The 57,671-nt window shown below is 71.6% G+C and carries 44 protein-coding genes, 1 tRNA gene, 1 pseudogene and 1 riboswitch; of the genes and pseudogenes, 20 read left to right on the forward strand and 26 right to left on the reverse strand.

Translation table 11 applies throughout. From position 1 onward, the window contains the following. Positions 1–303 precede the first annotated feature (303 nt). The 8 genes from ABD346_RS19160 to ABD346_RS19195 form a co-directional block, all read right to left on the reverse strand. Positions 304–1,701 (reverse strand): NAD(P)/FAD-dependent oxidoreductase, encoded by a 1,398-nt coding sequence (locus tag ABD346_RS19160; RefSeq protein ID WP_344376291.1) that lies wholly within the window; start codon positions 1,699–1,701, stop codon positions 304–306. A gap of 369 nt (positions 1,702–2,070) precedes the next feature. Further along, on the reverse strand, positions 2,071–3,036 hold the full coding sequence (locus tag ABD346_RS19165; protein ID WP_344376292.1) for a Ppx/GppA phosphatase family protein: 966 nt from the start codon (positions 3,034–3,036) through the stop codon (positions 2,071–2,073). Then, positions 3,033–3,566, reverse strand: a complete 534-nt coding sequence (locus tag ABD346_RS19170; RefSeq protein WP_344376293.1) for a DUF501 domain-containing protein — start codon at positions 3,564–3,566, stop codon at positions 3,033–3,035. The genes ABD346_RS19165 and ABD346_RS19170 overlap by 4 nt, the downstream gene beginning before the upstream one ends. A 31-nt stretch (positions 3,567–3,597) precedes the next feature. Further along, on the reverse strand, positions 3,598–4,086 hold the full coding sequence (locus tag ABD346_RS19175; RefSeq protein ID WP_344376295.1) for an FtsB family cell division protein: 489 nt from the start codon (positions 4,084–4,086) through the stop codon (positions 3,598–3,600). 99 nt (positions 4,087–4,185) lie between these two features. Then, positions 4,186–5,472 (reverse strand): phosphopyruvate hydratase, encoded by a 1,287-nt coding sequence (eno, locus tag ABD346_RS19180; protein ID WP_189961500.1) that lies wholly within the window; start codon positions 5,470–5,472, stop codon positions 4,186–4,188. Between the two features lie 269 nt (positions 5,473–5,741). Next, positions 5,742–6,449 (reverse strand): transglycosylase family protein, encoded by a 708-nt coding sequence (locus tag ABD346_RS19185; RefSeq protein ID WP_344376298.1) that lies wholly within the window; start codon positions 6,447–6,449, stop codon positions 5,742–5,744. Between the two features lie 3 nt (positions 6,450–6,452). Beyond that, a riboswitch (cyclic di-AMP (ydaO/yuaA leader) is annotated at positions 6,453–6,621 on the reverse strand. Between the two features lie 257 nt (positions 6,622–6,878). After that, positions 6,879–7,826: a transglycosylase family protein gene (locus ABD346_RS19190; RefSeq protein WP_344376300.1), complete on the reverse strand. Its 948-nt coding sequence runs from the start codon at positions 7,824–7,826 to the stop codon at positions 6,879–6,881. A gap of 198 nt (positions 7,827–8,024) precedes the next feature. Beyond that, positions 8,025–9,284 carry a cytochrome P450 family protein gene (locus tag ABD346_RS19195; protein ID WP_344376302.1) on the reverse strand — a complete coding sequence of 420 codons (1,260 nt, stop codon included), beginning with the start codon at positions 9,282–9,284 and terminating at the stop codon, positions 8,025–8,027. 39 nt (positions 9,285–9,323) lie between these two features. Between ABD346_RS19195 and ABD346_RS19200 the strand changes: the two genes are divergently transcribed. Further along, positions 9,324–10,538: a globin domain-containing protein gene (locus tag ABD346_RS19200; RefSeq protein ID WP_344376304.1), complete on the forward strand. Its 1,215-nt coding sequence runs from the start codon at positions 9,324–9,326 to the stop codon at positions 10,536–10,538. Between the two features lie 42 nt (positions 10,539–10,580). Here the strand turns inward: ABD346_RS19200 and ABD346_RS19205 are convergent, their stop codons facing one another. Further along, the gene (locus ABD346_RS19205; RefSeq protein WP_344376306.1) at positions 10,581–11,540 is read right to left on the reverse strand and encodes a nucleoside triphosphate pyrophosphohydrolase; all 960 of its coding nucleotides are present in this window, start codon (positions 11,538–11,540) and stop codon (positions 10,581–10,583) included. A 21-nt stretch (positions 11,541–11,561) separates the two neighbouring features. After that, on the reverse strand, positions 11,562–12,239 hold the full coding sequence (locus tag ABD346_RS19210; protein ID WP_344376308.1) for a SurA N-terminal domain-containing protein: 678 nt from the start codon (positions 12,237–12,239) through the stop codon (positions 11,562–11,564). Between the two features lie 248 nt (positions 12,240–12,487). Here ABD346_RS19210 and ABD346_RS19215 point away from each other — a divergent pair, with 248 nt between their 5' ends. After that, a complete protein-coding gene (locus ABD346_RS19215; protein WP_344376310.1) occupies positions 12,488–14,947 on the forward strand; it encodes a YfhO family protein in 2,460 nt (819 codons plus the stop codon). A gap of 361 nt (positions 14,948–15,308) precedes the next feature. On the opposite strand, the gene ABD346_RS19220 is transcribed toward ABD346_RS19215, so the two are convergent. The 3 genes from ABD346_RS19220 to ABD346_RS19230 all read right to left on the reverse strand — a co-directional run bounded on the left by ABD346_RS19220 (position 15,309) and on the right by ABD346_RS19230 (position 19,737). Beyond that, the gene (locus ABD346_RS19220) at positions 15,309–16,853 is read right to left on the reverse strand and encodes a serine/threonine-protein kinase (protein ID WP_344376312.1); all 1,545 of its coding nucleotides are present in this window, start codon (positions 16,851–16,853) and stop codon (positions 15,309–15,311) included. Next, complete coding sequence (locus ABD346_RS19225) at positions 16,850–17,452, reverse strand: hypothetical protein (RefSeq protein ID WP_344376313.1); 603 nt, start codon at positions 17,450–17,452, stop codon at positions 16,850–16,852. The genes ABD346_RS19220 and ABD346_RS19225 overlap by 4 nt, the downstream gene beginning before the upstream one ends. Positions 17,453–17,667: 215 nt before the next feature. Beyond that, a complete protein-coding gene (locus ABD346_RS19230) occupies positions 17,668–19,737 on the reverse strand; it encodes an N-6 DNA methylase (RefSeq protein ID WP_344376315.1) in 2,070 nt (689 codons plus the stop codon). 198 nt (positions 19,738–19,935) lie between these two features. Between ABD346_RS19230 and ABD346_RS19235 the strand changes: the two genes are divergently transcribed. After that, on the forward strand, positions 19,936–20,655 hold the full coding sequence (locus tag ABD346_RS19235; protein WP_344376316.1) for a hypothetical protein: 720 nt from the start codon (positions 19,936–19,938) through the stop codon (positions 20,653–20,655). A gap of 58 nt (positions 20,656–20,713) precedes the next feature. Here ABD346_RS19235 and mfd read toward each other — a convergent pair whose 3' ends face one another. Further along, positions 20,714–24,271, reverse strand: a complete 3,558-nt coding sequence (mfd, locus tag ABD346_RS19240; protein ID WP_344376318.1) for a transcription-repair coupling factor — start codon at positions 24,269–24,271, stop codon at positions 20,714–20,716. A 541-nt stretch (positions 24,272–24,812) separates the two neighbouring features. Here mfd and ABD346_RS19245 point away from each other — a divergent pair. The 3 genes from ABD346_RS19245 to ABD346_RS19255 all read left to right on the forward strand — a co-directional run bounded on the left by ABD346_RS19245 (position 24,813) and on the right by ABD346_RS19255 (position 27,187). Beyond that, positions 24,813–25,304, forward strand: coding sequence for a SigE family RNA polymerase sigma factor (locus tag ABD346_RS19245; protein WP_189961511.1), 492 nt, complete (start codon positions 24,813–24,815; stop codon positions 25,302–25,304). Further along, on the forward strand, positions 25,297–25,731 hold the full coding sequence (locus ABD346_RS19250; protein ID WP_344376320.1) for a hypothetical protein: 435 nt from the start codon (positions 25,297–25,299) through the stop codon (positions 25,729–25,731). Before ABD346_RS19245 ends, ABD346_RS19250 begins: the two co-directional genes overlap by 8 nt. Positions 25,732–25,831: 100 nt before the next feature. Further along, positions 25,832–27,187: a DUF2079 domain-containing protein gene (locus tag ABD346_RS19255; RefSeq protein WP_344376440.1), complete on the forward strand. Its 1,356-nt coding sequence runs from the start codon at positions 25,832–25,834 to the stop codon at positions 27,185–27,187. Positions 27,188–27,193: 6 nt separating this feature from the next. On the opposite strand, the gene ABD346_RS19260 is transcribed toward ABD346_RS19255, so the two are convergent. Further along, on the reverse strand, positions 27,194–29,770 hold the full coding sequence (locus tag ABD346_RS19260) for an ABC transporter permease (protein ID WP_344376321.1): 2,577 nt from the start codon (positions 29,768–29,770) through the stop codon (positions 27,194–27,196). Continuing rightward, positions 29,767–30,555: an ABC transporter ATP-binding protein gene (locus ABD346_RS19265; protein ID WP_053725031.1), complete on the reverse strand. Its 789-nt coding sequence runs from the start codon at positions 30,553–30,555 to the stop codon at positions 29,767–29,769. Before ABD346_RS19265 ends, ABD346_RS19260 begins: the two co-directional genes overlap by 4 nt. A 314-nt stretch (positions 30,556–30,869) precedes the next feature. On the opposite strand from ABD346_RS19265, the gene ABD346_RS19270 reads away from it, so the two are divergent. Continuing rightward, on the forward strand, positions 30,870–32,468 hold the full coding sequence (locus tag ABD346_RS19270; protein ID WP_344376323.1) for an MFS transporter: 1,599 nt from the start codon (positions 30,870–30,872) through the stop codon (positions 32,466–32,468). Here the strand turns inward: ABD346_RS19270 and ABD346_RS19275 are convergent. The 3 genes from ABD346_RS19275 to ABD346_RS19285 all read right to left on the reverse strand — a co-directional run bounded on the left by ABD346_RS19275 (position 32,465) and on the right by ABD346_RS19285 (position 37,284). After that, a complete protein-coding gene (locus ABD346_RS19275) occupies positions 32,465–33,406 on the reverse strand; it encodes a cellulose-binding protein (protein WP_344376325.1) in 942 nt (313 codons plus the stop codon). The two genes, ABD346_RS19270 and ABD346_RS19275, sit on opposite strands and share 4 nt — an antisense overlap. Positions 33,407–33,655: 249 nt before the next feature. After that, on the reverse strand, positions 33,656–36,289 hold the full coding sequence (locus ABD346_RS19280) for an SUKH-4 family immunity protein (RefSeq protein WP_344376326.1): 2,634 nt from the start codon (positions 36,287–36,289) through the stop codon (positions 33,656–33,658). 8 nt (positions 36,290–36,297) lie between these two features. After that, positions 36,298–37,284 carry an SMI1/KNR4 family protein gene (locus tag ABD346_RS19285; protein ID WP_344376329.1) on the reverse strand — a complete coding sequence of 329 codons (987 nt, stop codon included), beginning with the start codon at positions 37,282–37,284 and terminating at the stop codon, positions 36,298–36,300. Between the two features lie 251 nt (positions 37,285–37,535). Between ABD346_RS19285 and ABD346_RS19290 the strand changes: the two genes are divergently transcribed. Next, on the forward strand, positions 37,536–38,051 hold the full coding sequence (locus ABD346_RS19290) for a YwqJ-related putative deaminase (RefSeq protein WP_344376330.1): 516 nt from the start codon (positions 37,536–37,538) through the stop codon (positions 38,049–38,051). A 40-nt stretch (positions 38,052–38,091) separates the two neighbouring features. Next, positions 38,092–38,580, forward strand: coding sequence for an SUKH-3 domain-containing protein (locus ABD346_RS19295; RefSeq protein WP_344376332.1), 489 nt, complete (start codon positions 38,092–38,094; stop codon positions 38,578–38,580). Positions 38,581–38,812: 232 nt separating this feature from the next. Here the strand turns inward: ABD346_RS19295 and ABD346_RS19300 are convergent, their stop codons facing one another. Further along, positions 38,813–40,132, reverse strand: coding sequence for a sensor histidine kinase (locus ABD346_RS19300; RefSeq protein ID WP_344376333.1), 1,320 nt, complete (start codon positions 40,130–40,132; stop codon positions 38,813–38,815). A 154-nt stretch (positions 40,133–40,286) separates the two neighbouring features. Between ABD346_RS19300 and ABD346_RS19305 the strand changes: the two genes are divergently transcribed. The 4 genes from ABD346_RS19305 (at position 40,287) to ABD346_RS19320 (ending at position 43,970) form a co-directional block, all read left to right on the forward strand. Beyond that, entirely contained in the window at positions 40,287–41,171 is an 885-nt protein-coding gene (locus ABD346_RS19305) for a hypothetical protein (protein ID WP_344376334.1), read from the forward strand. 47 nt (positions 41,172–41,218) lie between these two features. Next, positions 41,219–41,289: transfer RNA gene (locus tag ABD346_RS19310), tRNA-Gln, on the forward strand. 130 nt (positions 41,290–41,419) lie between these two features. After that, entirely contained in the window at positions 41,420–42,868 is a 1,449-nt protein-coding gene (gene glmU / locus ABD346_RS19315) for a bifunctional UDP-N-acetylglucosamine diphosphorylase/glucosamine-1-phosphate N-acetyltransferase GlmU (protein WP_344376335.1), read from the forward strand. 127 nt (positions 42,869–42,995) lie between these two features. Continuing rightward, the gene (locus ABD346_RS19320) at positions 42,996–43,970 is read left to right on the forward strand and encodes a ribose-phosphate diphosphokinase (RefSeq protein ID WP_114039280.1); all 975 of its coding nucleotides are present in this window, start codon (positions 42,996–42,998) and stop codon (positions 43,968–43,970) included. 52 nt (positions 43,971–44,022) lie between these two features. On the opposite strand, the gene ABD346_RS19325 is transcribed toward ABD346_RS19320, so the two are convergent. Continuing rightward, on the reverse strand, positions 44,023–44,910 hold the full coding sequence (locus tag ABD346_RS19325; protein WP_344376337.1) for a serine hydrolase: 888 nt from the start codon (positions 44,908–44,910) through the stop codon (positions 44,023–44,025). After that, positions 44,907–45,857: a LysR family transcriptional regulator gene (locus ABD346_RS19330; RefSeq protein ID WP_344376340.1), complete on the reverse strand. Its 951-nt coding sequence runs from the start codon at positions 45,855–45,857 to the stop codon at positions 44,907–44,909. The genes ABD346_RS19325 and ABD346_RS19330 overlap by 4 nt, the downstream gene beginning before the upstream one ends. 225 nt (positions 45,858–46,082) lie before the next feature. Here ABD346_RS19330 and ABD346_RS19335 point away from each other — a divergent pair, with 225 nt between their 5' ends. From ABD346_RS19335 to ABD346_RS19345, 3 genes are all read left to right on the forward strand, one after another. Further along, complete coding sequence (locus ABD346_RS19335) at positions 46,083–46,670, forward strand: 50S ribosomal protein L25/general stress protein Ctc (protein ID WP_344376341.1); 588 nt, start codon at positions 46,083–46,085, stop codon at positions 46,668–46,670. Positions 46,671–46,786: 116 nt separating this feature from the next. Then, complete coding sequence (gene pth / locus ABD346_RS19340; protein ID WP_189961526.1) at positions 46,787–47,383, forward strand: aminoacyl-tRNA hydrolase; 597 nt, start codon at positions 46,787–46,789, stop codon at positions 47,381–47,383. 76 nt (positions 47,384–47,459) lie between these two features. Beyond that, positions 47,460–47,927: a hypothetical protein gene (locus ABD346_RS19345; RefSeq protein WP_344376342.1), complete on the forward strand. Its 468-nt coding sequence runs from the start codon at positions 47,460–47,462 to the stop codon at positions 47,925–47,927. Between the two features lie 219 nt (positions 47,928–48,146). On the opposite strand, the gene ppc is transcribed toward ABD346_RS19345, so the two are convergent. Beyond that, on the reverse strand, positions 48,147–50,876 hold the full coding sequence (gene ppc / locus ABD346_RS19350) for a phosphoenolpyruvate carboxylase (protein ID WP_344376343.1): 2,730 nt from the start codon (positions 50,874–50,876) through the stop codon (positions 48,147–48,149). A 217-nt stretch (positions 50,877–51,093) separates the two neighbouring features. On the opposite strand from ppc, the gene ABD346_RS19355 reads away from it, so the two are divergent. The 3 genes from ABD346_RS19355 to ABD346_RS19365 all read left to right on the forward strand — a co-directional run bounded on the left by ABD346_RS19355 (position 51,094) and on the right by ABD346_RS19365 (position 54,815). Next, positions 51,094–52,092 (forward strand): acyl-CoA desaturase, encoded by a 999-nt coding sequence (locus ABD346_RS19355; RefSeq protein WP_344376345.1) that lies wholly within the window; start codon positions 51,094–51,096, stop codon positions 52,090–52,092. Then, positions 52,089–52,811 carry a TetR/AcrR family transcriptional regulator gene (locus ABD346_RS19360; protein WP_189961530.1) on the forward strand — a complete coding sequence of 241 codons (723 nt, stop codon included), beginning with the start codon at positions 52,089–52,091 and terminating at the stop codon, positions 52,809–52,811. Before ABD346_RS19355 ends, ABD346_RS19360 begins: the two co-directional genes overlap by 4 nt. A 270-nt stretch (positions 52,812–53,081) precedes the next feature. Next, positions 53,082–54,815: an FG-GAP repeat domain-containing protein gene (locus ABD346_RS19365; RefSeq protein ID WP_344376347.1), complete on the forward strand. Its 1,734-nt coding sequence runs from the start codon at positions 53,082–53,084 to the stop codon at positions 54,813–54,815. Positions 54,816–54,877: 62 nt separating this feature from the next. Here ABD346_RS19365 and ABD346_RS19370 read toward each other — a convergent pair whose 3' ends face one another. Then, the gene (locus ABD346_RS19370; RefSeq protein ID WP_344376348.1) at positions 54,878–55,249 is read right to left on the reverse strand and encodes a VOC family protein; all 372 of its coding nucleotides are present in this window, start codon (positions 55,247–55,249) and stop codon (positions 54,878–54,880) included. A 13-nt stretch (positions 55,250–55,262) separates the two neighbouring features. Further along, on the reverse strand, positions 55,263–56,114 hold the full coding sequence (locus ABD346_RS19375; RefSeq protein ID WP_344376350.1) for a trans-aconitate 2-methyltransferase: 852 nt from the start codon (positions 56,112–56,114) through the stop codon (positions 55,263–55,265). A 131-nt stretch (positions 56,115–56,245) separates the two neighbouring features. Between ABD346_RS19375 and ABD346_RS19380 the strand changes: the two are divergent. Then, positions 56,246–56,783 (forward strand): annotated as a pseudogene (locus tag ABD346_RS19380) (MarR family winged helix-turn-helix transcriptional regulator). On the opposite strand, the gene ABD346_RS19385 reads toward ABD346_RS19380, so the two are convergent. Next, a complete protein-coding gene (locus tag ABD346_RS19385; protein WP_053724555.1) occupies positions 56,742–57,506 on the reverse strand; it encodes a LuxR C-terminal-related transcriptional regulator in 765 nt (254 codons plus the stop codon). The pseudogene ABD346_RS19380 and the gene ABD346_RS19385 sit on opposite strands and share 42 nt — an antisense overlap. Between the last annotated feature and the right edge of the window lie 165 nt (positions 57,507–57,671).

A 57,671-nucleotide genomic window follows, 5' to 3' on the forward strand; every position in this document is an offset into this window, starting at 1 on the left:
CGTCCCACGCCCGGATACGCACCGGGAGGGCCTCCCCCAGCAATTCCTCGGCAAGAGCGGTCAGCCGCAGCGCCGCGTCGGCCATGGTGCACACCTCCGTACCTCGCAGAAATGTCTCAGCACCCCGGTCAACAGTGCCCGGGCGCGGAGCAATCCCGCTACCGCGCAGGGGAGTGACAAGGTGTCTGTATACACCATCTTTCTGGCCGGAAATCGATCATGGACGGGATCGGGCCGGGCACGCCGAAGGGGCCGCCCGCACCACGGATGGCGGACGGCCCCTTCGGGGTGACGCTGCTGGGGCTAGGAGGCCTTGGCCTTCGCGTCGGCCTTGTCCTCGACCTTGGCCGCGGGGGCCGGGGCGGGCTTGGCCGCCTCGTAGAACTCCTCGCGCGGGGTCTCCATCGCACCGAGGGAGACGACCTCGCGCTTGAGGAACATCGCGAGCGTCCAGTCGGCGAAAACGCGGATCTTGCGGTTCCAGGTCGGCACGGCCAGACCGTGGTAGCCACGGTGCATGTACCAGGCGAGACGGCCCTTGAGCTTGATCTTCATCTTGCCCATGACGATCATCGCGACGCCCTTGTGGAGGCCGAGACCCGCCACCGCACCCTTGTTGGAGTGCGAGTACTCCTTCTGCGGGAAGCCCCGCATGCCGGAGACCACGTTGTCGCCGAGGACCTTGGCCTGACGCAGGGCGTGCTGGGCGTTCGGCGGGCACCAGGCGCGCTCGGCCGGGACGCCGGCCTTGATCGCGGCGAGGTCCGGGACCTGGGCGTTGTCGCCCGCGGCCCAGATGTAGTCGGTGCCGGTGACCTGGAGGGTCGGCTGGGCGTCCACGTGGCCGCGCGGGCCGAGCGGGAGGCCGAAGCGGGACAGCGCCGGGTTGGGCTTGACGCCGGCGGTCCACACGATGGTGTTGGAGTCGACCTCGAGACCGTTCTTCAGCACCACGTGGCCGTCCACGCAGGAGTCCATGGAGGTCGAGAGGTAGATCTCGATGCCACGGCCCTCGAGGTGCTCCTTGCCCCAGCGGCCGAGCTCCGGGCCGACCTCGGGAAGGATCTTGTCGGCGGCGTCGACCAGGACGAAGCGCATGTCCTCGCGCTTGACGTTGGTGTAGTACTTGGCCGCGTCGCGCGCCATGTCCTCCACCTCGCCGATGGTCTCCGCACCGGCGAAGCCGCCGCCCACGAAGACGAAGGTCAGCGCCTTGCGGCGGACGTCCTCGTCGGTGGTGGAGTCGGCCTTGTCGAGCTGCTCCAGAACGTGGTTGCGCAGGCCGATGGCCTCTTCCACGCCCTTCATGCCGATGCCCTGCTCGGCGAGACCGGGGATCGGGAAGGTGCGGGAGACCGCACCCATCGCGATGACCAGGTAGTCGAAGGGCAGCTCGTAGGCCTCGCCGACGAGCGGCGCGACCGTGGCGACCTTGCGGTCCTGGTCGATGCTGGTGACCCGGCCGGTGAGCACCTCGGCTCCGCGCACGACGCGTCGCAGCGGGACGACGACGTGACGCGGCGAGATGCTGCCTGCGGCGGCTTCGGGAAGGAAGGGCTGGTACGTCATGTACGAGCGCGGGTCGACGACCGTGACGGTCGCTTCCGCGTAACGCATCTTCTTCAGAATGCGTCGCGCTGCGTACAGGCCTACGTACCCGCCACCTACTACGAGGATCCTGGGACGCTCCGTGGTGCTCATGCCATCGAGTATCCACCCGCCCATGGACCCCCGCTCGTGCGCCCCTTCACAAGGTCTGACAGGGGCTCTGCTACACTGCGCGGCCCACGTGACCGAGGTCATGGTGCGATGAGGGAACCACGGTGTAGGGGAGAACGTTGTCCACCCCTCCTGAACTGGCCTGCACGGCCGCGGGCCCGCTGGACCACTGCCGCATGAAACGCAGGCGTAACGCCTCAACCACCGTCTGGAATGCGCGCGGAAGGGGCCCCTGAGCCTCGGAAAGCGGTCCTGGGACCACAAACCTCGGCCCGGGGGCCCCATTTCCTTGTGAAGAACTTCACGAACTTTCTCGCGCGGCCTGGCCCCAAGGGCCTCCCGGAGCCGCGATCAGGCGACCGACCAGGCGATTCCGTCCAGAATGTCGTGCTCGCTGACCACGACCTCACGGGCCCCGGTCCGCTCCATGACGGCGAGCAGCACCAGCGCACCGGCCGCGATCACGTCGATCCGGCCCGGGTGCAGCACGGGGATGCGGGTGCGCTCCTCGTGGGTGGAGGCGAGCAGGCGCTCGGTGACCGCGGCGACCTGGTCGTGAGAGATCCGTGAATGATGGATGGCGGCCGAGTCGTACGCGGTGAGGCCGAGCGCGATCGCGGCGACGGTGGTGACCGAGCCCGCCAGGCCGACCAGGATGCGCGGCTCGCGCAGCGGCACGGTCTGCTCGGCGAGGTCGAGGGCGGCCTCGATGTCGGCGCGGATCGCGGCGATCTGCTCGGGCGTGGCCGGGTCGCCGGGGTGGTGGCGCTCGGTCATCCGCACACAGCCGATGTCGACCGAGCGGGCGGCCTCCACGGTCCGCGAGCCGACCACGAACTCGGTGGAGCCGCCGCCGATGTCGACGACCAGGTAGTCGCCCGTGCGTCGCTCGCCATCACCCTTCCGAGGAAGGGGCTCCGCCCCCTCTTTATCGGCGTGCAGTTCCTTGGTGGCGCCGGTGAAGGAGAACTCTGCCTCCTGGTCGCCGGAGATCACCTCGGGCTCGACGCCCAGGATGTCGAGGACGCCCCGTACGAAGTCGTCCCGGTTCTCGGCGTCGCGCGAGGCGGAGGTCGCCACGAACCGGATGCGCTCGGCACCCAGCTCCTTGATCACCGCGGCGTACTCGCGGCACGCCGCGAACGTCCGCTCCAGGGCCTCGGGGGCGAGCCGCCCGGTGCGGTCCACGCCCTGGCCGAGCCGGACGATCGTCATGCGCCGGTCGAGATCGACGATCTCCCCGGTGGCGGGGTCGGCATCGGCCACCAGGAGGCGGATCGAGTTCGTACCGCAGTCGATGGCGGCGACGCGCGTCACTTGTCGTCCTCTCCGCCGCACGGCGTCACGCACGGGCCCTTCGCCCACCACTCGGGCAGCATCGCGATCGCCTCGTCGCCGAGCGGGTTCACGCCCGGTCCCGCGGCCAGCGAGTGACCGACGAGCACGTGCAGGCACTTGACCCGGTCCGGCATGCCGCCCGCGCTCGGGAAGCCCTCCAGGACGTCGATGGCGTCGCGGCGCGCGATGTAGTCCTCGTGCGCGGCGCGGTAGGCGGCGGCGAGCTCCGGGTCGCTCGCGAGGCGCTCCGTCATCTCCTTCATGACGCCGTTCGCTTCCAGGGTGCCGATCGCGGAGGCCGCGCGCGGGCACGTCAGGTAGTACGTCGTCGGGAAGGGCGTGCCGTCCTCCAGGCGCGGAGCCGTCTCGACGACGTCCGGGTTGCCGCAGGGGCAGCGGTGCGCGATCGCGCGCAGCCCGCGCGGCGGGCGGCCCAGCTGCTGCTTGAAGGCGGCGATGTCCGCGTCGGTGGGCTCGGTGCGTTCGGTCTGGGGCGGGGGCGTTTCCATGCCTGGGTCAGTCTCTATCGCTAGCAGGTGGTCAGTTGGCGGGGCGGTCGGCGTTGTCGACGCCGTCCCAGAGGTTGTAGTGCCAGGCGCGGCTGGTCGCGGCCTTGTCCTCGCGGTGCTTGTTCACGGTGCCCGGGTCGACGACGGTGAAGCTCGTCTCCCCCGGGAACTGCATGTGCAGATGCTCGCGGGCCAGTTTCTCGATGTACGCGTCGTCCTGGAGGCGCGCCTTCTCGTCGCGCAGCTGCTCGACTTCCTTCTGGGCCTCGACGGCTCTGCGCTGCTGGTCGGAGATGTCGGCGCGCTGCGAGACGTACTGCCGCATCGGGTAGGCGAGCGCCACGATCAGCGAGCAGAGCACCAGGGCGAGCAGCGCCGCCCGGCCGGTGAGCCGGGAGCGGCGGGCCTGCCGTTTGGTCTGCGAACGGTAGACGCGGGCAGCGGTCTGCTCACCGAGCACCTTGAGCCGCGCCGCGGTGGAGAACCGGTCACGGCCCGCGGTCTTGGCGTTCTTGCCCATCGCTCTCCCGCCTCCCCTTACACACGTACGTCCCCGGACACGGTACGGGACCGCGGCCGGGGACGTACGTACGACTGGCTAGGCGTCAGCCTCGAAGCGTCAGCCCTTGAAGCGCGGGAAGGCGGAGCGGCCCGCGTAGACCGCGGCGTCGTCGAGGATCTCCTCGATGCGCAGCAGCTGGTTGTACTTGGCGACGCGGTCCGAGCGGGCCGGGGCGCCGGTCTTGATCTGGCCGCAGTTCACCGCGACGGCGAGGTCGGCGATGGTGACGTCCTCGGTCTCGCCGGAGCGGTGGGACATCATGCACTTGAAGCCGTTGCGCTGGGCCATCTCGACGGCGTCCAGGGTCTCGGTCAGCGAACCGATCTGGTTGACCTTGACGAGCAGGGCGTTGGCGGAGCCCTCCTCGATGCCGCGCGAGAGGCGCTCGGGGTTGGTGACGAACAGGTCGTCGCCGACGATCTGGACCTTGGAGCCGAGGCGCGAGGTGATGGTGTTCCAGCCGGCCCAGTCGTCCTCGAACAGCGGGTCCTCGATGGAGACCAGCGGGTACGCGGAGACGAGCTCCTCGTAGTACTCGGTCATCTCGGCGGCCGAGCGGGACTTGCCCTCGAACTCGTACTTGCCGTCCTTGTAGAACTCGGACGCGGCGACGTCGAGCGCGAGCGCGATGTCCTTGCCCGGGGCGTAGCCGGCTTCCTTGATGGCCTCGAGGATGAGGTCCAGGGCGGCGCGGTTGGACTCCAGGTTCGGCGCGAAGCCGCCCTCGTCGCCGAGGCCGGTGGACAGGCCCTTGCGCTTCAGGACGCCCTTGAGCGTGTGGTAGACCTCGGCACCCCAGCGAAGGGCCTCGGAGAAGGACTCCGCGCCGATCGGGGCGATCATGAACTCCTGGATGTCGACGTTGGAGTCGGCGTGCGACCCACCGTTGAGGATGTTCATCATCGGGACGGGCAGCAGGTGCGCGTTGGGGCCGCCCAGGTAGCGGAACAGCGGCAGGTCGCTGGCCTCGGAGGCGGCGTGCGCGACGGCGAGGGAGACGCCGAGGATGGCGTTGGCGCCGAGCGAGCCCTTGTTGTCCGTGGCGTCCAGGTCGAACATGGCCTGGTCGATCAGGCGCTGCTCGGTGGCGTCGTAGCCGACGAGCTCCGGGCCGATCTGCTCGATGACGGCGAGGACGGCCTTCTCGACACCCTTGCCGCCGTAGCGGTTGGGGTCGCCGTCGCGAAGCTCGATGGCCTCGAAGGCACCGGTGGAGGCGCCGGACGGAACTGCAGCACGGCCGGTGCTGCCGTCGTCGAGGCCGACCTCGACCTCGACCGTGGGGTTGCCTCGGGAGTCCAGGATTTCCCGGGCTACGACGACGTCGATGGACGGCACGAGCATCTCCTTCTGGGATGTGACGCTAGATGTGACGCAAGCAGTGCAAGGCCGTGCGGGGTCGCGTTCGCCTTGCGACAAGAGCCTAACCGGCTCTGGAGCTCCGGCCAGCCGAGTGCCCGCCTCCTGGGACGAAAAAGGGCCCAATGACCCTCAATCCCGGGCAAAGGGCCACAACGCTACTGCCGGGTAATAGCGGGGGACAACGAAAACCCCGGCCCGGCGCGTACGGGGGAATGCGCGCCGGGCCGGGGCGACCTGGGGGTGGGTCAGCTTCAGCTGAGGTGCAGCTTCTGGCCCGGGAAGATCAGGTTCGCGTCCTTGACGATGTCCTTGTTCAGCTCGAACAGCTTCTGCCAGCCGCCCTTGACGCCGTTGGCGGCGGCGATGGCGCCGAGGGTGTCGCCGGACTTGACGGTGTATTCGCCGTTGCCCTGCTTCACCGGCTCGGTGCGCTGCTCGTCGCGGCTGGCCGGCGCGGACTCGGTGCGCTCGGCCTTCTTCGGCTGCGACTTCTGCTGCGGCTGGGCCTGCTGCTTGGGCGCCGCGGGCTTCGAGGCCTTCGGCTTCGAGGACGAACCGGAGGTGTCCACGTCGGCCTTGCTGCCGCCGGCCGTCAGGTTGCCGGCGCTCGCGCAGCCCCAGGCACCCGGGCCCTGGATCGCGAGCAGCTTCTCGGCGGTGGCTATCTGCTGGCCCTTGGTGGCGAGGTCGGCGCGCGGGGCGTACTGGGTGCCGCCGGCGGCGGCCCAGGAGGACTGCGAGAACTGCAGGCCGCCGTAGTAGCCGTTGCCGGTGTTGATGGACCAGTTGCCGCCGGACTCGCACTGGGCGACGGCGTCCCAGGTCTGGACGGAAGCGGCGGAGGCGTTGCCCGCCGCCATCAGCGGGGCGGCCACGGCGGCGCCGGTGACACCGGCCAGCGTGGCGACACGGACGGCCTTGGACGGGCGACGGTGCTTGCCCTTGCCGGAAAGCAGCATGGAGGTTCTCCTCACCGACGCCTGCGAGGTGAGCTGTCGGGTTCGGGCGTGAGCTGCCCGGCCGAGCGTCGATGCGCCCGTCTTCACCCCAAGCCGTTGCGGCAGTCGCGTGAACTGCCGGGCCCGGCACTTACCTTGGGTCCCCCGCTCCTGCCTACGGCGCATAAGCGTCGACTGTTCCCGTCGGCCGACGGCAGGATTCGGCGTGCTCGGTCGACGGGGCTCGTGGTGACGAGCGAGTCCGACGAAAACACACGCCCCGCCAATGTTCAAAGACGCACATCGGGGAGAAATCCCCCCTGCTTGCCGATACGTAAGGGACGTTTCCGCAGGTGAGGGGCGGGGCGGACGGACCGGGCAGACGGGACACGCCAGTTGAGGCGAAGAGACCCATGTCTCACTTGCACGAACCGGACATAGGACCGCGAACTAACCCTGCTTCGGCGCCGACTTCGGGTTCGCCACGGCCGCTGCCACATCCTTCAGGTCCAGGCTCTGGCCAGGCAGGATGAGGTTGGGGTCGGTGCCGATCAGCTTCTCGTTGGCGTGGTACAGCGCGGGCCAGCCGCCCTGGACCTTGTTCGCCTCGGCGATGGCCGACAGGTTGTCGCCCGGGCGGACCGTGTAGTCGCCGTTCGCGGCAGGGGTGTTACCGGACTCACGTGAGGCATCGTCACCTCGCGAGGCATGCCGTCCGGAATCGCGGCTATCGGTTGAGTTGCCCGAATTGTTCGAACCACTCGTGCCGGCCGGCGCGCCCGGGTCGGCCTGACCGGTCGTCGGGGCGGACGGGGAGGTGCCGCCCGGCGTCGTGCCCGCACCCTCCTCCGGCGAGGGCGCCCCGCGGTGCTTGCCGGGGCTCGCCGGGGTGGAGGCGGACGGCGTCGGGGACTTGGCCGGGTCGCTCGGCTTCGTGGCACCCGGGGCCGGCGTGGCGGGCGTGGAGCCGCTCGGCGTCGAGGTGGCGTCGGGCGCCTTGGTCGCCGGGGCGGTGGGCGTCGCGGGGACCGGCGTGGGCGTCCCGGTCGACGTGTCGGGCGCACCCGGGTCGACGTCCGCCGAGCCGCCGCCCTTGGTGAGCCCGGCGCCGGTGCCGCAGTTCGCGAAGGCGCCCGGCCCCTTGGCCGCGAGCAGCTGCTCGGCGACGGCTATCTGCTGGGCGCGGCTGGCGAGGTCGGCGCGCTGGGCGTAGTCCGTGCCGCCGTACGCCTCCCAGGTGGCCTGCGAGAACTGGAGCCCGCCGTACAGGCCGTTGCCGAAGTCGGCGCTCCACATTCCGCCGGACTCGCAGGCGGCCACCTGGTTCCAGGTGTTCGCGTCCGCGGCGTTCGCGCCGGTCGCGGCGAGCAGGGGAAGGGCGATGGCCGATCCGGTCACTCCTGCCGCGACGACGAGAGCGGGTGCCTGGCGAGGTCGACGATGCCGTCCATTCCCGGAGCGCATGGATAAGGCCTTCCGTGTGACTGCTGAGCCGAATGAACGGTGAACGTAGCCGTACTCGAACGCTTGTCACAAGTCGATGCAGCGGGGATCACATAAAAGTCACAGTCTTGACGGTTCGTCAGATTCCGGTGTTCACGGTGCGGCCGTGAACTCGACCGGCAGGGTGCGCAGTCCGCGCATGATGAGCCCGCCACGCCAGCGCAAATCGTCAGGTTCCACCGCGAGCCGCAGGTCAGGGAGCCGCCGCAGCAGGGTGGCGAGCGCGGTCTGCCCTTCGAGCCGGGCGAGCGGCGCACCGAGGCAGTAGTGGATCCCGTGCCCGTACCCGAGGTGCTGGTTGTCCTTGCGGCCGAGGTCGAGCGTGTCCGGGTCGGAGAAGCGCGCGGGATCGCGGTCGGCGGCGGCGAGCACGACGAGCACGGGGTCGCCTGCCGCGATGTCCTGCCCGCCGAGCGTCAGCGGCTCGGTGGCGAACCGCCAGGTGGCCATCTCGACGGGCCCGTCGTAGCGGAGGAGTTCCTCGACACCGGTTTCGAGAAGACCGGTGTCCCCCGCCGCGAGGGCATCCTGAAGGCGCTCGCGCTGCCCGGGATTGCGGAGCAGCGCGTACATCCCGTTCCCGATCAGATTGACGGTGGTCTCGAATCCGGCGAAGAGCAGGATGAAGGCCATGGCGGCGGCCTCGTTCTCGGTGAGGTGCTCGCCGTGGTCGCTGGCCTCGATGAGCCGCGAGATGAGGTCGTCGCCGGGGTTCTCGCGCTTCTTGTGGATGAGCTCGGCGAGGTAGTTGCGCATCTTCTTGACGGAGCGGGCGACGCCGCCGCGGGGGCCGCCCCCGTGCCGGATCATCATGCCCGCCCAGTCGCGGAAGTCGTCCTGGTCCTCGCGGGGTACGCCGAGCAGATCGCAGATGGCATAAATGGGAAGCGGGAAGGCGAACTCGTGAATGAGGTCGGCCGACCCCGTGGCCTCGAAGGCGTCGATGAGCCGGTCGGTCAACTCCTGTACCCGGGGCGCGAATTGGGCGACGGTACGCGGAGTGAACGCCTTGGAGACGAGGCGGCGGAGCCGGGTGTGGTCCGGCGGGTCGATGTTGAGCAGATGCGTCATCAGCTCGGCCTTGCGCTCGCCCGGGATGCCGGTTTTGCCCTTGGCGTGGGCGGGCTCGTCGTGGTGTGCGGGGTTCTTGGACAGCCGCTGGTCGGCGAGGGCCTGCTTGGCGTCCCCGTACCGCGTGACCAGCCACGCCTCGACGCCGCTCGGCAGCCGGGTGCGGTGCACGGGGGCGTGCTCGCGCAGCCAGGCGTAGGCCGGGTACGGGTCGGTGGCGAACTCCCAGGTGAAGAGTTCGGGGGCGGGCGGGGCGGGCGGAATGGGGTTGTTGTCCTGCACCTCTCGACCGTATCCCGCCCTCTCCCCTACATTCACGCGGTGGATCAAGCGGATCAAGAGGTGCTGAGGGCCGGCTTCGCGGTGGTGGAGCGGCGGGCCGAGCATGCGGCCAAATATTTCTATTCCCACCTCTTCTGGCACAACCCGGGCCTGCGGGCCCTGTTCCCGTCCGGGCCGGAGGCCATGGAGCGCCAGCGCGACCGGCTGTTCGCCGCGATCACGGAGATCATGGACCGGCTCGGCGACCCGTCCCTCCCCGCCTATCTGCGCGCGCTGGGCCGCGACCACCGCAAGTTCCTGGCGGCTCCGGAGCACTACGCGGCGGTCGGCGCGAGCCTGCTCGCCGCGTTCGCCCGGGCGGCGGGCGGGGCGTGGACGGCGCAGGTGGAGAAGGCATGGTGCCAGGCGTACTCGGTGATGGCCGAGACGATGCTGGAGGGCGCGGCCGGGGCGGCCGCGGCGGGGGAGCCGGCGTGGTGGGGCGCGGAGGTCGTCCGCCATGCCGGGTACGGCCCCGACCTGGCGGTCCTCACCCTGCGTCCGTCGCCCCAACTCCCCTATGTTCCGGGGCAGTACGTGAGTGTGGCGCATCCCAGGGTGCCGGGGGTGTGGCGGACGTACTCGATCGGGAACGCGCCGCGTGCGGACGGCACGGTCGACCTCCACGTCAGCCGGGTTTCCGGCGGGCTGATGTCGGCAGCTCTGGTCGGGCGGACGGATCCGGGGGACACACTGCGGCTGAGCCCGCCGGCGGGCTCGTTATCCCTGGGGCCGTCCCCGTCCGGCCCTCTCACCTTCATAGCGGCGGGTACGGGATGGGCGCCCATCAAGGCGCTTCTGGAGCAACTGGCGGGCGACCGATTCGACGACGAGGTACGGCTGTTCGTCGTTGCGCGAGATGCGGCGTACCTGTACGACCGGCCCGCCGTGGAGGCGCTGGGCTCCCGACTCCCTTGCCTGCACACGACGTTCATCACGCCGGCGCCGGGCCGTGACCCCCTCCAGGGCACGGAGCGCCTGATGACCGCCCTGGGTCATCGCAGCCACTGGCCCCACCATTCGGTCTTTCTGGCCGGGCCGCCGGGGTTCATGGCGGAGGTGCGGGAGGTTCTGGTGGGCCTGGGGGCGGCCGAGTCCCGCATCTCGTGCGATGCGGTCCCGCCGGTGGGGCCGGGCCCCCGCCCCCTCGGCCCGGCGGAGTGGCTGCTGAACCGCCCGGCCCCGCGCTGGCACAACCCGGCGGACCGGGCCTGATCCCCCACCCCGCCCCTTCCCTCCGGAAGCGGGGTGGGGGAATCAGCCCTCCGCCGAGCGGATCGCCTCTCGGTAGGCGCGGGCCGCGGCCCGCAGCGCCGCCTCCGGGTCGGCCCCGGCCGCCTCCGCCTCCACCGCCAGGGCGAGGAGGCGATACCCCACCCCCTCCCCGGAGGGCAGCGGCACCGAAAGACCCGCCGTCCGGGCGCGCGCGGACAGCTTGGCGGCCAGGGCCAGGGCCGGCTGGCCCAGCGGGACCCCGTCCGTCACGGAGGAACGCTGCTTCTCGACCGCCTTCATCCGCAGCCAGTGCGACTTGACTTCCTCCGGCGTCGAGGCCGTCTCGGAGCCGAACACATGCGGGTGGCGGTGGATCAGCTTCTCCACGATGCCGCCCGCGACGTCGTCCACGGAGAAGGGCGCCTCTTCGTCCTCCTCGGCGATCCGCGCGTGGAAGACCACCTGCAGCAGCACGTCCCCCAGCTCTTCGCGCAGCTCGTCCCGGTCCCCCTCCTCCACCGCCTCGACCAGCTCGTACGCCTCCTCCAGGGCGTACTTGGCCAGGCCCTTGTGGGTCTGCTGCGCGGACCACGGGCATTCGCGGCGGATACGGTCCATGACCTGGACCAGGTCGAGCAGGCGGGCGCCCGGCAGGTCGTAGGAGCCGGGGAGCAGCTCCAGGTCCGGCATCTGGACGCGGCCGGAGCCGGCCAGGCGGGCCAGGCCGTCGGTGAGGCGGCGGTCGCCCTCGCCGGAGGGGAGAACGACGACGGTCCGGCCCCCGGCACACGCCGAGATCAGCTCCTGCGCGTCCGGCTCCGAGATCTCCACCGGCACGCCGGCCTCGCGCAGATACGGCAGCTGCGGGTGCCCGGCGTCGGGGCACAGCACGAGGTCGGCGGCGCGCAGGGTCTGCCACGCGGGCCAGGAGAGCAGGCCCGGGGCGACCCGGTGGCTCGCGGTGAGCAGAACGATTCGGCCGGGTTCTTCAACAGCAGTCACCCGTCGAACCTACCCGCTGGCTCAACCGGTCGAGACGGAGTCCCCGGGGTCGCCCTGCTGCTCGTCGGGGGCGGCCTGCGGGGCCGCGGGCTGCTTGGCCTTGGCGAGCCAGGGGGCCTGGTAGTCGGCGAGCTGGATCTGGCTCGCGTTCCAGCTTCCGTAGCGCGGGTTCACGTCCACGTCGAGGGCCTTGGACGCCTTGACCAGCGCGGGCAGCAGGTCCTGCTGGGTGCGGGCGCCGATCGCGGCGGCCAGCTTCTGCTCGGTGACCTGACGCTGGACGTAGGCGTCGATCTGGTTCGGGGCGAGCCCGCCGTTGGTGAGGGCCTGCTCGCGCAGCTGGTCCTCGCCGCCGGCCTGCTGGACCATCGCGGCCCGCGCGACCTCGACCTCCTTGCGGCTGACGCTCACCCCGGCCTGCTCGGCGGCGCGCGCGAGAACCCGGTCGAAGATCATGTTGCTCAGCTTCACCCTGCCGAGCTGCCCCGAGTCCTTGATCAGCTGGGCGGACTGCGGGGACTTCTCCTGCGCCGTCCGTACGTCCTTGACCTCGGCCTGGAGTGCGGACACCTCGATCCGCTGCCCCCCGACGACGGCCGCGGCCCCCGGGTGGGCCGTACTGCCGCAGGCCGCGAGGAGCGGGCCCGCGGCGAGCAGGGCGACGGAGACGGAGAGCGCGGTGCGACGGCGGCGGTGCAAAGGAGCCTCCCGGCGGAGCAGATACGTGCGGCGTGGCGACGGACCTTGCTAAGACCTTGCGGTGATCGATGTTAGGCAGTCGGCGTGGCCGGGGCCACTGATTCGCCCAACGATTCGCGACCCCCATCGGTCGCGGGGGTGAAGCCGGGTGAAGCCGCGCCGTCCATTGCGTGAACTGAGGTCCCGGCCCCCTGCGTTGTCCCCGGGGGTCCGGCATATTCGACGGCAGCGCACAGCAAAGGACCTCGATGCCGACCCTCGAAGCCGCCCCCGCCCCACCGGTGGCCCCGGTGCGGATCGCTGCCACCCGCCGCCCGGCCGCCCGGCCCGCCTCCCTCTCCGCACTGATCACCCTGATCGCGGTGTGCGGCGCGGACACGGTCGCCGGGGTCGTCCCGCTCGGCCCGCTCCAGCGGCACACCCGCAGCATCAACGACCTGGGCAACCAGTTCATCCCCTTCCACGAGCACCTGTGGGACCTGCTGCACGGGCGCGCCGAGGGCGGCCTCCTCCTCAACTGGCAGTCGGGGTACGGGACTTCGTTCCTGCCCGACCTCGGTACGTATCTCAGCAGCCCGTTCGCGCTGCTCGTCGCCCTCTTCCCGCGCGACCGGATCGACCTCGCGGTGTATGTGATCACCGTCCTGAAGATGGCGGCCGCCGCCGTCGCCATGACGGTGCTGCTTCTCGCGCTGCGGCCGGCGGCCCGGCACCGCTGGGTGGCGGGGGTGCTCGGCGCCTCGTACGCGCTGTGCGGCTGGTCGGTCCTGGAGTCGATCTACAACCCGATGTGGCTGGACGGCCTGATCGCCTTCCCCCTGCTCTGCCTGGTCGGCCACTGGGCCAGGACCGGGCGGCGGCCGGTGCTGGGCCCGCTGGTCGTGGCACTCGCCTGGATCGCCAACTTCTACACCGCGTACATGGCGACGATCGGCGCCGGACTCGTCCTGCTCCTCCTTCTGTACGTGGACCGCGACACGGACCGGCGCGGGCGGGTCCGGGCGGTTCTGGTCGCCACCCGCTCGTTCGTGATCGGCATCGGCCTCTCGGCGCCGCTCCTGTTCACCATCTATCTGGGGACGAAGCACGCGCATCCGGGCTGGGTGCGGGAGTTCGCGCCGGTGTCCTGGCCGGATTATCTGGCCCGCACCCTGCCCGGCACGTACTCCTTCTCCTCCCCCGCCGTCTTCCTCGGCACCGGCGCGCTGCTTCTCGCCTGCACCCTCGCCTTCCACCGCGCGGTCCCACGCCGCGAGCGGTACGCGTGGAGCGGGCTCGCGCTCGCCGTCGCGCTGTCCTTCCAGTGGAAGCCGACCCATCTGGCCTGGCACGCCTTCGTCACCCCCAACGGCAGCCCCTACCGGCAGACCTTCGTCCTGTGCGGCATCCTCGTGATCGCCGCCTGGATCTCCCTGTCGTACGGAATCCCCGGGCGCCGCGCGCTGCTCGGCGGGGGCGGCGTACTCGCCCTGGTCGCGGCGGGCGCGGCCTTCAGCGAGCTGATCTCGGCCTGGACGTATCCGCTGTTCGCCCTGGGCCTGGCGGCCATGACCGGCGGCCTGCTCCTGGCCCGCCGGGGCCGGCGGGGACTTTCCCTCCTCGCGCTCGCCCTGCTGGCCGGGGCGCAGATCGCGCAGGCGGGCGTGACGACGGCGTACGGGGACCAGCAGCGGGCGACCCGCATGGACGGCTATCCCGCCTGGGGCACCGAGCACTCGGCCCGCGCCGCGCTGGAGTCGGACGCCTCGGGCTGGCCCGGCCACCGCACCGATCCCGGCCAGCGCCAGATCACCAACAACGACCCGCTGCTGCTCGGCGGCGAGGGCGGCGCCTACTACTCCAGCCTCACCCCGGAAGTCCTGAACCGTACGATGACCGCGCTCGGCGGCGGCTGGACGTCTCGGGGGCGGGCGATCCAGAGCCTCGACAACCCGGTGACCGACGCGATCTTCTCCGTCGGCGCGCGGGTGCGGGTCGCCCAGAAGGGCGGCGACCCCGCCCTGATCCGGGCCGCCTCGACTCCGCCGCTGGTCACGCTGCGGCCGGCCGGGCCCCCACCGGCGTACGGCAGCAACCCGTTCCGCAACCAGGAGCTCCTGCTCGGCGCCCGCGTCTATACGACCCGCACCCTCACACAGGGCTGCCCGGCCGGGACCGACATCTTCCTCTGGGCGCCGGAACACTTCGGGTCCGCGCGCCTCGGCGACGGCCCGGTCGTCGAGATGCGCGGCGGCGCGCCCAGCCGGCGGGCGCCGCTGATCCCCTTCGGCCCCTCGGCGGGGCCGGGCCGTGCCTCCCACATCACCCTGACGCCTGCGGATCGCCACGCGGAGCTGGGGTGCCTGGACCGGGGGGCGCTGGCACGGGCGGTGGACCGTCTGCGGGCGATGGGGGCCGCCTCCGTCTCGGTGTCGTCGAGTTCGGTGCACGCGGAGCTTCCGGTGGGGGCGAGCGGAACGGCGGTGTTCGCGGTGCCGCGGATCGCGGGGTGGAGCTGTGCGGTGAACGGTGCGGGCGTCGCTCCGGCGGGCGACTATCTGGGCCTGGTCGCCGTGCCGCTGCCGGCCGGGGCGCGCTCGGTGTCCTGCGGCTTCCGCCCGCCGGGCCTGCGGTCGGGCTCGGCGGTGGGGGCGGGGGCGTTGCTCGCGCTGGTGGGGGTGGGGGTGTGGGGGCCGGTGCGGCGCCGGTTCCGCGCGGGCGGGGTGTAGCCGGGGGTGCGGCAGGGTGCACTGGGGCTCCGCCCCAGACCCCGTATCGCGCCTTGAGGGCGCTCGTCCTCAAACGCCGGACGGGCTGCAATCCCCCGGTGCGGGCCAGCATCGACGCTGCCAGGGGCGCGGGGAACCGCGCGACCAGCCACGCACGGCCCGCAGGCCGGAAAGCCGCAAGGAGGCCCGGGGCACAGCCCAGGAGAGCCCGCGCCAACCCTGCCAGGGGCGCGAGGAACTGCGCGACCAGCCGTCCACGGCCCGGGGCCGAGAGCGGGGTTGAGGGGCGCGGGGAACCGCGCAGGTCAGTGGGCCCGGCCCGCGCTCACAAGCGCACCCGCACCCGCACCCGGCGGGCCCCTCACCCTCCCCGGAGCTCCCGTTGGTGGGCGAGGGCACGGCGCAGCTCCGCGGGGTAGGGGTGCTGCACCCCGTACACCCGCTCCGCATCCCACAGCAGTGCCTGCAACTGCTGATGCCCCGCCCCGTGGTCGCCCACCGCAAGCAGCAGGTGCCCGATCCGATGGCGGATGGCGAACACCCGGGACGGGTCGGCGGCCCCGTACCGCGCCTCGAAGCCGGGCAGCACCGCCCGGTACTCCGCCAGCGCCGCACCCGCCTCGCCCAGTTGCTCCAGGCATTGGGCCACGTCGTGCCGGAAGTCCAGGGCCTGCGGGTCGGCAGGGCCCGCCTCGGCCGCGCGGTCGGCGGCGAGCCGGCGCAGTTCGGGCAGGGCGCGCCGGTACTGCCCGTCGTCCATCAGCGTCGCCGCGTACTGCTTGCGCAGGATGCGTACCACTGGCGAGCGTTCGCCGTGCTCGGCCGCCGCCGCGGGCAGGATCGAGCCGAGGATGTCGACGGCCTGGGTGATGCGGCCCTCGCCGAGCAGCCGCTTGACCTCGTCGACCGCGCCCGCGACATCGGGCCGGGGCGGCACCCGCGGCACCGGCGGTGCGACCGGCCCGGACGCGGGGGCCGTGGCCCGGTCCGGCCAGGGCGCGTGCGGGCGCAGGAACGGCCGGGTCGGGTCGAGCGGCCCCGCAGGCCCTGGACCGCCCGGCACCGGAAGCAGCGGCACCAGCGCCTCGTACACCTCCTGCGCACAACTCGGCCTGGACTGGGGGTCCTTGGCGAGGAGGCGGAGGACCAGGGCCTCCAGGGGCTCCGGGACCTCGGGGCGCAGCCCCCGGACCGGGACCGGCGGTTCGTACAGGTGGCGGTGCAGGACGCCCAGCGCGGTGGAACCCGCGAACGGGACGTCCCCGCTGAGCAGTTCGTGCAGCAGCACCCCGAGCGCGTACAGATCGGTGTACGGGCCGACCGCGCCGCCCATCGCCTGCTCGGGCGCCATGTAGGCGGGCGAGCCGATGGGGGAACCGGTGTGCGTGAGCCGGGTCGTGTCGGAGTCGAGGACGGAGGCGACACCCAGGTCGAGCACGGTCACCGTGCCGTCGGGGCGCACCATCACATTGCGCGGCTTGAGGTCGCGGTGGACGATCGGCACCGCGTGCACCGCCGAGAGCACCGCGCACAGCTGGGCGGCGACCGCCACCGTCCACCGCCAGGGGTACGGCTCGTGCTCGGCGAGGTGGTCGGCGAGGTCGGCGCCCTCGACGTACTGCATGACGAGGTACAGGTCGTCGCCGTCGCTGCCCGCGTCGTGCACGGTGACGAGCCCGGGGTGGTCGACCTGCGCGGTCACCCGGCACTCGCGCACGAACCGGCGCCGCAGCTCGTCGACCTCCTCGGCCGAGCCGACGCCCGCGACCCGGTCCGGCCGGAGCAGCTTCACCGCGACCCGGCGGTCCAGGCGCTGGTCGTACGCCGTCCACACCTGGCCCATGCCGCCCTGGCCGAGGAGCGCCGCCAGCTCGTAGCGCCCGGCGACTACCCGCCCCTCGGTCACCTGGCCTCGCCCTCGGTCCCCTTGCGCAGGTACTGCGACAGCTCGTCGAGCTCGGCCCTGACCTGCTCGATCCTGGGCGCGGCCGGGGCATGCGGCTGCGGGGGCACGGGGGCCGGGGGCGCGCTGGGCACGGGGGTGTCGGCGTACGGGTTCGCGTACGGCCCGAACTGCGGGGCCGTGGTGCCCGGTATGTGCGTTCCCGGTATGTGCGGCGGGCCGTAACCGGCGGGCCCCCCGTACTGGCCGAACGGGTGCACCACGAACGGCGCCTGCGCCGCGTGGCGGATGTCGGCGTACAGGAAGTACGCGGTGGTGGCCACGGCGAGCGCGAGCAGGCCGACCATCCCGACGTCCATCCGCCAGTCGTTCTCGTCGGGCGCGGCCACGATGAAGGTGAAGAAGAAGACGAATACGGCGAGTTGGACCCAGAACAGCGCCCAGTGGGCCCCGCGCCGGGTCACGATCGCGAGCCGCAGCAGCGCGGTCCACGACAGCATTCCGATGCTGAGCAGCGGCAGCAGCGCGAACAGCACGCGCAGCACGATCGCCCCCGCGCCCGAGGGGCGGGGCTGCGGCGGTCCATAGCCGGGGCCGTGCATCGCTGCTCCTGGAAGTGGGACGGGTACGGGGACCGGGACGGGTCAGGGATACGAGCGTATACACCGCCACTGACAACGGCCCGGGCGATCCCCCGGCCGGTATCCAACCGTCACCCGGGACCGGCCGGGCCCCGGTTTCCCGGGATCGCCCCGGCCCGCAGCCGCCCCGCGGCATCCCGCTCATTCAGGCCCGGCAGAACCGTCCGCCCCCATCCTCACCCGGGCCCGGCGGAACCGTCCGTCAGGCCGTCGTGCAGGCCCTGTACGAGCTGTTCGCCGAGCCGGCCCGCGAGCCGCAGCGCGTCCTCGAACGCGGCCAGGGCCCGGAACCGCTCGCCGTAGCGCCGCTGTTCGGCGAGCGGGAGCCGGGGCAGGTGGAGCCTGCGGACGTCGAGCCGGGATGCGGTGGTGGCGTAGCTGCTGGCCTGGCGGTTGTTGGCGGTGCCGCGCAGGAACCCGGCGAGGAACCAGGGGTCCAGGGCGCCCGGTTCGGGCCGCAGGAGCTGGAGGTTGCGGCCGAGGGCGGCGCCCGCGCTCGCCTCGTCGACGACCCGGGCGACGGCGCCGCCGCCGAGCACGGGCACCACGACGTCGCCGGTCCGGGTCAGCACCGGCTCCTCGGCGGGCCCTTCGGGCAGGGTGCCCGAGGGTGCGGTGCCGGCCAGTACGTCGTGCTCGGTGAGGACGGTGGGCCCGTCCGGCCCGGCGCCGGCGCCGCCCGCGCGCAGCACCAGGGCGCCCGCGCGGGCGAGTTCACCGACGGTGGTGGGCGACCAGCGGGCGCCCTGCGTGGGGGCGGGTGCGGCGGGCGGCGGGGTCAGTTCGGCGGCGAGGCGCAGGGTGGCGTCGAGGCGTTCGCGTACCGCGTCGAGGGCGGCGGTGCCGCCTTCGGCGGCGGGCGGCGGCAGATGGCGGGCCGGGGCGAGGTCGACGTCGTCGTCGAGGAGTTCGATGACCGGCACCGACCGGCTGACCCCCGGCTGTTCGGCGGCGGTGCCGTCGCGGTCGAAGGGGGTCCAGGCGTCGAGCACCGCGGACTGCAGCGCGGGCCAGGGCAGCCGGTCGCGGCCGCCGTCCACCGCGACGCCCTCGATCCCGGCGGCGTCGACGAGGAGCAGCTCGGGTGCGGGCCGGGTGGCCCCGTCCGGCCTGCGCAGCACCCACAGGTGCAGCGGGATGCCGTAGGGCGGCGCGGCCCCGGCGGGCAGCGCGACGACCGCGCGCAGGGCGCCGCGGCGCAGCAGGTCGGCGCGGATCCGGCGGCCGGAGCGGCGCGAGGCCGCGGCGGGCGGCATCAGAAGCACGGCGGTGCCGCCCTCGCGCAGCCGGGCCAACGCGTGCTGCACCCAGGCGAGTTCGGATTCCGTACGGGCCGGGAGGCCGTACTCCCAGCGCGGGTCGTAGGCGAGTTCGTCGTGGCCCCAGGCCCGCTCGTTGAACGGCGGGTGGCACAGCACGGCGTCGGCGGCGAGGGAGCCGAAGGCGTCCGCGCGCAGCGAGTCGGCGGCCGCGGTGCGAATGGCGGCGGACCCGGCGAGGGCGAGCCGGAGCCCGGTGAGCGCGGCGAGGTCGGGGTCGGTGTCCTGGCCGTGCAGGGCGACGGCGCCCGGCACGGTGCACAGCAGGGTGCCGGTGCCGCAGGCCGGGTCGAGAACGCTGCCCGCGGGCCCGGCGAGCGCGGCCATGAGCTCGGCGGGCCCCTGCGGGGTGAGCGTGTACTGACGGGGGTTGGCGTCGAGATACCGCCCGAGCAGAAACTCGAAGGCCTCCCGGGCCCCGGCTTCGGCGGCGAGCTCGGCGACCCCGCGCAGCAGAAGCAGGCCGGGGGCGAGCTCGGCGGCGTCGGGGGTGTTCACAGAGCGGGTGTGAACAGCTCGCGCAGGGTCCGCTTCCCCGAACCGCTCCCCCAGCACCTCCCCGAGAAGCCCCGGCAGCCCCTCGGCCAGTCCCGCGTCCGAAAGCGCGGCCACCTTGCGCCACTTGGCGGGGTGGTCCCGTATGGCCAGCAGGGCGCAGCCCGCGTGGACCAGGGCCGTGACCGCGCCCGCGGGGTGGGCCGAGAGCTGCTGCCAGACGCGTTCGCGCAGCGGGACCTCGGCCAACTTGCCCTGGGTGCGCAGCCATTGCTCGACTTCGCGGAGCGCGAAGGAGGGGCTGGTCTCGGTGCCGCCGACCGGCTTGGGGAAGTCGGCATGCCGGCGGCGCCAGTTGCTGACGGCCGCACGGCCCACCCCCGCGAGCCGGGCGATGGTGGCCGCGGTCACCTCCGCTGCGTGCTCCGGCACCTGACCGCTCCCCTCGTCCGCGAAATACCGACCCTACCGAAGGACACCGCAGCACTCCATACACGCCGTGAACAATCAAGATTCAGATTTCAGTGTTGACTCGGTTCACACTCACCTGCTCTGATGTGCCCGGCCCCGCCACACCTGCCGCCCATTCCGCCACGCCCAGCACCACCACCCCCAGGGGGAGTTCACGTCATGCGCCGCCGCACCATCGCCACCAGCACCGTCCTCTTCGTCTGCGCCACCACGGCCCTGACGGCCTGTTCGGGCTCCGGCTCCGGCACGGCCGCCAAGGACTCGGCCGCACCGCAGACGCCTGCCGCCGTGAGCCCTGCCGCGGCCGCGCCGAAGGACCCGAACGCGGACCTGACCGGCGGCCAGATACTCACCAACTCGCTCAAGGTCACCCGCCAGGCCACCTCGCTGCACCTCAAGGCGGACATCGCCGACGCCAAGGAGGGCGCCAGCAAGATGGACCTCTCCCTGGACACCAAGGGCGACTGCACCGGCACGATCGCGCAGGGCAAGGACACCGTCGCCATCATCAAGATCGGCAAGACCGTCTACCTGCGGCCCCAGGGCACGAGCAAGTGGACGAAGACGAACACCGCCTCCGCCGACGGCAAGGACCTCGCCTCGGTCTGCGACCTGAACAACTTCCTCGGCGGCTTCCAGGGCGAGGAGGACACCGAGGCCAAGAAGGGTGCGACCACCAAGGTCGACGGCCTGCCCGCGATCGTCCTGACCGAGAAGGACGGCAACGAGAGCTACACCATGGACGTGGCGACCTCGGGCAAGCCCTACCTCCTGAAGATGGTCACGGTGGGCGGCGACAGCCCCGGCACCCTCGCCTTCTCGCACTTCGGCGAGCCGGTCCACGCGGTCGCCCCGATACGATCCTCGCTCGCCGCCTGACGCACCGTCACAGCTCCCGGCGCCGGCGCAGCCCGCCGGGAGCTTCCGGTCCGCCCCCTCAGGACCCCAGGATCGTGGTCAGGAACTCGCCCGTCCACGCGAGCAGTTCCCGCCCCACCACCGGCTTCCCGCCGATCTTCCCCGCGGTCGGGCGGGGCACCAGGATCTGCCGGGTGGGCGCCTTGATGACCGTACGGGGGTAGAGCCGCTTGAGGCGGAGTTCCTGGGACTCCCTCAGCTCCACGGGCGCGAAGCGGATGTTGGCGCCCTGGAGCACGATCTCGCCGACTCCGCAGGCCCGCGCCAGCATGCGCAGGCCGGCCACCAGGAGCAGGTTCTCGACGGGCTCGGGCAGCTTGCCGTACCGGTCGGTGAGCTCCTCGCGTACGGCCTTGATGTCCTCCTCGGAGTTGGCCGAGGCGATCGCCCGGTAGGCCTGGAGGCGCAGCCGCTCGCCCGGCGCGTAGTCGTGCGGGACATGCGCGTCGACCGGCAGCTCGATCTTGACTTCGAGCGGAGCCTCCTCCTGCTCGCCGCCCTCCATCTGCGCCCGGTAGTCGGCGACGGCCTCGCCGACCATGCGGACGTACAGGTCGAAGCCGACTCCCGCGATGTGCCCGGACTGCTCGCCGCCGAGCAGGTTGCCCGCGCCGCGGATTTCGAGGTCCTTCATCGCCACGTACATGCCCGCGCCCATCTCGGTGTGCTGGGCGATGGTGGCGAGCCGCTCGTGCGCGGTCTCGGTCAGCGGCTTCTCCGGCGGGTACAGGAAGTAGGAGTAGCCGCGCTCGCGGCCACGGCCCACGCGGCCGCGCAGCTGGTGCAGCTGGGAGAGGCCGAAGTTGTCGCCGCGCTCGACGATCAGGGTGTTGGCATTCGAGATGTCGATGCCGGACTCGACGATCGTCGTGGAGACGAGCACGTCGAACTTCTTCTCCCAGAAGTCGACCACGACCTGTTCGAGCCGGCTCTCGCCCATCTGCCCGTGCGCGGTCTGGATGCGCGCCTCGGGCACGATCTCGCGCAGCCGGGCGGCCGCCCGGTCGATGGACTCGACCCGGTTGTGGATGTAGAAGACCTGGCCCTCGCGCAGCAGCTCACGCCGGATGGCGGCGCCGATCTGCTTCTCCTCGTACGGCCCGACGAAGGTGAGGACCGGGTGGCGCTCCTCGGGGGGCGTGGTGATCGTCGACATTTCACGAATGCCGGTGACGGCCATTTCGAGCGTACGGGGAATGGGTGTCGCGGACATGGTCAGGACGTCCACGTTGGCGCGGAGCTTCTTCAGCTGCTCCTTGTGCTCGACGCCGAAGCGCTGCTCCTCGTCGACGATGACCAGGCCCAGGTCCTTGAACTTGGTCTCGGACGAGAACAGCCGGTGTGTGCCGATGACGAGGTCGACGGAGCCGTCCTTGAGCCCTTCGAGCGTGGCCTTGGCCTCGGCGTCGGTCTGGAAGCGGCTCAACGCCCTCACCACGACGGGGAATTGGGCGTAGCGCTCGGTGAAGGTGCCGAAGTGCTGCTGGACCAGGAGGGTGGTGGGCACCAGGACCGCGACCTGCTTGCCGTCCTGGACGGCCTTGAAGGCGGCCCGTACCGCGATCTCGGTCTTGCCGTAGCCGACGTCGCCGCAGATCAGCCGGTCCATCGGGACCGTCTTCTCCATGTCCTCCTTGACCTCGGCGATGGTGGACAGCTGGTCGGGGGTCTCCGCGTACGGGAACGCGTCCTCCAGCTCGCGCTGCCAGGGCGTGTCCGCACCGAAGGCGTGGCCGGGCGCGGCCATACGGGCCGAGTACAGCTTGATCAGGTCGGCGGCGATCTCCTTGACGGCCTTCTTGGCGCGCGCCTTGGTCTTGGTCCAGTCGGCGCCGCCGAGCCGGTGCAGGGTGGGCGCCTCGCCACCGACGTACTTGGTGACCTGCTCCAGCTGATCGGTGGGAATGTAGAGCCGGTCGCCGGGCTGCCCGCGCTTGGCGGGCGCGTACTCGACGAGCAGGTACTCGCGGGTCGCGTTCTGCACGGTGCGCTGCACCATCTCGATGTAGCGGCCCACGCCGTGCTGCTCGTGCACGATGTAGTCGCCCACCTCCAGGGTGAGCGGGTCGATGGTCTTGCGGCGGCGGGCCGGCATGCGGCCCAGGTCCTTGGTGGCGGTGCGCTGGCCGGTGAGGTCGGTCTCGGTCAGGACGGCGAGCTTGAGCGCCGGGTCGATGAAGCCGTAGTCGATGGCGCCGCAGGCGACCTGCACGACGGACGGCGCCAACTCGGCCAGGTCCACGGCCAGCCGGGCCGCGATGCCCTCGCCGCCGAGGACCTCGACGGTGCGCGAGGCGGGGCCGTGGCCCTCCGTCACGTACACCGTGCGCCAGCCGTCGGCGAGCCACTGCTTGGTGTCGGCGAGCGCGCGCTGGGTGTCGCCGCGGTATGTCTCGGGGGCGTGCATGCCGAGCTTGAGGGTGGACCCCGCCGCGTCAGCGGCTGATGTCTCCGTGAGGTCCGCCTCGTCGGCGGCGAACGGGGACACCGACCACCACATCATGCCCAGCTCGCGGGCCCGGTCGCGGACGTCGGCGATGCCCCACAGGGAGGCCGCGTCGACATCGATGGGCGCCTGCCCGCCGCCGGCGCTCGCCGCCCAGGACGCCTGGAGGAACTCCTGGCTGGTGGCGACCAGATCCGCGGCTCTGGTCCGCACCCGCTCCGGGTCGCACACGACCGCCATCGAGCCCTTGGGCAGGACGTCGATGAGCAGCTCCATGTCGTCGACGAGAACCGGCGCGAGGGACTCCATGCCCTCCACCGCGATCCCCTCGGCGATCTTCCCGAGCAGCTCGCCGAGCTCGGGGTGCTCCTCGGCGAGGGCGGCGGCCCGGGTCCGTACGTCGTCGGTGAGCAGCAGCTCGCGGCAGGGCGGCGCCCAGAGCCCGTGCTCGGCGATTTCGAGCGAGCGCTGGTCGGCGACCTTGAAGTACCGGATCTCCTCGACGTCGTCGCCCCAGAACTCGACGCGGAGGGGGTGCTCCTCGGTAGGCGGAAAGACATCGAGAATGCCACCGCGTACGGCGAACTCACCGCGCTTCTCGACGAGTTCGACGCGGGCGTAAGCGGCGGCGGCGAGCCCCTCCACGATCTCGCCGAGATCGGCGGCCTGCCCGATGCGGAGCGCGACGGGCTCCAGGTCCCCCAGCCCCTTGACCTGAGGCTGCAGCACGGACCTGATGGGCGCGACGACGACGCTGACGGGGCCGGCGGAGGGGTCGTCCTTGCTGGGGTGGGCGAGGCGGCGCAGGACGGCGAGCCTTCGGCCCACGGTGTCGCTGCGGGGCGAGAGCCGCTCGTGCGGCAGCGTCTCCCACGACGGATACTCGACGATCTCCTCGGCGGGCAGCATGGAGCGGAGCGCCGCCGCCAGGTCCTCCGCCTCGCGGCCGGTGGCGGTCACCGCGAGCACGGGCCGGCCGGCCCCGCGCGCGAGGCCGGCGATGGCGAAGGGGCGGGCGGCCGGGGGGCCGACCAGGTCGACGTGCATCCGGTGGCCGTCGGTGGCGGCCCTCACCGCTTCGGCGAGCGCGGGGTCTCGTACAACGGCGTCCAGCAGACCGTGCAGGCTCATGAAGGGCATCCATCCCGGGGAGTGGGCAACGCGAACCGCCCGACACGTGTTACGGGCCGGGGCTTCCAGCCTACGACGCCCCACTGACACCCGCCGCCCGCTGCGCCCCCGACCCCCTGGGGCTGCGCCCCAGCCCCCGCCCGCTTCCGGCATACGGCCGGTGGACGACTCGCCTCGCAGTTCCCCCTGGACTGGCCCCGCTGCCGCCTTTCGACCCGCGGACCGTGAGTGGTAGCTCGCGCAGTTCCCCGCGCCCCTGGCGGCACCATCCCGGCCGGCACCCGCATGCTCAGCCCGTCATGGGGGTCCCCCCTGGCCCTTGAGGCCTTGGGGGAGGTTGAGGACGAGCGCCCTCAAGGCGCGAACGGGGTCCGGGGCGGAGCCCCAGGAGCCTTCAACCCCCGGAAGCCGCGCGGCGGAGCCGCAGAGTGTCACAGCGGGAAGGGGCGGGGTGGGGAAAAAGTCGCCCCCCGGTGTCAACCGCGGCCCACCCCCCGCGCGTATACCCCCTGAGACCTACCCACCCCACAGGAGCGCCGCCTTGACCGACGAGGAGTTCGAGGAGTTCTACGCTCACTCCGTGAAACCGCTGGTCGGCCAGGTCTACCTGATGACCGGTGACCTCCACGAGGCCCAGGACGTGGTCCAGGAGGCGTTCGTACGGGCCTGGGGCCGCCGCAACCGCCTGGACGCGGGGGCCGGCCCCGAGGCCTGGGTGCGGACCGTGGCCTGGCGGCTCGCGGTGAGCCGGTGGCGCCGCGGCCGCAGGGCCGCGGAGGCGTGGCGCCGCCACAACCAGGTGCACAGCACCGAGGCCCCCGAACCCGACCCCGGCACCGTCGCCCTCATCGACGCCCTGCGCGGCCTCTCCGACCGCCAGCGCCGAGTCGCCGTACTGCATTACGTGTGCGATCTGAGCGTGGACCAGGTCGCCCACGAGACCGGCATCACCGCCGGCACCGTCAAGACCCACCTTTCGCGCGCCCGGGCCGCCCTCGCGCCCCGCCTCCTGGAGGAAGAACACGGTGTCTGACTTCGACCGGGACGAGGAGTCCCTGGCCCGCGCCCTGAAGCGGGCCGCAGACGCGGGCGGCCGCGGCATCGTCCCCGAGCCCGCCGAACACGTCGCCGCACGCGGTCTGCGGCGCCGCCGCCGCACCACGGCCGCGCTCGCCGCCTGCGCGGTGTGCCTGCTCGCCGGCTCCGGCGCCGCGCTCGGCCTGCGCCTCCAGCAGAGCCCGCCGGCGCTGCCCGCGTCCACCCCGGACACCCGCACGCCCACCGTCCCGCAGGGCTCGGGCACGCCGTCCGAACGGCCCAGCCCCTCCTACCCCGCCCCGCCGCCGACCGACTCCGCCACCCCCTCGCCGCCCTTCGGCTCACCGTCCCCGACCGCGTCCCCCTCCTTCTCCCCGCCCGACGACTCCGGATCCGTCACCCCGACCGCCCGCCCCCACTGATCCAAGGAACCCCACCGTGTCCGGAGCTCTCCTCACCCTGCCCGAAAACAGAACCCAAAAGGCTACAAACTATCAGAATCAAGACAAGCCCCCGCGGCGAATACCCCCGCCCCCCGCCGCCGACCCCCACCTCCTCGCCGCCACCCTCTTCCTCGCCTACGCGACCCTCGGCGTCCTGCGCTACCGACGGATGGAGACCCTCTCCTGGGATCTCGGGATCTTCGAGCAAGTCGTACGCGCCTACGCCCACTTCCAGGCGCCCGTCGCCGATCTCAAGGGGCCCGGCGCCGACATCCTCGGGGATCACTTCAGTCCGGTGACCGCGCTGCTCGCCCCCGCCTACCGCCTGTTCCCCACGCCCGTCACCCTGCTCGTCGCCCAGTCCGCCCTGTTCGCGCTGGCCGCGGTCCCGGTGACCCGCGCCTCGGCCCGGCTGCTCGGGCGGGGGCCCGGGCTCGCGGTCGGAGTCGCGTTCGGGCTCTCGTGGGGGATGCAGCGGGCCGCCGACTTCGACTTCCACGAGATCTGCTTCGCCGTCCCGCTGATCGCTTTCAGCCTGGAGGCCGTACTGCGCGGCCGGTGGCGGGCGGCCCTCCTGTACGCGCTGCCGCTCGTCCTCGTGAAGGAGGACCTCGGCCTGACGACGGCCGCACTCGCCGCCGTCGTCGCGCTCCGCGCCCGCCGCGCATCGCCCCGCGCCGTGCGGTACGCCGTCGCCGTGGCCGCGTTCGGGGCGGTGGCCGCCCTGGTCACCCTGACCGTCGTCATACCCGCCTTCAACTCCTCGGGCACGTACGCCTATTGGGGCAAGATGGGCGGCCCGGGCCCGCTGGCCGGCTGGGACGTCAAGGCCCGGACCCTCCTGTGGACCCTGCTGCCCACCACCGGGCTTCTCGCCCTGCGCTCCCCGCTGCTGCTCGCCGCGCTGCCCACCCTCGGCTGGCGGTTCCTGTCCTCGGACGACCACTACTGGTCGGTGGACTGGCATTACAGCGCGGTCCTGATGCCGGTCCTCGCGCTCGCGCTCGCCGACGCGGTGGCCACCGCGAAGCACAGCTCCCGCCCCTGGCTGCGCTCGTACGCGGTCAACCTGCCGTTCTGCGCGGCCACGGCCGCCCTCGCCCTCACCCCCTCGCTGCCGCTGGCCGCACTGACCGACCCGGCCACGTACCGCAGGAGCCCCCAAGTCGAGGACCGTGAGCGGCTGTTGGGGCGGATTCCGGACGGGGCGACCGTCGAGGCGAACATCGGGCCGGTCGCCCGGCTCACCTCCCGCTGCCGGGTCTTCTGGGTCGGCGCCGCCCGCCCCGTCACCCCGGACTACATCGCGCTCGACAACTCCGACGGCTGGGCGGGCGACCCCGTCCAGTACGCCACAGCACTGCACCCCGGCGCCGTCTACACGGTCACCGGGGTGGCAGAGGGGTACGTACTGCTCCGACTACGCCTGGAATGAGCGGAGTCAGTCCGTCGCGATCGCGTTCAGGACGTTCATCCGGCCCGCCCTGAACGCCGGGATCAGCGCCGCGAACAGGCCCACGAAGGCCGAGGCCACGAACACCGTGATGATGGTCGGCCACGGGATGTCCAGGACGCCCATGCCCTCCAGGGCGAGCAGCTTCTGCGCGGTCGTGCCCCAGCCCATGCCGAGCCCGAGGCCGAGCAGCGCGCCGAACAGAGCGATCACCACCGACTCCAGGCGGATCATCCGGCGCAGCTGCCGGCGCGAGAGGCCGATCGCCCGCATCAGGCCGATCTCCCGGGTCCGCTCCACCACCGACAGGGCCAGCGTGTTCACCACGCCGAGCACCGCCACGATGATCGCGAGGGCGAGGAGGCCGTACACGATGTTCAGGAGCTGGCCGATCTGGTCCTTCAGGGTCTGCTTGAAGTCGGCCTGGTTCTGCACCTTGTACTGGGGATACGGCTTCAGCGCGTCCTTCAGGGAGGCGTAGGCGTCCTTCGCCCTGCCGTCGTCCGCCTTGGCGAACATCAGGATGTTCTTGGGCATCCTGTCGGCCGGCAGGTACTTCGCGACGGTCGTGATGTTGGTGTACATCGCGCCCTTGTCGACGTTGGTGTCGTCCGAGGTGACCGCCGCGACCTTCAGCTTCGCGGTGGCGCCGCCCTTGAAGGCGACGGTCATCGTGTCGCCGACCTTGATGCCGTGTTCCTTGGCGTAGGCGTCGCCGACCGACATGGCGTCCGGGCCGTACGCCGCCGCCAGGTCGCCGCTGACGACCTTGCGCCGCAGGTCCTCCTGATAGGTGGGGTCGGCGGCGGTGACCTGGTCGTTCTGCGCCTTGCCGTCGGGGGCCGTCAGCTTGGCGTCGACCGACTTGTAGTTGGTGACGTGCGCGATCCCCGGGGTCTTCCTCAGGGCGTCGGCGGCCTGCGGCACGATCGGCTGGCCGGTGCCGGAGGAGACGATGAAGTCCGCGCCGACCGACTTGTCGAGCTCGCTGGTGGCCGAGGCGACCATCGAGGAGCCGACCACCGAGAGGCACGCCACCAGGGCGAGGCCGATCATGAGGGCCGCGCCGGTCGCCCCCGTACGCCGCGGGTTGCGCAGTGCGTTGCGCTCGGCCATCCGCCCCACGGGGCCGAACATCCGCAGCACCAGGGCGCTGATCACCCGCACCACACCGCCCGCGAGCAGCGGGCCGACGACGACGAAGCCGATCAGGGTGAGGACGACACCGAGGCCGAGCAGGCCCGAACCGGCCGCCGCCTTCGAGGCGTTGGCGGCGGCGAACAGGGCGACGGTGCCCGCGCCGGTCAGAACCAGGCCGATGACGGCCCTCACGACACCGGCCTTGCCGTCGGCCGGGGTGCCGGCGTCGCGCAGCGCGGCCATCGGCGAGATCTTCCCGGCGCGCCGGGCCGGGACGTAGGCCGCGACGACGGTCACCACGACACCGAGGACCAGGCCGGTCACGGGCGTCGTCCACCTGACGGTGAGGTCGGCGGTGGACAGCTCCATCCCGATGGAGCCCATCAGCTTCATCAGGCCGACCGCGAGACCGACGCCCGCGCCCACCCCGAGGATCGAGCCGAACACGCCGAGCAGCAGCGCCTCCAGGAGCACCGAGCGGTTGACCTGCTTGCGGCTGGAGCCGATGGCGCGCATCAGGCCGATCTCGCGGGTGCGCTGGGCGACCAGCATCGAGAACGTGTTGATGATCAGGAAGATGCCGACGAGGAAGGCGATCCCGGCGAAGCCGAGCATCGCGTACTTCATCACGTCGAGGAACGAGCCGACGCTGTCCCGGCTCTCGTCCGCGGCCTCCTTCGCGGTCTGGAGCTTGTACGGGCCCGAGCCGAGCGCGGCCGCCACGTTCTGCTTGAGCTGGGTGTCGCTCACGCCGCTCGCGGCGGTGACGTTGATCTGGGTGAACTGGCCGGTGGCGCCCAGGAGTTCCTTCTGGGCGGTCGCGGTGTCGAAGTAGACGATGGCCGCGCCCGGGTTGGTCACCTTGAAGGTGGCGATGCCGGTGATCCTGGCGGTGAAGTCGCCGGTGACGGCGATGGTGCGCAGCGAGTCGCCGATCTTGAGGTGGTGCTTGTCGGCGGTGTCGGCGTCGACCATCATCTCGGTCGGCCCGCGCGGGGCGTGCCCGGAGGTGATCTCCATCGCCTTGAGGTCGTTGTCGGTCCAGTTGCCGGCGATGGTCGGGGCGCCGGTGGAGGAGCCCATGTTCTCGTTCTTGGCGTTGACGACCGTGACGCTGGTGCTGCCGACGCCGCCCTCGGCCCTGCCCACGCCGGGCACCTTCTCGACCCGCTGGATCAGGGAGGCGGGCAGCGCGTCGGGCTTGCCGGTCTGGGAGGGGGCGCCGTCGGCGGAGGCCGACCTGGGGCTGACGGTGACGTCCGAGGAGGTCGCCGCGAACAGCTTGTCGAAGGTGGTGTTCATGGTGTCGGTGAAGACGAGCGTGCCGCACACGAACGCCACCGAGAGCAGGACCGCGACGGCGGAGAGCGCCATCCGTCCCTTGTGCGCGAGGAAGTTGCGCATCGAGGTCTTGAGCACGCTCACGAGGTCCGCCCCCGCGCGTCGAAGTCCTTCATCCTGTCGAGGACGGCGTCCGCGGTGGGGCGGAACATCTCGTCCACGATGCGGCCGTCGGCGAGGTAGAGCACCCGGTCCGCGTAGGAGGCGGCCACCGGGTCGTGGGTGACCATCACGATGGTCTGGCCCAGCTCGTCGACCGACTGGCGCAGGAAGCCAAGCACCTCGGCGCCCGCCCGGGAGTCCAGGTTTCCGGTCGGCTCGTCACCGAAGATGATCTCCGGCCGGGCCGCCAGCGCCCGTGCCACGGCGACACGTTGCTGCTGGCCGCCGGAGAGCTGCGTCGGGCGGTGCTTGAGCCTGCCCGCAAGACCCACCGTCTCCACCACGCGCTCCAGCCACTTCGCGTCCGGCTTGCGGCCCGCGATGTCCATCGGCAGCGTGATGTTCTCCAGCGCGTTCAGCGTCGGCAGCAGGTTGAACGCCTGGAAGATGAACCCGATCCGGTCCCGGCGCAGCTGGGTCAGCTTCTTGTCCTTGAGCCCGGTGATCTCGGTCTCGTCCAGGTAGATCTGGCCGCCGGTCACCGTGTCGAGCCCCGCCAGGCAGTGCATCAGCGTGGACTTGCCGGAACCCGAAGGACCCATGATCGCGGTGAACTGGCCGCGGGCTATGTCGACATCGACATGGTCGAGGGCCACCACCCGGGTCTCACCCGATCCGTACGCCTTCACGACCTGCCGCGCCCGGGCCGCGACCGCCGTACGCCCTCCAGTGTCCCCGTGCCTGGGAATGGTCACAGCCGTTGTCACGGTAATTCTCCTAGGTCGATTTCAGCCAGTCGCCGACGTACGCGTCGAGTGTCCGGCACGGCAGGGACCCCGCGCCCTGGTGCCAGGCGCAGTCTTGAGGTGGGGCTTTCCCCACTCCGGCCGCGCTCCTCGACGTAAGACCACGGTAAGGACCGATGGGATGCCGCCACCTCCTCCGCCGGGACGAACACCCCCTGCCCCCAAGTAGGGCCCGCCCCTTAGGGGTCTCCACCCGTGGGCGGAGCGCGTCTCAGGGGCGCCTCCACCCCTGCCGCGACTCCAGGCCCGGGTGAGAAGGTGAGTCCCCCAGATGCATGCACAGTGAAGGGATCTCGGTGAGCGTCTCCGACGAAGCACCCGGCACCGAAGCCGCGATACCCCGCGCGACACCGGACGCGGCCCCCGCACGCGGGCGCGGCCCGGTCGTCGCGGCCCTCATGATGGGCATGGCCCTCGCCGCCCTCGACGGCACCATCGTCTCGACCGCCGTCCCCCAGATCGTCGGCGACCTCGGCGGATTCGCCGTCTTCTCCTGGCTGTTCTCCGGCTATCTGCTCGCCGTGACCGTCACCCTGCCCGTCTACGGCAAGCTCTCCGACACCTTCGGTCGCAAGCCCGTCCTCATCGCCGGCGTCATCGTCTTCCTCACCGGCTCCGTGCTCTGCGCGTTCGCCTGGAACATGGCCGCGCTCATCGCCTTCCGCATCGTGCAGGGCCTGGGCGGCGGCGCCCTCCAGGGCACCGTCCAGACGATCGCCGCCGACCTGTACCCGCTCAAGGAACGCCCCAAGATCCAGGCCAAGTTGTCCACCGTGTGGGCGGTCTCCGCGGTCGCCGGCCCCGCCCTCGGCGGCCTCCTCGCCACGTACGCGGACTGGCGCTGGATCTTCCTCATCAACGTGCCGGTCGGCGCGGTCGCCCTGTATCTCGTCGTCCGGCACTTCACCGAACCCGCCCGCCCGAAGCCCGCCACCCGGCCCCGCATCGACTGGGCCGGCGCGCTGTGCGTCTTCGCCACCGGCGCCCTGCTGCTCACCGCGCTCGTCCAGGGCGGCGTCGCCTGGCCCTGGCTCTCCGCGCCCTCACTCGCCCTGCTCGCGGGCAGCGCCGCACTCGCGGCCCTCACCGTGTACGTGGAGCGCCGGGCCGCCGAACCCGTCATACCCGGCTGGGTGTGGCGCCGGCGCACCATCGCCGCGGTCAACCTCGCGCTCGGCGGACTCGGCCTGCTCATGGTCGCCCCGACCGTGTTCCTGCCCACGTACGCCCAGTCCGTCCTCGGCCTCAACCCCACCGCCGCCGGATTCGTCCTGTCCGTGATGACGCTGAGCTGGCCCCTGTCGGCCGCGCTCTCCAGCCGCGTCTACACCCGCATCGGCTTCCGCAACAGCGCCATCACCGGCATCACGCTCGCCGCGCTGATCCTCGCCGCCTTCCCGCTGCTGCCCTTCCCCGGCCAGGCCTGGCAGCCCGCGCTGCTCATGCTGCTGCTCGGCGGCGCGCTCGGCCTGTTCCAGCTCCCGCTGATCATCGGCGTCCAGTCGACGGTGGGCTGGGCCGAGCGCGGCACCACGACCGCGTCCGTCCTGTTCTGCCGCCAGGTCGGCCAGTCGGTCGGCGCCGCCCTGTTCGGCGCCATCGCCAACGCCACCCTCGCAACACGCCTCGCCCACGCCCCGATGCCGGGCCTGCCCGGCGACCTCGACTCCGTGTCGCACGCCCTGCAGCACCCGGCGGCCCTGACCGCCGACGCCGCCGACTACCTGCGCCGGGCCGTGGCCGGCGCGGTCGGCCACGTCTACATCGGCGCCGCGATCGCCGCCGTCCTGTCCCTGCTCGTCCTGCTCCTCCTGGCCCCGCGCCGCTTCCCGGTCCTCGCCGAGCACAGCAAGAGCCAAGAGGAAACCCCCTAACTCCCCTGCTCGGAAGGGGAGTTGTCCGGCGAGTCCTCCTCCGCCGGCCGGCCCGTCAACGTCGCCAGGCTGTTGCGTACGTGCGCCATGTGCGCCTGCACCTGCTCACGGGACTCGGCGTGCTCACGCAGCAGCCGCTCCGACTCCGCGGCGATCCGCTCCGCGGCGGCCCGCGCCCCGGCCAGCAGCTCGGCCGCCCGCCCCTCCGCGTCCTCCTGAGCGCGGCGCGCCTCCTCCTCGGCCCCGGCGAACGCGCGCCGCGCCTCCTCCAGACACTCCTCCGCGGCCGCCGTCAGCTCGGCGACGCTGGTGTCCAACTCGGCAGCCCGCACGGCCTGTTCACGCTCGCCGGCCTCGAACGCCTCGGTCCGCTGCTGTTCCTGCCCGGCCAGGAACGCCTCGCAGCGCCGGCGCATCTCGTCGAGGGAGCCGGCCGCCTCCTCGCGCTGCTCCTTGGCCTCGGTGCGGGCCGCGAGCCGCATCTCGTCCGCCTCGGTACGGGCCGCGAGCAGCGTCTGCTGCACCTGTGCCTCGGCCGCCGCGAGCACCTCCTCGCTGTGCGCCCGCGCCGCGTCCCGGATCGCCCGGCCCGCCTCCTCGGCGGCCCGCGCCGTCTCGGCCGCCGCCTCCTCGGCGGCTGCCCGCATGGCGTCCGCCTCCTCGACGGTCAGCGCGAACAGCACCCCGGCGCGCCCGCCGAGCGCGTCGTACGTCTGCGGGCCCAGCGCCGCGGCCTGCTCGCCGAGGGCGGCCGCCTGGGCGGACATCTCCTTGGCGAGCACCGTGAGCCGGGCCGCCCGCTCCCAGGCCGCGTCCCGCTCCTGGGAGATCAGGGCCAGCGTGCGGTCGACCTGATCGGGACGGTAGCCACGGCCCCAGCCGAAACCGAACGGCTCCACCGTCGGCCGCGGCGGTGGTGACATCGATGCTGCGCTCATCCTGAAGCCTCTCCTTGGCACCCACGGGCGGCCCGGCGTGCCCGTCCTGGCTGGCCGGCGCTCACTCACCCTGACCGATCGCATCCTGACCGATCGAAGCGAAGCGGTCATAACGCGACACTCCGCCCACATCGCCTGCTCAAGGATGCGCCAATTGGCGTCAGAAGCCGGAATCCCCCAGGTGGCACATGCCAGAGGCGCCCACCGCGACCCGCACGGTGAGCGCCTCGGAACGGCAAAAGGCAGCGGTCAGAGCAGCCCGTCCCACATCTGCTCCAGGAGCACCGACCACCAGCTCTCCGGCGATGCGAGCGCCGCCGGGTCCAGGGCGGCGAGCTGCGCCTGGAAGTCGACCGTCCAGCGGCCCGCCTGCTCGGGGTTGAGCCCGAACCGCAGCCGCCACATCCGGCCGAGCAGCGCCAGCGAGCGTACGAACTCGGGCAGCCCCGAATTCACGAACTGCGGCGGCACCGACTGGCTGTGCCCTCCCGTCGGAGATCCCGCCTCCACCGGCACCGCCACGATGTTCGCGGTCCCGTACTGGACACAGATCGCCCGCCCGAAGTCCGAGCCCATCACCAGGTACGAACCCGCGTCCGCGGCCGGCTGCACGCCACGCTGCTGCGCGAGCTCCGCCAGCGTCGGCACCGGCTGCCCGGGCACGGCCTGCGCCCAGAAGAACGGCCCGAAGTCCACCGGCAGACCCGCCCACACCAGCGTGACCGCCACGACCTCCGGCACACCCTGACGCGACACCGCGCGCTGGTCGAAGCGGAACACGCCCTGCGGACCGAACGCGCCCGCCAGCTCGTGCGCCACACCCTCCGGCGGCAGCGGCGGCACCGGCTGCACCGCCCCCATGGGCGCCCGCACCGGCTGCGGCCTGGCCGGACCGTCCGCGACCTGCGCCAACTCGCCCTGGTGGGTGAGCAGATGCTGCACACCCTGCCGGCGCGAGCCGTGGTCCTTGCCGTACGGAGCCACATGCGTGATCCGCACCTGCGGCCACTGCTCGCGGATCATCCGCGCACAGTAACCACCCGGCAGCTCGCACGACTCCAGCTCCGTGTGCAGCTCCAGGACATGGTCGGCCGGCACGTTCATCGCCCGCAGCTCATGGAAGATCTGCCACTCGGGGTGCGGGATGCCCGGCGCCGAACGGCGGATGAGCTGCTGCTCGGAACCGTCGGGCGCGCGGTAGCGCAGCACCGCCTGATACCCCGGGCCGACCGTCGGCAGCCCCGCCGGGGGCTGCTGCGGATAGCCGTACGCGGGCGGCGCCTGCGGCACGGGACCGCCCGGCGGCATGCCGGGCGGGCCGGGCGGCATCGGCGCACCCGGACCACCCTGGCCGCCGGGACCCATCTGCGCAGGGCCCGCCAGCATCGTCGCCGCCTGGTGCACACCACCACCGGGAGCACCGGGCGCACCCGGAACCGCGGGCGGCTGCGGGGCGCCGGGGGGACCGGGCGGCATCGGAGCACCGGGCGCGCCAGGAGGACCGGGAGGCATCGGGGCACCCGGGCCACCAGGGCCGGCGGGACCGCCGGGGCCCATCTGGCTCGGGTCGGCGAACATCGTCGCGGCATAGTGCACCCCGCCGGGCGGACCGGGCGGCACCGGGGCGCCGGGACCACCAGGGGCTCCGGGCGGACCGGGCGGCACCGGGGCGCCCGGAGCACCGGGCGGGCCCGGAGGCATCGGAGCACCCTGGCCACCCTGGCTGGGCGGGCCCATCCGGCTCGGGTCGGCGAACATCGTGGCGGCCTGGTGCACACCGCCCTGCGCGGGCGGCGGCGTCGGCGGGCCGGGCGGCTGCGCCCCCTCGGGGCCGAGCTGCGAGACCAGCTGCGTCGGCAGGTAACCGCCGGCGGGCGCACCCGGCGGCGTCGAACCCGGCGCGGGCGGCGGGGCCGACGGGCCCGGACGGGCACCCGGAGTACCCGGCGCACCGGGCGGCGGCGGAGTCGTCGACACCCCGCCCCGCGCACCGCGCGCACCCGGCGGCGGACCAACTGCCTTGCTGGTGGCGGCGTCCGCGATGTCCCCGGCCCCCGAAGAGGCGGCGGGACCGGCGGGCCGGACGGGCGCGACCGGCGCCGGCGTCGACCCCGGCGGCGCGGCCTGCGGGTCGAGCGCCGGCGCAAGCGCCGTCGGCGGAAGCTGACTGCCCCCCGCCATCAGCGCCGTCTTCGCCTCGGGCAGCACCCTCGGCGCCGCCGCGTCCTCACCGTCCGTACCGGAAAGGGAGGGCGCGAACACCGTCGCGGGCAGCGGCACCGAACCGTCGTCCGAACCCGCGTTGGTGTCCGTCCCCGCCCAGGGCGTACCCCCGGCCGGAGTCCCGGAAGCCGGGCCGCCCTGCGCGGCGGCGGGCGCCGGCCACGCGGGCGCGGAAGGCTCGGGGGCGGCCGGAGCGGGGACGGGAGCGCCGTGAGACGCGCCGGCACCCTGCGCCGCACCGGAATCCTGCGACCCGCCCGACGCGGAGCTCTCGCCCCGCCGGTCCGGGATCCCCAGCTTGTCCGCCGCCTCCTGCAGCCACTCCGGCGGGCTCAGCAGGAACGACGTCTGGTTCAGATCGATCCGCGCCGGGGGCTCCGGCGCGGGCGGCGCGTCCTCGGGCACCCCGTACTCCTCCTCGTACCGGCGGATCACCTCACCCACCGGCAGCGCCGGCCACAGCGACGCCTCGCCGCTGTCCCGGGCGATCACCAGGCGCTGCGCGCCGCCACCGCCCGAAGGACCGTTCTCACGGTCCTCGGCCCACACCACGAAGCCCAGCTCGAACTCCCGCACCCGCACCTCACGGTGCTGATACGCGGGCACATCGCCGTTGATCCACTCTTCCGCGCGCTCCTGCGCCTGAGCGAAAGTCACCATCGGCCGGCTCACTCCCCTACCGAGGTCGTCTCGACGGCGCGCGCGAAGCCGCCGTCCACCATCAGGTTCGCCACGGTCTCCAGCTCCGGCGGATTGCCCGCGAGCCGCGCCAGGAACGCATCGAAATCGTCCCCGCAGGGCAGCAGCAACTGCTCCACCCGCTCCTGCACGCTCAGCCCGTCCCGGTCCCGCGCGTCGTCGTACGCGCAGAACCACACCGAACCGACCGCCGAACCCTTCACCTTCACCGCGAGAATCCCGCCCTGGACGAACGCGACGCCCAGATAGTCCTTGGTGAGGTGATCCCGCAGACACTTGTTGATGTACACCAGGTCATTGACCGCGGCCTCGTCCCGCACCGTGAAGAACGGCTGGTCCACCAGGAGCCCCAGCTCGGCGTCGAGCGCCGCGCCCACCGGAGCACAACCCCCCGCCGCCTTCAGGAACGACCGGTAGGCACCCGGCAGCCGGTACCCCAAATCCTCCTCGACACCGAGGAGCTGGGACTCCGTCACCGACACCGAGCCCTTCGGCAGACCGAAATGCGCGGGCCGCGTCTCCTGCAACGGCCGCGTACCCCGCTTGCCGTGCTCGACCTGCGCCGTCGCGAGACCGCCGTAATGCCGCAGCAGCGCCTTCACCTCGACCGGCACCAGTTCGAGGCGGCGGCCGCCCGGCACGTGATGCCACGTCCAGCCGTGCGGCGTCGCCACCGGAGCGATCGTGTCCCACAGCTCGTGGCCCGCCGCGGCCAGCGCCGCGTTCGCCGACACGTAGTCGGTCAGCCGGAGCTCGTCCACCCCGAAACCCTCGGGCGGATCCGCGATCTCCGCCGCCGCACGGGCGTACGCCGAGAAAACCGGGAAGCCGTTCTCGTCCACCCGCACCCCTCTGGGATGCCGGGAGGCCCGGACCGGATCCGGGAACTGCACGACCTGCCCGGCATAGGCCGCGTTCGGTGGCGCGGCATGCTGCCCGAGCCGACCTGTCGTCATGGCGGTTGCCCCCTGCTGCGTGCTCTGCGTCTGGCTGGTGAGGACCAGACTATGCGGTGAGGCAATACCGGGTCCCGACCCCGCATATCGGTCACCAACCGTCACACCCGCATCACCCTGCGCCCGCGACGCGCGGCTTATCACGCCCCAGCTTCCGTACCAGTACGCGCATTTGGCAGGCTGTCCCCGCAACTCGGGGGCGCTGACACGTGCGGCTGAAGCCGCGGCCAGTGGGAGGGGAACACAGCACCATGCACACCGCACCAGGCGAAACATCGGCAACAAGCGCGATAAATAAGACACCGGGCGACCCACGCCTGGGGTGGAGCGCCACGACCACCACCGCCGCACCCTTACTCCGCCACCGCCGCGACGGCATCCTCCCCGCCATCGCCGCTGCCCTGTCCGTACGCGGCGAAACCCTCACCTGCACCGCAGGCAAAGGCGAACAGCCACCGATCCTGCACACCCTCGTACAGGACTACCTCGACACCCTCACCAGCGGCCAGCGCGAACGCTTCACCGGCCGCTGCCCCGAAGCGATCCTGCTCTCCAGACACCTGACCGCCGTCGAAGCAGGACGCTCCAAACGCGCCCAGCGCAAACCCCTCACCCACGGCGAGGCCCGCCGCGCCCTCAAGCACGCCAAACTCACCGCCCGCCGCATACGCGAGGACGGCGACCCCCTCCACGGCAGCTACGCACCCCCCTGCCGCTCCTGCACCGCCCTGCTCGACCACTTCGGCGTCCGCAGCGTCGAACCCTGAGCCGACCCCACACCCCGACCTCACGGAAAGGCCGCGGCCGATGCCGGACATCTCCACCACCCGCTTCCCCGTCCCCGTCGACGCCGCCCTGCGCACCGCCGGCTGGCAGCCCGGCCGCTGGGACATCCGCCAGGCCGAAGCCTGGGCCGACGTCCTGCGCGGCCACACCTCGCCCGCCGGACACCGCCACACCGTCTTCCCCGCCGCCGTCGAAGCCTGGGCCGAATTCGGCGGCCTCACCCTCACCGCCCCCGGCCCCGGCCGCCGCAACGCCCCCGCGGCCCTGCGCTTCGACCCGCTGGCCGGGCTCCACCTCGCCCGCACCCTCGCCGACCTCGGCCGCGCCCTCGAAACCGACATCGCCCCCCTCGGCGAAGAAGGCGACCAGCAGGCCGTACTCGCCATCGACACGGGGGGCCGCGTCTACGCCCTGGACCACACCGGCGACTGGTACCTCGGCCCCGACATCGACGCCGCCCTGAACACCCTGATCACCGGCACCCAGCCCATCCGCCTGACCTCGGGCTGACCCGGACCCCGCCCGCCAGGACCGAGCCGTACGCAGCGCTTGCGCAGTTCCCCGCGCCCCTGGCAGCGTCTGGGGACAGGCACACCCAGCCCGTCATGGGGGTCCCCCTGGCCCTTGAGGCCTTGGGGGAGTTTGAGGACGAGCGCCCTCAAGGCGCGAACGGGGGTCTGGGGGCGGAGCCCCCAGAGGCAGGGTGGACACCCCCGGGGTCTGGGGCGGAGCCCCAGGGACGCTACGACACCACCGGAGCCCGGTCCGGCAGCACCGCCGACACCCGGAACCCACCCGCATCCGTCGCCCCCGACACAAACACCCCGCCCAGCGCCGTCACCCGCTCCCGCATCCCCACCAGCCCATTGCCGCCGGACGGCAGCCCCGCGTCCGCCGTGACCCCGTCCGCAGGACCGTTCTCCACCTGCATCGCCACCTCGGCCTCCCGACGGGCGAGCCGCACCATCACCTTCGCGCCCGCCGCATGCTTGTGCACATTGGTCAGCGCCTCCTGGATCACCCGGTACGCCGTCTGCTCCACCAGCGCGTCATACCCGCGCGCCTCCCCCTGCACCATCAGCTCCACCACCATCCCGGCCTCCCGGGACTGCCCCACCAGAGCCTCGATGTCCGCCAGACAGGGCCCCTCCTCCGCAGCCGCGGCAGCCACCGCCGCAGCCACCCCCACCGCCACCAACGGCACCGGATCCACCCGCACCGCCACCGGCTGCTGATCGGCGGCCCGCAACACCCCGAGCATCTCCCGCAACTCCGTCAACGCCTGCCGGCCCATGTCACCGACCAGCGCCGCGTTCTTGACCGCCTTCTCCGGATCCTTACGAGCCACCGCCTGCAACGCCGCCGCGTGCACCACCATCAACGACACCCGGTGCGCCACCACGTCATGCATCTCCCGGGCGATCCGCGTCCGCTCCTCCGTACGCGCCCACTCCGCCCGCTCCTCGGCCCGGTCCGCGAGCAGCGACAACTCCCGCTCCAGCGAATCCGCCCGCTCCCGCAACGACTCCATCAACCGCCGCCGCGCCCCTATATACAGTCCGTACAGCAGCGGCGGCCCCGCGATCCCGAGCGACATCACCACCGAGAGCAGCGGCACATACCAGCGCCCCGGGTCGTAATCACCCCGCTCCACGCTCTGATGCATCCGTACGAACGTGACGATGAACGTCCCCGCCACCGACATCCCCGCCAGGGCCGCCGTGATCCGGCGCGGCACGTCCGACGCGGCCAGCGTGTAAAGACCCACCACGCTCAGAACGAAACCCATGCTGGCCGGCGTCACCGCCACCGACACCAGCACCACGGCGATCGGCCACCGGCGCCGCAGCACCAACGACGCCCCCGCGACAAGGCCGAGCAACACCCCGGCCGGCACGGGCAACCCCGCGTCCCCCGCGAAGCCCACACCCTCCAGCGCACACTCCAGCGCGGAGATCAACCCGAGCAGCACATCCAGCACCGCGCTGCGCCTGCGTTCCCACCACCACCAGCCACGGGAGGTCAACCCCGTGGCTTCCTGGTAAGCCCCCGTTGCGGTCATAGCTCCCAGACTACGGGCGGGCGCGAACGTTTTTCCGTCGGCATACGCAGCACGAAATCGCATCGAACACGCCAGAAATCGGTGATCATCCCCCGATGCAGTGAATCGACCGGATATTCGAGCGGACATCCGCATTCCGGACGAGCGTGTCCGTATGACATCGACCACACCCGGCAAATACGCCGACTTCGAGGGCCTGCGCGAGCAGGCCCTCGCCCTGCGCCGAGAGGGCCTCAGCCGCCGCCAGATCCGCGACCGCCTGTTCGTCCGCAGCGAAGCCCTACTCACCCGGCTGCTGGAGGGCGAGCCGCCGCCCGAGTGGACCAAGCGCCCCAACGCCAAGGACGGGAAGAGGCTCAGGGCCAGGGAACTGCGGCAGCAGGGCTTGACGTACGCAGAGATCCAGGAGCAGCTACAGGTCTCCAAGAGCTCCATCTCCGCCTGGGTCCGTGACCTCCCGAAGCCGGCACCACGGTGGACGCACGTCGAGCGGATGCAGCGCCTGGACGCGGCGCACACGGCCTTTCGCCATGAGCGGGATGCCGAACGGGCAAGCCTTACGGAAGGGGCCACACGGGAGATAGGCGACCTCAGCGACCGCGAGCTCCTCCTGGTCGGCGCCGCGCTGTACTGGGCAGAGGGCACTAAGGACAAGGCCTACGCACGCCGGGAATGCCTGACGTTCATCAATAGCGACCCGCACATGATCCGGCTCTACGTGCGATGGCTCGGCCTCCTGGGCGTCGAAGCCCACAGGCTGCGCTGCACCCTGCACGTACACGCCTCCTCCGACGTGGACGAACTGACCCGCTTCTGGTCCGGGATCACCGGCGTGCCGGAAGACGCGTTCCTCAAGCCGAGCATCAAGCGACACACCTCCACCCGCCTCAACCGCGGCCAGGGGTACCGCGGCTGCCTGCGCGTCTCAGTCACCGGCAGCGCACGGCTGTATCGCCAAGTCGAGGGCTGGTGGCGCGGGATGGCAGCTTGGGCGACGTCACAAGACGACGTCGCGCCAACGCCCCCAGGTGCGGCATAGTAGGGGCTGCATCCGCGCCCGATCAACAAAATCGGACATAGCGGTAATCCCGGGTCGTCTAAGGGCAAGACGGGAGATTTTGGTTCTCCTCATGGGGGTTCGAGTCCTCCCCCGGGAGCCCAGCGGGTTGGGTCCTGACTGCACCAGTCAGGACCCGCCGCGTTTTCCCCCGCCCCCACCCCGATTTCATCCGCGAAACCCCCCGGTATCCTTCGGGTGTCCACCCCCCGAAGCCGAAGGGCACCTCCGTGAGCGCAACCCGCCCGGCCGCCGTCGTCGTCCTCGCCGCGGGTGAGGGCACCCGCATGAAGTCGGCCACTCCCAAGGTTCTGCACGAGATCTGCGGGCGCTCGCTCGTCGGCCATGTCGTGGCGGCCGCTCGTGAGCTGGAGCCCGAGCACCTCGTCGTGGTCGTGGGCCACGCCCGCGAGCAGGTGTCCGCCCACCTCGGCGCCATCGACGTCGACGTGCGCACCGCGGTCCAGTACGAGCAGAACGGCACCGGCCACGCCGTCCGGATGGCGCTGGAGGAGCTGGGCCAGACCATCGAGGGCACGGTCGTCGTGGTGTGCGGCGACACCCCGCTGCTGACCGGCGCGACGCTGGCGGAGCTGACCCGTACGCACGAGACGGACCGCAACGCGGTCACCGTGCTGACCGCCGAGGTCGCCGACTCCACCGGCTACGGCCGCATCGTGCGGGACAACGTCTCGGGTGCGGTGACCGCGATCGTCGAGCACAAGGACGCGACCGAGGCGCAGCGCGCGATCCGCGAGATCAATTCCGGTGTGTTCGCGTTCGACGGCGCTTTGCTGGCGGATGCGTTGGGCAAGGTGCGGACGGACAACAGTCAGGGTGAGGAGTACCTGACTGATGTGCTGGGAATTCTGCGTGAGGCGGGGCATCGGGTCGGTGCGTCGTTGGCGGGGGATTTCCGGGAGATTCTGGGGATCAACAATCGGGTGCAGTTGGCCGAGGCGCGTCGTTTGCTGAATGACCGGCTGCTTGAGCGGGCGATGCTGGCCGGTGTGACGGTGGTGGATCCGGCGACGACGTTCGTCGATGTCCAGGTGACGTTCGAGCAGGATGCCGTGGTGCTTCCCGGTACTCAGCTGCTGGGTTCGACGCATCTGTCGTCGGGTGCCGAGGTGGGCCCCAATTCGCGTCTGACGAACACGGTCGTGGGCCGGGGTGCCCGGGTCGACAATGCGGTGTCGTACGACTCGGAGGTGGGCGAGGGGGCGACGGTGGGCCCGTACGCCTATCTGCGGCCGGGTACGCGGCTTGGTGTGAAGGCCAAGATCGGTACGTACGTCGAGACGAAGAACGCGACGATCGGTGAGGGGACGAAGGTTCCGCATCTGTCGTATGTGGGGGACGCGACGATCGGTGAGTTCACGAACATCGGCGCGGCCAGTGTGTTTGTGAATTACGACGGTGAGGCCAAGCACCACACGACGATCGGCTCACACTGCAAGACGGGTTCGGACAACATGTTTGTTGCTCCTGTCACAGTGGGGGACGGTGCTTACACCGCTGCGGGTTCGGTGATCACGAAGGATGTGCCGCCGGGTTCGCTGGCTGTCGCCCGTGGCCAGCAGCGGAATATCGAGGGTTGGGTGGAGCGCAAGCGTCCGGGAAGTGCTGCCGCGCAGGCTGCTCAGGCTGCGGCCGAGCAGTCGGGCGGGGAGAACTGACCGGATTCGGGTGCGTCTTTCACGGCGTACCGTGATAGATGCGACAGGTGCACATATTCGGCCGGCTCGCCGCGACAGGGACCGCGGTGGGTTCGGCGGCATCGAACACGTCTGAGGAGACTGTGCTGTGACCGGGATCAAGACGACCGGCGAGAAGAAGCTGATGCTCTTCTCCGGCCGCGCCCACCCCGAGCTGGCCGAGGAGGTTGCGCACCAGTTGGGTGTGGGCCTCGTGCCGACGAAGGCCTTCGACTTCGCGAACGGTGAGATCTACGTTCGTTTCCAGGAGTCGGCGCGTGGTGCGGACTGCTTCCTGATCCAGAGCCACACGGCTCCGATCAATAAGTGGATCATGGAGCAGCTGATCATGATCGACGCCCTGAAGCGGGCGTCGGCGCGATCCATCACCGTGATCATTCCGTCCTACGGCTATGCCCGTCAGGACAAGAAGCACAAGGGCCGCGAGCCGATCTCGGCGCGTCTGGTGGCCGATCTGCTGAAGACGGCGGGTGCGGACCGCATTCTCACCGTCGACCTGCACACGGACCAGATCCAGGGCTTCTTCGACGGCCCGGTGGACCACCTGACCGCGCTGCCGGTGCTGGCGGACTACGTGGGTGCGAAGGTCGACCGCTCTAAGCTGACGATCGTGTCTCCGGACGCGGGCCGCGTACGGGTCGCCGACCGCTGGTGCGACCGTCTGGACGCGCCGCTGGCCATCGTGCACAAGCGCCGTGACAAGGACGTCGCGAACACGGTGACCGTCCACGAGGTCGTCGGTGACGTCAAGGGCCGGGTCTGCGTCCTGGTGGACGACATGATCGACACGGGTGGCACGATCTGCGCCGCTGCGGACGCGCTGTTCGCGCACGGTGCGGAGGACGTCATCGTGACGGCGACGCACGGCATCCTGTCGGGGCCTGCCGCGGACCGTCTGAAGAACTCCAAGGTGAGCGAGTTCGTGTTCACGAACACGCTGCCGGATCCGTCGGATCTGGAGCTCGACAAGATCACGGTGCTGTCGATCGCTCCGTCGATCGCCCGCGCGGTGCGCGAGGTCTTCGAGGACGGCTCGGTGACGAGTCTCTTCGAGGAGAACTAGCTTGTAGCTGTAGGGAGTTGGGGCCGCGTCCGATGTCGGGCGCGGCCCTTCTTCATGCCCGGGGGCCGGTGGCCCGCAGCGCGTCGACGGCGATTCTGGCGGCGCGTCCGATGGCGGCGTCGGCGGCGGGCAGGGTGGCGGCGGTGGAGGCGGCGCGGGTGAAGACGGCGACGGCGTAGCGCCCCCCGTCGGGGTATTCGACGACGCCGGCTTCGTGGCGGAGCGTGGGCAGGGTGCCGGTTTTTCCGCTGACGCGTACGTCGTCGAAGGGGAAGCCGGAGGCGAGGCGGTGGCTCCAGGCCTGGACGCCGAGGACGGCGCGGAGTTCGTCGCCCCAGGGTCCTTCGCAGACTTCGTCGCGCCAGATGGCGGTGAGCAGGGCGGCCATGTCGCGGGGGGTGGAGCGGTTGGTGCGGGTGGGGTCGAGGACGGTGAGGCGGGCGACGGCGGCGGGGTCGACGAGGGCTGCGGGGCCGCTGCGGCCGGTGTCGGTGACCATCGTGGCGTAGAGGCCGGCCTGGTTGTGGACGGCGATGGTGCGGGTCAGTCCGAGGGCGTTCATGGTGGCGTTGACGGTGTCGAGGCCGATGTGGTCCCAGAGGAGGTCGGCGGCGGCGTTGTCGCTGACGGCGATGGCGAGGGAGGCCAGGTCGCGCAGGGAGAGGCGGGCCGCGTCGCGCATGACGGCGAGCCCGGTGGGGCCGGGGGCGCGCCCGCCCGCGGGGATGTCGAGGGGGGTGGTGGGGTCGATGCGTCCGGCTGAGGCTTCGCGGTAGAGGGTGGCGACGAGGCACAGCTTGTGGACGCTGGCGGTGGAGACGGGGGTGTCGGCGCCCAGGGTGATGGCGGCGCCGGTGTCGATGTCGGTGGCGCAGAGGGATCCGGTGGTGCCGGCGTCGGTGAAGGCGGCGGTGATGCGGCTGCGTACGGGGGTGTTCACAGCGGGAACTCCGATGCGGGGCGGGGGAAGAGGCGCCGCTGGGGGGCGGTGGGGATGAGGCCCGCGGTGTCGCGCAGGACGTCGTGGGCGGCTTCGGTGAAGAGGCGGACGGCGGGGCCGTCGCGTCCGGCGGGCCAGGCGGTGGAGGTGCGCCAGGTGAGGGGGTTGGCGCGCAGGGGGCGCCAGGTGGTGCCGGGTTCGGGGGCCGGCCGGGGCAGGAGGGCGACGACGTGGGTGCCGGACAGGATGAGGGCGCGGGTGAATTCGATGCCGGCGACTTCGCGGACGGCGCTGGGGGTGCAGCCGTGGCGGGCGCAGGCGGTGAGGGTTTCGTCGTGGAGGGCGGGGGCGCCGGCGCGGGGGAAGAGGACGAGTTCGCGGCCGTCGAGTTCGCGTACGTCGATCTCGGGGTGGGCGGCGAGGGGGTCCTGGTCGGCGAGGAGGGCGCCGAGGGGCTGGTGGAGCTGGGGGCCGAAGCCGAGGCCGGTTGCGGGGCAGGGGTGGCGGACGATGCCGGCGTCGAGGGTGCCCGCGGTGAGTTCGGCGGTCTGGTCGGCGGTGTCGAGTTCGCGGAGGTCGAGTTCGCCGCCGGGGCTGCGTTCGCGGTAGGCGGTGAGGAGGGCGGCGACGGTGGCGCCGCCGAGCTGGGGCGGGACGGCGGCGCGCAGGGTGCCGGCGGCGCCTCCTTGGACGCGGCCGACGAGGGTGCGCAGGCGGTCGGCGGCGTCGAGGAGGGTGTCGGCCTCGGCGAGGACGAGGCGTCCGGCGGGGGTGAGGGTGGCGCCGGTGCGTCCGCGGTCGAGGAGGCGGACGCCGAGTTCGCGTTCGAGGCGCTGGATGCGCTGGGAGAGGGAGGGCTGTGCGACGCGCAGGCGTTCGGCGGCGCGGCCGAAGTGCTCTTCTTCGGCGACGGTGCGGAAGTACCTGAGGTGCAGCAGCAGGTCCATGAACAGCAAGAATAGGCGAACGGCTATGAAGCGCGATCTGATAGCCGGGCAGCGGGGTCTGATCCAATTGGGCGGGTGGGGGGTGGCCGGGTAGTCTGGGGAAGTTGCTCGGCGAGGGAGGCCGTACCTGAGGTACGGCGGTCCGTTATCGACGCGCTCTTCGTAGCAGGCCAGTCGTGGCCGGGTGACCGCCAATTTCTGGTTCACCTTCTACGAGGAGTGCACATGTCCGAGGTCAAGCTCGCCGCCGACGTCCGTACCAGCTTCGGCAAGGGCGCCGCCCGCAGCATCCGCCGTGCGAACAAGGTTCCCGGTGTCATCTACGGTCACGGCACCGAGCCGGTCCACGTGACCCTGCCGGGCCACGACCTGCTGCTCGCGCTGCGTACGCCGAACGTCCTGCTGTCCCTGGACATCGACGGCAAGACCGAGCTCGCCATCCCGAAGGCCGTCCAGCGCGACGCCATCAAGGGCTTCCTGGTCCACGTCGACCTGCTGCTCGTCAAGAAGGGCGAGAAGGTCACGGTCGAGGTCGCGGTGGAGACCGAGGGCGACCTGGCCCCGGGCAGCTTCCTGGTCGAGAACGTGCTGAACACGCTCTCCGTCGAGGCCGAGGCCACCCACATCCCGACCTCCGTCTCGGTCTCCATCGAGGGCCTTGAGGCCGGCGCGGCCATCCACGCCAAGGACATCAAGCTCCCGGCCGGCACCACCCTGGCCACCGACCCCGAGGCCGTCGTCATCCAGATCCTGGCCGCGCAGGCCGAGGAGCCGGCCGCCGAGACCGAGGCCGCCGAGGGCGCCGAGGCCTGAGCCGCACGCTCTGCCTGAGTTCCGTGCCGGGCACGGACTCCGACGGGGCGGCGGGCCACAATGGCCCGCCGCCCCGTTTTTTTCTTGCTCTGTGTACGTGAGGAGAAGCAGCCCCCATGACGACCGACGACGCGAACGCACCCTGGCTGATCGTGGGCCTGGGCAATCCGGGTCCGGAGTACGCGGCGAACCGGCACAACGTCGGGTTCATGACCGTCGATCTGCTCGCCGAGCGGATGGGGGGCAGGTTCAAGGCGCACAAGGCGCGGGCGCAGGTGGTGGAGGGGCGGATCGGTCCGCCGGGTCCGCTGAACCGCCGGGTGGTACTGGCGAAGCCGCTGTCGTACATGAATCTTTCGGGTGGCCCGGTGACGGCGCTGCGCGACTTCTACAAGGTTCCGGTGGCCAACATCGTTGCGATTCATGACGAGTTGGACATCGATTACGGGGTGCTGCGGCTGAAGCTGGGCGGCGGGGACAACGGGCACAACGGCCTGAAGTCGATCACGAAGTCGCTGGGGGCGGACTATCACCGGGTGCGGTTCGGGATCGGGCGGCCGCCGGGGCGGATGCAGGTGGCGGACTTCGTCCTGAAGGACTTCTCCTCGACGGAGCGCAAGGAGCTGGGTTACTTCGTGGACCGCGCGGCGGACGCGGCGGAGGCCTTGGTCATCGAGGGCCTGGAACGAGCCCAGTCGACGTACAACTCCTGACAAGGGCGGCGAAGCACCGCCGCCTCTCTGGGGAGAGGTTGACCGAACGTATCGTCACCCGCCAGGATCGCGCCCCATGACGAAACGGAGCCGTACCTTCCTGCTGTACGTGCGGCGGGCCGCGATGGCCCTGGTCGCCGCGCTGCTCCTGGTCGCCGGGTTCTGGTCGTCGTGGGGCACCGCCCAGCACGTGGTCCTGGCGAAGGGCCGCGACCACGGCACGCTGACGGTGACGAGGTGCGCGGACGACGTGTGCACCGGCCCCTACCGGCCCTCGGCGGGCTCGTCGGCGCACCCCGGCATGACGATCGCCGAGTCGGTGGCGGTCCGCCGGGGCGCCCGGATACCGGTGGTCGTGAAACCGGGCACGACGCAGGCGGTACGCAGCGGGGCAGCGGGCCTCCTGTACGCCTGGCTCCCCCTGGCGGGGGCGCTGCTGCTTGCGGCCCTGGTGATCGGCGGGGGGTTGCGGATGCCGCGGACGGGGTGGGTGGCGGGGTTGCTGGGCGCGGCGGCGATGGTGGCAGCATTCATCACCCTGTAACTCCGGGGGCACTGCCCCCGCCCCCGCGGCGAGTGAACGTCGTTCGCGTAGTTCCCCGCGCCCCTGGCTGGGTTGTCCTTGGCGGCGGGCTCATGCGGGCATGCCCCCTGGGGCGTCGGGCGATCGCGGGCCTCCGGGGTCTGGGGCGGAGCCCCAGGAACGGCCACCGCCCCTTCCCAGCCCCCGGAGGGTTGTGGGAAGGGGCGGGGTGGGGAGAAATCAGCCCGTGTTGCGCAGACCGGCCGCCACACCGTTCACCGTGAGGAGAAGGGCACGGGACAGCAGCGGATCAGCGGGCTCGCCCCGCTCGGCGGCAGACCGCTGGCGGGCCAGCAGGGCGACCTGGAGGTAGGAGATCGGGTCCAGATACGCGTCCCGGATCGCGAAGGTCTGCTGCAGCACCGGGTTCGCGCCGAGCAGTTCCTCACCCCCGGTGATCCGCAGAACCTCCCGCACCGTCAGCTCGTGCTCCGCCTCGATCGCCGCGAACACGTGCTTCAGCTCGTCCGGCACGAGCGTGTCGACGTAGTGCCGGGCGATCCTGAGGTCCGTCTTCGCGAGCGTCATCTCCACGTTGGAGAGGAAGTTGCGGAAGAAGTGCCACTGCTCGCTCATCTCGTCGAGCACCGTGTCGAGCCCGGCCTCGCGCAGCGCCTTGAGGCCCGAGCCGACGCCGTACCAGCCGGGCACGATCTGCCGGGACTGGGTCCAGCCGAAGACCCACGGGATCGCGCGCAGGCCGTCGAGGCCCGCACCCGAGTCGGGCCGGCGCGAGGGCCGCGAGCCGAGGTGCAGCTCGGCGAGCTGGTCGACGGGGGTGGAGGCGAAGAAGTAGGCCGGCAGGTCCGGGTCCTCGACCAGCTTGCGGTACGCGGAGTGCGCCGCGTCGGACACCGTGTCCATGGCCGCGTCCCAGCGCGCGAGCGCCTCGTCGGACTGGCGGGGCGCGGTGTGCAGGGCGGACGCCTGGAGGGTGGCCGCCACCGTGAGTTCGAGGTTCTCCCTGGCCAGGGACGGGATGAGGTACTTGTCGGAGATGACCTCGCCCTGCTCGGTCACCTTGATCTCGCCCTCCAGGGTGCCCCAGGGCTGGGCGAGGATGGCGTCGTGCGAGGGGCCGCCGCCGCGGCCGACGGTGCCGCCGCGGCCGTGGAAGAGGCGCAGCCGCACCCCGTACCGGTGCGCGACGTCGCGCAGCCGGCGCTGGGCGCGGTGGATCTCCCACTGGGAGGTGGTGATGCCGCCGAACTTGGAGGAGTCCGAGTAGCCGAGCATGACCTCCTGGACGTCGCCGCGCAGCGAGACGAGGCGGCGGTAGGACGGGTCGGCCAGCATCTCGTCGAGGATGACGTCGGCCGCGCGCAGCTCGTCCGTGGTCTCCAGGAGCGGCACGATGCCGATCTTGGCCCAGCCGCCGTGCAGGTCGAGCAGGCCGGCCTCGCGGGCGAGGACGGCGGCGGCGAAGACGTCGTCGGCGCCCTGGCACATCGAGATGATGTACGACTCGATGACCTCGGGCCCGAACCGCTCGAAGGCTTCGGAGATCGTCCCGAACACCCCGAGGGTCTTGGCCCCCGCCGCGTCCAGCGGAGCGGGAGTGGGCGCGAGCGGGCGCCGGGACCTCAGCTCCTTGGCGAGGAGCTTCTGCCGGTAGTCGCGCGGCATGTCGGCGTAGCGCCAGGACTCCTCGCCGAGCCGGTCGAAGAGCTGGCCGAGCGCGTGGTGGTGGGCGTCCGCGTGTTCGCGTACGTCCATGGTGGCGAGCTGGAGGCCGAACGCGGCGAGCGTGCGGATCGTACGGTCCATGCGGCCGTCGGCGAACAGGGCGCCGCGGTGGTCGCGCAGGGAGGTCTGGATGAGGGTGAGGTCGGCGATGAGCTCGGCGGTGCCGAGGTAGTCGCGGCCCGGCTGGTGCGGGGTGCCCTTGGCGAGCCGGTCCTTGGTGTGGACGAGCTTCTGGCGGATCGCGGTGGCCTTGAGCCGGTAGGGCTCCTCGGCGTTGAGGCGCTTGTAGCGGGGGCTGATCTCGGGGAGGGCTTCGAGGTCGGCCTGGAGGGAGGAGAGCAGCTCTTCGGTGGCTCCGGCGTAGCGGATGGAGTTGGAGAGCAGCCCCCGCAGGAAGTCGATCATTTCGAGCGCGTCGTTGATGCCGTGCTCGTGCTGGAGGATCAGCACGTCCCAGGTGACCTTGGGGGTCACGTTGGGGTTGCCGTCGCGGTCGCCGCCGATCCAGGTGCCGAAGGTGAGCGGCCGGGTGCCCGGGGGCAGCTCGACGCCGACGCGCTCCAGTTCGGCCGCGAGGTCCTCCAGTACGTCCCCGACGGCGCCGGCGTGGAGCTCGTCGAGGTAGTAGATGGCGTTGCGGGCCTCGTCGGCCGGTTCGGGGCGTACGACGCGGAGCTCGTCGGTCTGCCAGATCAGGTCGATGTTCTCGGCCAGGCGCAGGTCGTGGCGGCGCCGGTCGGAGTCGATGACCGGGGTTTCGAGGAGCTCGGCGATGCGGCGCAGCTTGTTCAGGACGGAGCGGCGGGCGGCCTCGGTGGGGTGGGCGGTGAAGACCGGCCGCACGTTGAGGTTCTTGACGCTCTCGCGGACGTGCTCGGGGTCGCCGTCCTTGAGCATGTCGGCGGTACGGGCGAGGAGGCTGCCCTCGGCGGCACGGTGGGCACGCAGCTCACGGCCGCGGTGGACCTGCTCGGTGACGTTCGCGAGGTGGAAATAGGTGGAGAACGCGCGCACCAGCTTGGCGGCGGTCTCGACTTCGGTGCCGCCGAGGAGTTCGGCGGCGGCTTCGCCGTCGCTCCGGGTCAGCGCGCGGACCCGCTCGACGAGCTCCAGGAGCTCGGGGCCCTCCTGTCGGACGAGGGTCTCGCCCAGGAGGTCACCCAGTCGGCGGATGTCGGCGCGCAGCTCGTGGCTGGCGGAGGGGGTCTGGTCGGCACTGCTCACAGGTGCGGCTCCTTGCAGTGTTTGAGCACGTCTGGAGGGTTCTGGAGGCTTGCGGACCGCGCTGTCCGACGAGACACAGGATAGGTGTCCCGTTCCGCCCCGCCGTCACGGGCTCTTGTCCCCGGCCACGGCACTGCCATACTTACGTTGCCGTAGGTTACGCAACCGTAGCCAGGCAATCCCTCTCGAATTCCTCACCCTGCCGGGGGTACTCCCCATGACCACCAGTCCCGATCTGCTCAAGTCGCCGGACGAGCCTCCGTTGCCGTCCGCGACGCTGGGCGGCGAGAGCAAACGCTCCATCGAGCAGATCGCTCTGCTGCTCTTCATCACGGTGCCCTTCGTGGCGCTCCTCGCGGCGGTGCCGCTCGCCTGGGGCTGGGGGGTGAGCTGGCTCGATCTCGGCCTCCTGGTGTTCATGTACTACCTGGGCTGCCATGGCGTGACGATCGGTTTCCACCGCTATTTCACGCACGGTTCTTTCAAGGCGAAGCGGCCGCTGCGGATCGCGCTGGCGGTCGCGGGCTCGATGGCGGTGGAAGGGCCGCTGGTGCGCTGGGTGGCCGACCATCGCAGGCACCACAAGTTCTCGGACGCGGAGGGCGACCCGCATTCGCCGTGGCGGTTCGGCGAGACGCTGCCGGCGCTGATGAAGGGCCTGTGGTGGGCGCACATCGCCTGGATGTTCGACGAGGAGCAGACCTCGCAGGAGAAGTACGCCCCGGATCTGCTCGCCGACCCGGCGATCCGCCGCATCTCGCGCGACTTCGTGTTCTGGACGGCGCTGTCGCTGGCGGTTCCGCCGCTGGTGGGCGGTCTGGTGACGATGTCGTGGTGGGGCGCGTTCACGGCGTTCTTCTGGGGCTCCCTGGTGCGGGTCGCGCTGCTGCACCATGTGACGTGGTCGATCAACTCGATCTGTCACGCGGTGGGCAAGCGGCCCTTCAAGTCGCGTGACCGCAGCGGCAACGTGTGGTGGCTGGCGGTGCTCTCGTGCGGCGAGTCGTGGCACAACCTGCACCACGCGGACCCGACGTCGGCGCGGCACGGTGTGATGCGCGGGCAGATCGACTCCAGTGCCCGGATCATCCGCTGGTGCGAGCAGCTGGGCCTGGCCCATGACGTGCGCTGGCCGAGTGCGGCCCGTATCGACTCCAAGCGGAACGAGGACGGCGGCCGGTCCCGGCGCAAGGAAAAGGCCGCCGAGGCGGCATGATGGACGACGTGGCGACCGACTCCAGTACCACCCGTACCACCAGCACCTCTGGTTCCTCCCGCTCGGCCGGGGCCCCGGGCTCCGCAGACAAGCCCCGGCGCACCCGCCGGACCCGGATGACCGGCGCCGAGCGCCGGGAGCAACTGCTGGACATCGGTCGCACACTCTTCGCGGAGAAGGGCTTCGAGGGCACCTCGGTCGAGGAGATCGCGGCGAAGGCGGGCGTGTCCAAGCCGGTGGTGTACGAGCACTTCGGCGGCAAGGAAGGCCTGTACGCGGTCGTCGTGGACCGGGAAATGCGCTCGCTGCTCGACGGCGTGACGGGCGCGCTGACGGCGGGGCACCCGCGGGAACTCCTGGAGCAGGCCGCATTCGCCCTGCTCGACTACATCGAGACGTATACGGACGGATTCCGCATTCTGGTCCGCGACTCCCCCGTCGCCCAGTCGACCGGAACGTTCGCCTCGCTGATCTCCGACATCGCGACGCAGGTCGAGGACATTCTGGGCCTGGAGTTCAAGGCCCGCGGTTTCGACGCGAAACTGGCGCCGCTGTACGCGCAGGCACTGGTCGGCATGGTGGCCCTCACCGGGCAGTGGTGGCTGGACGTGCGCAAGCCCAAGAAGGCGGAAGTCGCCGCGCATCTGGTGAATCTGGCCTGGCACGGTTTGGACGGTCTTGAACCGAAACCGCGCCTGATAGGGCACCGCAAAAACTGATACCCACTCCCCCGGACACTCTCCGAGCAACAGCGGACAACATCGGCCCCAATTTTCACTTCAACTGCACAAGAATCCGCTGTAGTCTTCACGCACAATCCCGGGGGGGATTTTCGCCATTCCTCGCGTGCAATCACCCGTGACTGCCTGCAGCGCCGCCACGGCGTGCGTGCCGCGCCTTTTTGCGCGCCCATGCGACGACGAATACGCAGCGATTCCCATTCCCCCCGGATCTACCCGCTTATTCCCATGGGGGGAATTTTGTCCTCTGTGCGCACCAAGCGCGCGAGCCGCCTCGCGGCCTGCACCGCCATCGTTCTCTCGGCGGGCATGCTGCTCGCCGGGCCGGCCTCGGCCGACACCAGCCCGGCGGGGCCGCGCCCGGCTGCGAAGCCGGCGCCCCAGGCCCCGGCGCCCTCGGCCAAGCTGCCCAAGCGCAAGGCCCCGTACGCCGCGACCGGCTCGACCGTCACCACGAAGCCCCGCTTCGACCTGGACAAGGACGGCACCAGCGACCTCTTCTACCGGAGCCTCAACGACCAGGTCTTCCTGGAACCGTGGAAGATCGACACCAACCCGGCGGTCCCCAACAGCTTCGGCGCCTTCAAGGACCTCGTCGAGCCCGGCGACATCGACGGCGACGGCAACCCCGAGCTGTTCGTAGTGTCGCCGACCGGCACGCTCTCGCTCTTCAGCGGTCTGTCCTCCTCGCCGACCAAGGACGCGGACGGCAAGGACAGCCTGAACGTGTTCGGCGGCTCGCTGACCTGGACGAGCAACGGCTGGAATGCCTACAACAAGCTGTTCTCCCCCGGTGACGTCACCGGCGACGGCAAGTCCGACCTCCTGGCCCGTACGCCCTCCGGCGACCTGTACCTGTACCCCGGCACCGGCTCGGTCAGTGGCAGTCCGTTCGGCGACCGGATCAAGGTCGGCAGCGGCTGGGGCATCTACGACCAGCTCGTCGGCGCCGCCGACATGAACGGCGACGGCATCGCCGATGTCGTGGCCCGCACGCCCTCCGGCGACCTGTACTTCTACCCGGGCTCCGGCAGCGCGGCGGCCCCGCTGAGGGACCGGGTCAAGATCGGTAGCGGCTGGGGGATCTACAACCAGCTCTTCAACCTCGACGACAACCAGGGTCACTCCGAAATCGTCGGGCGGGACGCCGCCGGTGCCTTCTGGATCTACGAGTCCGACGGCAAGGGAGGCCTTGGCGCCCGCACCGACATGAACGCCCGGAACTGGTACAGCTCCGACCTGGCCAACACCGGCGGGAACCCCGCTTACGGCAAGAGCGAGCTCATCGGTATCACCAAGTCGGGCACGTTCACCTACTACCGGGCCAAGGGCAACGGCACCTTCTTCGACCCCTACACCGGCACCCCCGGCGCGTGGGCGGGCGCCCCTGAAAACGCGGTCTCCTTCGCCTCCTCCCTGGACAGCTCCTCGCGCTGGGGCAGTTTTCTCCAGGTGAGCTACGACGGCCACCTGTTCGTCGAGAACGCCGACCTCGGCGGCGGCTGGGACGCGTTCAACGGGCTTGCCGGCGTGGGCGACCTGACCGGTGAAGGCAACGGCGACCTGCTGGCCCGCGGCAACAACGGGCACCTGTACCTGTACCCGGGCAACGGGCACGGCACCGGCTTCTACAACCGGGTCGACCTGGGCGCGGGCTGGAACGGGTTCAACAAGCTGGTCGGTGCCGGTGACATCAACGGCGACGGCATCGCGGACCTGCTGGCCCGCGACGGCAACGGCCACCTGTTCGTGTACCCGGGCAAGTCCACCCCCGGCTTCGGCAACCGCATCGACCTCGGCGGCGGATGGAACGGCTACAGCAAGCTCGCAGTCCCGGGGGACATCACCGGCGACGGCCGTGCGGATGTGATCGGTGTCGACGGTTCCGGCACCGCCTGGCGCTACGACGCCAACGGTACGGGCACCTTCAAGGAGCGCGTGAGCCTCGGCGGCGGCTGGAACACGTTCAACGGCCTCTACTGAGCGACTCAGTGATGACGAGTGCCCCGTTCCCCTCTCGGAGAGGGGAACGGGGCACTCTGCGTTCATCCGGAAGCAGGAACCGGCTCCAGGAATTCCAGGCGGTTGCCCACCGGGTCCTCGGAGTAGAAGCGCCGGTGGCCCGGCAGGCTGTCGTCCCGGACGACCTTCGCGCCGCGCTCCTCCAGGCGGCGCGCGTACGCCTCGATCGAGGTGACGCGCAGCCCCGGGTGAGCCTTCTTCGCGGGGCGGAAGTCCTCCTCGATGCCGAGGTGGAGCTGGACCGGCCCGTACCGGAACCAGCAGCCGCCGCGTGCCGCGAGGGCCGGGGGCTTGGGGATTTCGGTCATGCCGAGTATGTCTGCGTAGTACGTCCTCAACTGCGGCTCGCTGCCCGGCGGGGCGGCGAGCTGCACATGGTCGACGGCGGCGAGCATCGGCGAAATTCCCCTATTTCTTCCTGGCCACGGCGAAAATGCGGCGGAACGGGAAGACCGTGCCGTGCGGGCCCGGCGGATAGGCCTCGCGGAGCCGGTCGCGGTATTCGGCGAGCAGAGCGTCCATGGCTTCCTGGTCCCCGTCGAGGGCGGTGAGCACGGGCCGCAGGGCGGTGCCCTTCACCCAGTCGAGGACGGGGTCGGTGCCGGTGAGCAGCTGGCAGTAGACGGTTTCCCAGACATCGGCCTCGCAGCCGAGGTCGGCGAGGCGGGTGAGGTAGTCGGCGGGTTCGAGGATATGGACGTAGCGGCGGCCGTGATCATCGAGGCGGCGGCGCCAGCGCGGGGACTCGCAGAGTTCGGCGAGGATCGCGTGGCTGGGCGAGGTGAAATTGCCGGGCACCTGGAAGGCGAAGGTGCCGCCGGGGCTCAGGCCGTCGATCCAGGCGGGGAACGACTCGGGGTGGTTGGGGACCCACTGCAGGGCCGCGTTGGAGACGATCAGGTCGTACGGTTCGCCCGGCACCCAGTGCGCGGCGTCGGCGACCTGGAAGTCGAGCCAGCCGCCGCCGGCGGTGGTGCCGGCGTGGTCCTTGTCGGCCTGGGCGAGCATCTGCGGCGACAGGTCGAAGCCGGTGATGCGGGCGTCGGGCCAGCGGTCGGCGATGCGGGCGGTGACATTGCCGGGGCCGCAGCCGAGGTCGGCGATCCGCGGCGAGAGACCGCCGATCGCGGGGAGTTCCGGAATGCGGCTGAGCAGGTCGAGGAACGGGCGGGTGCGGTGCCCGGCGTGACGCAGATACTGCTGAGGATCCCAGACCGGTGGCTCGGTCTGTGTGGTGGTCGTCGATGAATCGGAATGCATGTTCGAGCCCCCTTGCAGGTACGGCTGGCCGAAGCGGAACAGGGTCCCGGCCCCTCCATGCCCAATGGTGGCTCGATATATATCTTGACGTCAAGAGACTTCACGTCGACAGACCCTCTACACTGATCGCCATGGAGGACGAGGTCGACCGACTGGTCGCAGCATGGCGNCATGGAGGACGAGGTCGACCGACTGGTCGCAGCATGGCGCCGAGAGCGCCCGGACCTCGACGTGGAACCACTCGAGGTGCTCAGCCGGGTCAGCAGGCTGGCCCGCCATCTCGACCGGGCCCGCAGGCTCGCGTTCGCCGAGCACAGCCTGGAACCCTGGGAGTTCGACGTACTGACGTCGCTGCGGCGCGCGGGCGCCCCCTACCAGCTCTCGCCCGGGCAGCTGCTGACGCAGACGCTTGTCACCTCGGGCACGATGACCAACCGGATCGACCGGCTCGCCAAGAAGGGCCTGGTCGAGCGGCTGCCCGACCCCAGCGACCGGCGGGGGGTCCTGGTGCGGCTCACGCCCGAGGGGCGCGACCGGGCCGACCAGGCGCTCGCCGGGCTCCTCGAGCAGGAGAGGGCCATCCTCGGCGAGCTCAGCCGGGGCCAGCGGGGCGAACTGGCGGCCCTGCTACGCCAGTTGACCGCCCCGTTCGACAACATCCCCGGCTAGGTCGACCGGGCCCACGCCCGCCCGGCGGGCCAGGGCGACGGCCGCGAGCGTGGAGTGCACGCCGAGCTTGCCGAGCACGTTCTGCATGTGGGTACGCACCGTGTGCGGGGACAGGAACAGGCGCTCGGCGACCGCCTTGCGGCCGAGCCCGGCCACCATGCAGCGCAGCACCTCGCGCTCGCGCGGGGTGAGCGACTCGACGAGCCGCTCGGACTCGGTGCGGTGCTTGCGGGCGGCGGTCAGCTCGCGCAGGACGCCCGTGAGCAGTGCGGGCGGCAGATGCGTCTCGTCGCGCAGGACGCCCCGGATGACGGCGAGCAGCCGTTGCAGGGAGCAGTCCTTGGCGACCCAGCCGCAGGCGCCGGCCTGCAGGGCGAGGGCGGCCCGGCGCGGGTCGTCCTTCTCGGCGAGTACGACGGTGCGCACCGCGGGCTGGCCCGAACGCACGCCCGCGACCAGGGAGATGCCGTCCACCAGGCCGTCGGCGCCGCTGTCGGGCACCGCGCGGGCCACCGGGACCGTCGCCGATGTGCCCAAGTCCGCGTCGACGAGCATCACATCGAATCTGCGGCCCTCGGCGGCACCCCGCTCCAGGCAGCGCAGCGCCGCGGGGCCACTGCCCGCGGCGGCGACGTCCACATCGGGCTCCGCCGCCAGGGCCGCGGCGAGCGACTCGGCGAAGATGCGGTGGTCGTCCACCACCAGAACTCGGATACGTACCAAGTGACACCCCCAGGGTCGGGGGACGGACCGGTACGGGTACGGCGCCCGGAGCTGGGTTCACCGCAGTCGCACGGCCGCCGCCGTGCACTGAGTACTACCCCACCCCGGGCGACGTACCCGACTGTCTCGCCCCCTGATCAACACCGGCCCCCACCGGTGTTGTGC

Source organism: Streptomyces mauvecolor, assembly GCF_039532965.1.
In the GTDB taxonomy this organism is placed as follows: domain Bacteria; phylum Actinomycetota; class Actinomycetes; order Streptomycetales; family Streptomycetaceae; genus Streptomyces; species Streptomyces violascens.

What these genes read in the sequence shown, in the direction of transcription:
- ABD346_RS19160 (WP_344376291.1), bottom strand. Translation starts at nt 1,701, where the DNA reads ATGAGCACCACGGAGCGTCCCAGGATCCTCGTAGTAGGTGGCGGGTAC.
- ABD346_RS19280 (WP_344376326.1), bottom strand. Translation starts at nt 36,289, where the DNA reads ATGGTGACTTTCGCTCAGGCGCAGGAGCGCGCGGAAGAGTGGATCAAC.
- ABD346_RS19300 (WP_344376333.1), bottom strand. Translation starts at nt 40,132, where the DNA reads ATGACCGCAACGGGGGCTTACCAGGAAGCCACGGGGTTGACCTCCCGT.
- ABD346_RS19345 (WP_344376342.1), top strand. Translation starts at nt 47,460, where the DNA reads ATGACGAAACGGAGCCGTACCTTCCTGCTGTACGTGCGGCGGGCCGCG.
- ABD346_RS19285 (WP_344376329.1), bottom strand. Translation starts at nt 37,284, where the DNA reads ATGACGACAGGTCGGCTCGGGCAGCATGCCGCGCCACCGAACGCGGCC.
- ABD346_RS19170 (WP_344376293.1), bottom strand. Translation starts at nt 3,566, where the DNA reads ATGGAAACGCCCCCGCCCCAGACCGAACGCACCGAGCCCACCGACGCG.
- ABD346_RS19295 (WP_344376332.1), top strand. Translation starts at nt 38,092, where the DNA reads ATGCCGGACATCTCCACCACCCGCTTCCCCGTCCCCGTCGACGCCGCC.
- ABD346_RS19225 (WP_344376313.1), bottom strand. Translation starts at nt 17,452, where the DNA reads ATGCACGGCCCCGGCTATGGACCGCCGCAGCCCCGCCCCTCGGGCGCG.
- ABD346_RS19360 (WP_189961530.1), top strand. Translation starts at nt 52,089, where the DNA reads ATGATGGACGACGTGGCGACCGACTCCAGTACCACCCGTACCACCAGC.
- ABD346_RS19275 (WP_344376325.1), bottom strand. Translation starts at nt 33,406, where the DNA reads ATGAGCGCAGCATCGATGTCACCACCGCCGCGGCCGACGGTGGAGCCG.
- ABD346_RS19290 (WP_344376330.1), top strand. Translation starts at nt 37,536, where the DNA reads ATGCACACCGCACCAGGCGAAACATCGGCAACAAGCGCGATAAATAAG.
- ABD346_RS19305 (WP_344376334.1), top strand. Translation starts at nt 40,287, where the DNA reads ATGACATCGACCACACCCGGCAAATACGCCGACTTCGAGGGCCTGCGC.
- ABD346_RS19330 (WP_344376340.1), bottom strand. Translation starts at nt 45,857, where the DNA reads ATGGACCTGCTGCTGCACCTCAGGTACTTCCGCACCGTCGCCGAAGAA.
- ABD346_RS19235 (WP_344376316.1), top strand. Translation starts at nt 19,936, where the DNA reads ATGCGCCGCCGCACCATCGCCACCAGCACCGTCCTCTTCGTCTGCGCC.
- ABD346_RS19270 (WP_344376323.1), top strand. Translation starts at nt 30,870, where the DNA reads ATGCACAGTGAAGGGATCTCGGTGAGCGTCTCCGACGAAGCACCCGGC.
- ABD346_RS19215 (WP_344376310.1), top strand. Translation starts at nt 12,488, where the DNA reads ATGCCGACCCTCGAAGCCGCCCCCGCCCCACCGGTGGCCCCGGTGCGG.
- ABD346_RS19370 (WP_344376348.1), bottom strand. Translation starts at nt 55,249, where the DNA reads ATGCTCGCCGCCGTCGACCATGTGCAGCTCGCCGCCCCGCCGGGCAGC.
- ABD346_RS19355 (WP_344376345.1), top strand. Translation starts at nt 51,094, where the DNA reads ATGACCACCAGTCCCGATCTGCTCAAGTCGCCGGACGAGCCTCCGTTG.
- mfd (WP_344376318.1), bottom strand. Translation starts at nt 24,271, where the DNA reads ATGAGCCTGCACGGTCTGCTGGACGCCGTTGTACGAGACCCCGCGCTC.
- eno (WP_189961500.1), bottom strand. Translation starts at nt 5,472, where the DNA reads ATGCTCGTGCCGTCCATCGACGTCGTCGTAGCCCGGGAAATCCTGGAC.
- ABD346_RS19375 (WP_344376350.1), bottom strand. Translation starts at nt 56,114, where the DNA reads ATGCATTCCGATTCATCGACGACCACCACACAGACCGAGCCACCGGTC.
- pth (WP_189961526.1), top strand. Translation starts at nt 46,787, where the DNA reads ATGACGACCGACGACGCGAACGCACCCTGGCTGATCGTGGGCCTGGGC.
- ABD346_RS19175 (WP_344376295.1), bottom strand. Translation starts at nt 4,086, where the DNA reads ATGGGCAAGAACGCCAAGACCGCGGGCCGTGACCGGTTCTCCACCGCG.
- ABD346_RS19185 (WP_344376298.1), bottom strand. Translation starts at nt 6,449, where the DNA reads ATGCTGCTTTCCGGCAAGGGCAAGCACCGTCGCCCGTCCAAGGCCGTC.
- ABD346_RS19335 (WP_344376341.1), top strand. Translation starts at nt 46,083, where the DNA reads ATGTCCGAGGTCAAGCTCGCCGCCGACGTCCGTACCAGCTTCGGCAAG.